General features: G+C 51.7%; 42 protein-coding genes. 20 read left to right on the forward strand and 22 right to left on the reverse strand.

Annotation, left to right across the window (positions count from 1 at the left end; translation table 11 throughout):
• Positions 1-95 precede the first annotated feature (95 nt).
• Positions 96-1907, forward strand: coding sequence for a tetratricopeptide repeat protein (locus tag ACP5D4_RS07110; protein ID WP_428010932.1), 1812 nt, complete (start codon positions 96-98; stop codon positions 1905-1907).
• A 6-nt stretch (positions 1908-1913) separates the two neighbouring features.
• Here the strand turns inward: ACP5D4_RS07110 and ACP5D4_RS07115 are convergent, their stop codons facing one another.
• Complete coding sequence (locus ACP5D4_RS07115; protein ID WP_428010933.1) at positions 1914-3131, reverse strand: 2,3-bisphosphoglycerate-independent phosphoglycerate mutase; 1218 nt, start codon at positions 3129-3131, stop codon at positions 1914-1916.
• Between the two features lie 389 nt (positions 3132-3520).
• On the opposite strand from ACP5D4_RS07115, the gene ACP5D4_RS07120 reads away from it, so the two are divergent.
• Positions 3521-3694 carry a hypothetical protein gene (locus tag ACP5D4_RS07120; protein WP_428010934.1) on the forward strand — a complete coding sequence of 58 codons (174 nt, stop codon included), beginning with the start codon at positions 3521-3523 and terminating at the stop codon, positions 3692-3694.
• Positions 3695-3890: 196 nt separating this feature from the next.
• Here the strand turns inward: ACP5D4_RS07120 and ACP5D4_RS07125 are convergent, their stop codons facing one another.
• The 5 genes from ACP5D4_RS07125 to ACP5D4_RS07145 all read right to left on the reverse strand — a co-directional run bounded on the left by ACP5D4_RS07125 (position 3891) and on the right by ACP5D4_RS07145 (position 9896).
• Entirely contained in the window at positions 3891-5249 is a 1359-nt protein-coding gene (locus ACP5D4_RS07125) for a DNA cytosine methyltransferase (protein WP_428010935.1), read from the reverse strand.
• A 122-nt stretch (positions 5250-5371) separates the two neighbouring features.
• Complete coding sequence (locus ACP5D4_RS07130; protein ID WP_428010936.1) at positions 5372-7432, reverse strand: AAA family ATPase; 2061 nt, start codon at positions 7430-7432, stop codon at positions 5372-5374.
• Positions 7429-7677, reverse strand: a complete 249-nt coding sequence (locus ACP5D4_RS07135) for a hypothetical protein (RefSeq protein WP_428010937.1) — start codon at positions 7675-7677, stop codon at positions 7429-7431. The genes ACP5D4_RS07130 and ACP5D4_RS07135 overlap by 4 nt, the downstream gene beginning before the upstream one ends.
• Positions 7678-7825: 148 nt before the next feature.
• Positions 7826-9082, reverse strand: coding sequence for a DNA (cytosine-5-)-methyltransferase (dcm, locus tag ACP5D4_RS07140; RefSeq protein ID WP_428010938.1), 1257 nt, complete (start codon positions 9080-9082; stop codon positions 7826-7828).
• A gap of 46 nt (positions 9083-9128) precedes the next feature.
• The gene (locus ACP5D4_RS07145) at positions 9129-9896 is read right to left on the reverse strand and encodes a hypothetical protein (protein WP_428010939.1); all 768 of its coding nucleotides are present in this window, start codon (positions 9894-9896) and stop codon (positions 9129-9131) included.
• Positions 9897-10049: 153 nt separating this feature from the next.
• Between ACP5D4_RS07145 and alaS the strand changes: the two genes are divergently transcribed.
• On the forward strand, positions 10050-12680 hold the full coding sequence (alaS, locus tag ACP5D4_RS07150) for an alanine--tRNA ligase (protein WP_428010940.1): 2631 nt from the start codon (positions 10050-10052) through the stop codon (positions 12678-12680).
• 127 nt (positions 12681-12807) lie between these two features.
• Positions 12808-13269 carry a DUF29 domain-containing protein gene (locus ACP5D4_RS07155; protein WP_428010941.1) on the forward strand — a complete coding sequence of 154 codons (462 nt, stop codon included), beginning with the start codon at positions 12808-12810 and terminating at the stop codon, positions 13267-13269.
• A gap of 120 nt (positions 13270-13389) precedes the next feature.
• Here the strand turns inward: ACP5D4_RS07155 and ACP5D4_RS07160 are convergent, their stop codons facing one another.
• From ACP5D4_RS07160 to ACP5D4_RS07170, 3 genes are all read right to left on the reverse strand, one after another.
• Complete coding sequence (locus ACP5D4_RS07160; RefSeq protein ID WP_428010942.1) at positions 13390-13737, reverse strand: hypothetical protein; 348 nt, start codon at positions 13735-13737, stop codon at positions 13390-13392.
• Positions 13738-13893: 156 nt separating this feature from the next.
• On the reverse strand, positions 13894-14205 hold the full coding sequence (locus ACP5D4_RS07165; protein ID WP_428010943.1) for a DUF6679 family protein: 312 nt from the start codon (positions 14203-14205) through the stop codon (positions 13894-13896).
• Positions 14206-14305: 100 nt separating this feature from the next.
• Positions 14306-14428, reverse strand: coding sequence for a hypothetical protein (locus ACP5D4_RS07170; RefSeq protein ID WP_428010944.1), 123 nt, complete (start codon positions 14426-14428; stop codon positions 14306-14308).
• Positions 14429-14597: 169 nt separating this feature from the next.
• Here ACP5D4_RS07170 and ACP5D4_RS07175 point away from each other — a divergent pair, with 169 nt between their 5' ends.
• Together ACP5D4_RS07175 and ACP5D4_RS07180 are read left to right on the forward strand one after the other, a co-directional pair.
• The gene (locus ACP5D4_RS07175) at positions 14598-16211 is read left to right on the forward strand and encodes a B12-binding domain-containing radical SAM protein (protein ID WP_428010945.1); all 1614 of its coding nucleotides are present in this window, start codon (positions 14598-14600) and stop codon (positions 16209-16211) included.
• Between the two features lie 190 nt (positions 16212-16401).
• Complete coding sequence (locus tag ACP5D4_RS07180; protein ID WP_428010946.1) at positions 16402-17247, forward strand: DUF3747 domain-containing protein; 846 nt, start codon at positions 16402-16404, stop codon at positions 17245-17247.
• On the opposite strand, the gene ACP5D4_RS07185 is transcribed toward ACP5D4_RS07180, so the two are convergent.
• The 3 genes from ACP5D4_RS07185 to ACP5D4_RS07195 form a co-directional block, all read right to left on the reverse strand.
• Complete coding sequence (locus ACP5D4_RS07185; RefSeq protein ID WP_428010947.1) at positions 17244-17879, reverse strand: DnaJ domain-containing protein; 636 nt, start codon at positions 17877-17879, stop codon at positions 17244-17246. The two genes, ACP5D4_RS07180 and ACP5D4_RS07185, sit on opposite strands and share 4 nt — an antisense overlap.
• A 205-nt stretch (positions 17880-18084) precedes the next feature.
• Positions 18085-18681: an ATP-dependent Clp protease proteolytic subunit gene (locus ACP5D4_RS07190; protein ID WP_428010948.1), complete on the reverse strand. Its 597-nt coding sequence runs from the start codon at positions 18679-18681 to the stop codon at positions 18085-18087.
• A gap of 76 nt (positions 18682-18757) precedes the next feature.
• Entirely contained in the window at positions 18758-19420 is a 663-nt protein-coding gene (locus tag ACP5D4_RS07195) for an ATP-dependent Clp protease proteolytic subunit (protein WP_428010949.1), read from the reverse strand.
• A 251-nt stretch (positions 19421-19671) separates the two neighbouring features.
• Between ACP5D4_RS07195 and ACP5D4_RS07200 the strand changes: the two genes are divergently transcribed.
• Positions 19672-20424: a cytochrome c biogenesis protein CcdA gene (locus tag ACP5D4_RS07200; RefSeq protein ID WP_428010950.1), complete on the forward strand. Its 753-nt coding sequence runs from the start codon at positions 19672-19674 to the stop codon at positions 20422-20424.
• A gap of 112 nt (positions 20425-20536) precedes the next feature.
• Entirely contained in the window at positions 20537-21901 is a 1365-nt protein-coding gene (locus ACP5D4_RS07205; protein ID WP_428010951.1) for a cytochrome c biogenesis protein, read from the forward strand.
• Between the two features lie 284 nt (positions 21902-22185).
• On the opposite strand, the gene ACP5D4_RS07210 is transcribed toward ACP5D4_RS07205, so the two are convergent.
• Positions 22186-22680 carry a GAF domain-containing protein gene (locus ACP5D4_RS07210; RefSeq protein WP_428010952.1) on the reverse strand — a complete coding sequence of 165 codons (495 nt, stop codon included), beginning with the start codon at positions 22678-22680 and terminating at the stop codon, positions 22186-22188.
• Positions 22681-23091: 411 nt separating this feature from the next.
• Between ACP5D4_RS07210 and ACP5D4_RS07215 the strand changes: the two genes are divergently transcribed.
• Both ACP5D4_RS07215 and ACP5D4_RS07220 read left to right on the forward strand, forming a co-directional pair.
• Positions 23092-23682 (forward strand): TRAP transporter small permease subunit, encoded by a 591-nt coding sequence (locus ACP5D4_RS07215; RefSeq protein WP_428010953.1) that lies wholly within the window; start codon positions 23092-23094, stop codon positions 23680-23682.
• Positions 23675-25006, forward strand: coding sequence for a TRAP transporter large permease (locus ACP5D4_RS07220; protein ID WP_428010954.1), 1332 nt, complete (start codon positions 23675-23677; stop codon positions 25004-25006). The genes ACP5D4_RS07215 and ACP5D4_RS07220 overlap by 8 nt, the downstream gene beginning before the upstream one ends.
• Before the next feature lie 314 nt (positions 25007-25320).
• Here the strand turns inward: ACP5D4_RS07220 and galT are convergent, their stop codons facing one another.
• Positions 25321-26334, reverse strand: a complete 1014-nt coding sequence (galT, locus tag ACP5D4_RS07225) for a galactose-1-phosphate uridylyltransferase (RefSeq protein WP_428010955.1) — start codon at positions 26332-26334, stop codon at positions 25321-25323.
• A 329-nt stretch (positions 26335-26663) separates the two neighbouring features.
• On the opposite strand from galT, the gene ACP5D4_RS07230 reads away from it, so the two are divergent.
• The 6 genes from ACP5D4_RS07230 (at position 26664) to ACP5D4_RS07255 (ending at position 32685) form a co-directional block, all read left to right on the forward strand.
• Positions 26664-27965 (forward strand): ABC transporter substrate-binding protein, encoded by a 1302-nt coding sequence (locus ACP5D4_RS07230; RefSeq protein WP_428010956.1) that lies wholly within the window; start codon positions 26664-26666, stop codon positions 27963-27965.
• 55 nt (positions 27966-28020) lie between these two features.
• Positions 28021-28929, forward strand: coding sequence for a carbohydrate ABC transporter permease (locus tag ACP5D4_RS07235; protein ID WP_428010957.1), 909 nt, complete (start codon positions 28021-28023; stop codon positions 28927-28929).
• 55 nt (positions 28930-28984) lie between these two features.
• On the forward strand, positions 28985-29854 hold the full coding sequence (locus ACP5D4_RS07240; protein WP_428010958.1) for a carbohydrate ABC transporter permease: 870 nt from the start codon (positions 28985-28987) through the stop codon (positions 29852-29854).
• Between the two features lie 23 nt (positions 29855-29877).
• Positions 29878-30357 carry a 2-amino-4-hydroxy-6-hydroxymethyldihydropteridine diphosphokinase gene (folK, locus tag ACP5D4_RS07245; protein ID WP_428010959.1) on the forward strand — a complete coding sequence of 160 codons (480 nt, stop codon included), beginning with the start codon at positions 29878-29880 and terminating at the stop codon, positions 30355-30357.
• Between the two features lie 32 nt (positions 30358-30389).
• On the forward strand, positions 30390-30953 hold the full coding sequence (locus tag ACP5D4_RS07250) for an NUDIX hydrolase (protein ID WP_428010960.1): 564 nt from the start codon (positions 30390-30392) through the stop codon (positions 30951-30953).
• A gap of 286 nt (positions 30954-31239) precedes the next feature.
• Entirely contained in the window at positions 31240-32685 is a 1446-nt protein-coding gene (locus ACP5D4_RS07255; protein WP_428010961.1) for an FAD-binding domain-containing protein, read from the forward strand.
• Between the two features lie 46 nt (positions 32686-32731).
• Here the strand turns inward: ACP5D4_RS07255 and ACP5D4_RS07260 are convergent, their stop codons facing one another.
• Positions 32732-34528 carry a putative bifunctional diguanylate cyclase/phosphodiesterase gene (locus tag ACP5D4_RS07260; RefSeq protein ID WP_428010972.1) on the reverse strand — a complete coding sequence of 599 codons (1797 nt, stop codon included), beginning with the start codon at positions 34526-34528 and terminating at the stop codon, positions 32732-32734.
• Positions 34529-34901: 373 nt separating this feature from the next.
• Between ACP5D4_RS07260 and hrcA the strand changes: the two genes are divergently transcribed.
• Complete coding sequence (gene hrcA, locus ACP5D4_RS07265) at positions 34902-35984, forward strand: heat-inducible transcriptional repressor HrcA (protein WP_428010962.1); 1083 nt, start codon at positions 34902-34904, stop codon at positions 35982-35984.
• 122 nt (positions 35985-36106) lie between these two features.
• Here hrcA and ACP5D4_RS07270 read toward each other — a convergent pair whose 3' ends face one another.
• The 6 genes from ACP5D4_RS07270 to ACP5D4_RS07295 all read right to left on the reverse strand — a co-directional run bounded on the left by ACP5D4_RS07270 (position 36107) and on the right by ACP5D4_RS07295 (position 42433).
• Positions 36107-37828: an ABC-ATPase domain-containing protein gene (locus ACP5D4_RS07270; protein WP_428010963.1), complete on the reverse strand. Its 1722-nt coding sequence runs from the start codon at positions 37826-37828 to the stop codon at positions 36107-36109.
• 88 nt (positions 37829-37916) lie between these two features.
• Positions 37917-38486, reverse strand: coding sequence for a GNAT family N-acetyltransferase (locus tag ACP5D4_RS07275; protein ID WP_428010964.1), 570 nt, complete (start codon positions 38484-38486; stop codon positions 37917-37919).
• A 222-nt stretch (positions 38487-38708) separates the two neighbouring features.
• The gene (locus tag ACP5D4_RS07280; RefSeq protein WP_428010965.1) at positions 38709-39899 is read right to left on the reverse strand and encodes a peptidoglycan-binding protein; all 1191 of its coding nucleotides are present in this window, start codon (positions 39897-39899) and stop codon (positions 38709-38711) included.
• A 104-nt stretch (positions 39900-40003) separates the two neighbouring features.
• Positions 40004-41008: a Gfo/Idh/MocA family oxidoreductase gene (locus ACP5D4_RS07285; RefSeq protein ID WP_428010973.1), complete on the reverse strand. Its 1005-nt coding sequence runs from the start codon at positions 41006-41008 to the stop codon at positions 40004-40006.
• 455 nt (positions 41009-41463) lie between these two features.
• The gene (locus ACP5D4_RS07290) at positions 41464-41817 is read right to left on the reverse strand and encodes a phenylpyruvate tautomerase MIF-related protein (protein WP_428010966.1); all 354 of its coding nucleotides are present in this window, start codon (positions 41815-41817) and stop codon (positions 41464-41466) included.
• Between the two features lie 124 nt (positions 41818-41941).
• On the reverse strand, positions 41942-42433 hold the full coding sequence (locus tag ACP5D4_RS07295) for a flavin reductase family protein (protein ID WP_428010967.1): 492 nt from the start codon (positions 42431-42433) through the stop codon (positions 41942-41944).
• A gap of 262 nt (positions 42434-42695) precedes the next feature.
• On the opposite strand from ACP5D4_RS07295, the gene petM reads away from it, so the two are divergent.
• Entirely contained in the window at positions 42696-42806 is a 111-nt protein-coding gene (gene petM / locus ACP5D4_RS07300; protein ID WP_017660103.1) for a cytochrome b6-f complex subunit PetM, read from the forward strand.
• A 78-nt stretch (positions 42807-42884) separates the two neighbouring features.
• On the opposite strand, the gene ACP5D4_RS07305 is transcribed toward petM, so the two are convergent.
• The gene (locus tag ACP5D4_RS07305; RefSeq protein ID WP_428010968.1) at positions 42885-43304 is read right to left on the reverse strand and encodes an ArsR/SmtB family transcription factor; all 420 of its coding nucleotides are present in this window, start codon (positions 43302-43304) and stop codon (positions 42885-42887) included.
• A 347-nt stretch (positions 43305-43651) separates the two neighbouring features.
• On the opposite strand from ACP5D4_RS07305, the gene ACP5D4_RS07310 reads away from it, so the two are divergent.
• Positions 43652-44638: an SDR family oxidoreductase gene (locus tag ACP5D4_RS07310; protein ID WP_428010969.1), complete on the forward strand. Its 987-nt coding sequence runs from the start codon at positions 43652-43654 to the stop codon at positions 44636-44638.
• A gap of 74 nt (positions 44639-44712) precedes the next feature.
• A complete protein-coding gene (locus ACP5D4_RS07315; protein ID WP_428010970.1) occupies positions 44713-45630 on the forward strand; it encodes an NAD(+) kinase in 918 nt (305 codons plus the stop codon).
• Positions 45631-45715: the final 85 nt, after the last annotated feature.

The raw sequence follows: 45715 nt of genomic DNA on the forward strand, positions 1-45715 counted from the left end.
AAGCCTCAAGTTTCAAGCCTCAAGTTTCAAGCCTCAAGTTTCAAGCCTCAAGTTTCAAGCCTCAAGTTTAACCCCTCACTTAACACAGTTGTTCCATGTCCGATCGAGATCGCTATTTGGCTGTAATCGATAAAATAGTCGAAACCACCCTCGCCGGGAAAATTCGCTCCCAAGAGCAGATTTACCAACGACTGCTGCGAGACATCCGCCCAGGAACGGGGGAAATTTTCGAGCGATGTCTCGCCGAACGCATGGAGGAAACCGAGGCGTCGGTGGGAACGACGACGAAAGCCAGTCGGATACTGCGGGCGTTGCAAACGATTGAAAAGCAGTGGCAACGCTGGCAGAAAGAAAATCAGGAAACTGCTGCGATTACCTCAGCGGTGCGATCGATCCTCGCCTCGGAACCCGAAGATCGCTTAGAAGCCTTGTTGGGGGCGATCGATCCCAACCAAGATACCCCTTGGACGGGGGAACAGTTACGCCAACTCGCCAAATCCCTCCACGGGGAAGCCGAAGACGACTCGCCACTTCGCCAGTTGGCGGCGGGACTTACGGAAGGATTGACCACCTTCGCCCGCTTGGAAGGGGATCTCGTCAGTTGGATGTACGAAACTCGCCGCAACATCGGCTTTGGCGGAACGGAAGAACGCCCGGGTCCGTGGAGTCTCTGGGCGCGAAATACGGAAGCCTATTTTCCGGGCGAAGTGTTCCAAACCCTCGCCCGAGGGGAATCTCTCGGAGAACTGGCGGCGCGACATTCGGATTTAAGCGGACAGCAGTTTGTGGAACTGGCGATCGTGTTACAGGGGTTGCAGCGGGGGTTAGTCACCTGGTTCGATCGCCAGCCTTACGATGTCAAAATGGGCAAACAGCTCTCGGTGAGTACCTTTTTGGTCTTTTCCTCTGTTTGGTGTCAGCTGTCGGAGGGCTTTTCCACTCGCCCGGTTTTGGCGGACGCTTGTTTTCAGATGGCGTTGCAAATTCTGCGAACCTTCGCCCAGCGAGAGACGTTCCCCCTCTACGGCGGCGTGTTCGCTTCTTTCTCTGGGGAATATCTCGAACATACGTTAGAGTACCTGGAACTGCCGTTGAAACGCATTGAGGGAACTCAGGAAAAAGCGCGAATTCTGACGCTGTTGGGCTATTCGGAACGGGCCTTAGGACAACTCGATCGCGCCCGAGAATTCCACGAGGAAGCTTTGGAAATTGCCGGAGATGCCGGAGATATCGCCTGTGAAATCGCCAGTTACAACCATCTCAGTCGTTTGGATGCAGCGGCGAAAGACTACGGAACGGCGGTCGATCGCGCTCAACGGGCGTTAATTGTGGCACGACAAGCGGGCGACCGCCGGGGAGAAGCCAACGCCCTCGCCAACTGGGGTTACAGTCGCGTTTTGCAAGCCCAGCAATTGGAACGGTTGGACGAAGCGACTTCGGAACAAGCGATCGCTTATTTGCAGCAAGGGTTGACTCTTTCGGAACAATTGGGCGATCGTCAGAGTTTAGCCCTGTGCGCCTACAGTTTGGGCTTGGCTTACGTTTTGTTAGAACAGCCCTCGAGTGCTGTGGGCTATTTGCAAACCGCCTTAGAAGCCGCCCAAGCCTCGGGAGATTTGTATTTACAGGGGTTGAATTTCGCCACCCTCGCCGAAGCCTATTACAACTTGCAGGATGCGGGACGGGCGATCGTGACCGCCTCCGTCGCCGCGTTTTTACTCGATCGCATCCAAGCCAGCGAATGGCGACAGGCGGCGGGATTGCTGGCGATTATTCAAGGACAGTTGGGGGACGAAGCCTTTCAAAGCCAACTGGAACGGAATCGATCGCAAATCCTCCCTTTTATCGGCGTCGATGGGTACGACGAACTCTCGAATCTCATCGACAGACATCGCAACGACGCCTAAGACACCTCAAGCCCCGAATTTCTGAAGGCGTCCCGCGTGGGCCAGAACTAACCCCATCAAGTGCAAACCGGGGCGCGTTCCTAAGATTCCCTGGGCGCAGGCGTATTCGTCGAACCGAGACACGCCATCAACTCGCGCCGATTTCGCCTGAATCGCCAGGGGAACGGGGTGCCAACTGTGACCGCCGAGAACAGCGGGGGTGGAGTGGTCGGCGGTAATGGCGACGGTATCGGCACCGAGGTCGGTAAGGTGGGGTAACAGGCCATCGACCGCTTCGATAACCTTCACTTTACCGTCGAAGTTTTCGTCTTCGCCGCGACTGTCGGAATGTTTGACGTGGAGGAAGTAAAAATCGTAATCGTCGCCGTAGTTCGATCGCAACGCCTCAAAACGTTCTTTCATTCCCCCCGGTCGAGGGACTACATCCATTCCTAACAGGCGACTGACGCCGCGATACATGGGATAGTCCGCCACGCACAACCCCCGCAACCCGAATCGATCGCGCAAGGAGGGTAGGGGGTCGTACCGTTGGAAACCCCGTAGTAAGACGGCGTTGGCTGGATGTTCCTCGGCGAGAACTTCCCCGACTTTTTCTAGAAACCACTGGACGACTTTCGCGGTTTTACGAGAGGCTTCGTTTCTCGGTTGTGGCGGGTTCGGCGGGGTTCCCGTGGTTTGGGGGTCGGTGTCTGTAAGTTCGCCGTCGAGACCCTGACCCCGTAAGACGAAGACGGCGCGATGTTCGCTGACGGTTTGGAAGAAAAATGTTCCGTCGAACTCTTCGAGTTGGACGCGATCGCGAATCTTTTTGCAGAGGCGTCGGTTGGTGTCTGTATCGATGCGTCCAGCCCGACGATCGACCACCCGGCCCTCCTCGTCTACTGTCGCGAAGTTAACCCGCGTTGCAATGTCGTTGGGTTGCAAGTCGAAATCGCTGCCTAACGCCGAGAGGACGCCTCGTCCGATGTCCTGTTGTAGGGGGTCGTATCCGAACAAGGCCAGGTGTCCCGGTCCGCTACCGGGGGTAATGCCGGGGCCGACGATTTCGAGTTGTCCGCAACTGGCATTTTCCGCGAATCGATCGAGGTTGGGAGTTTCGGCCACTTGCAGTTCCGTGGCGCCGCGATCGGGGTCGGGAAGTCCCCCTACGCCGTCGAGAACTAGGTCAATTATTTTTCCGCCTCGGTTCCAAACGAGTTTTTCCCAAACGGTGCTGATATCCATGCGATCGCGCCTCCTGCGGGTCTCTCCGGCTTTCACTTTAAGGGTTGCGACGGGTTTCGGACATCTGAAGCTGGATAGAACTTGTCTGAGGGGGCGATCGAACGTTGGGAATTTATAACTTTTGAAATAGGTTGAGAGAGGGAGGAAGCGTCAAAGTATTTTCGAGGAATCGTCGGGAAAATATAGAGCGAAAATTCAAGTTTTCTTCAGGTAAAAGCGGAGTTTACCGGCCCTAATCGATAAACCCCGCCCACACGCTCTCCCAAGAGAGAGGAGAACCTTGTCTGTTTAGAGGAGAACACTGAAACTTAGTATAGAATTGTTGCAAATCTATGTCAACACTATTGAAAAGATTTCTCAAGAATTGAACAGGAAATTCGCTATAACCATTGCGACGCAATAGTTTACCGCGTTTTCGCGATGGGGCGATCGGACTGAAATGGCGGCGATCGACCTTCACCATCTCTGAGAATCTATCTCAAAAAGCGGATATGACGAGTCGAGTTCCGAGACTGACACCACCAGACCAACTCGCCACCCTTAGTAGTGCCGAAAAGTCCTGAAACCCTTGTTAGAAAAGATATTGCCGTATTAAAGGGTTAGACCGAAAATCTCAAATCGGTAAATGGCTGCCGGAGATGCCGGGGATCTGTCCCAAGATTAAACACATATTATATGTATTTTGTCAATCCCCGATCTCGAAAAGTTTTCTGTACCAGTGAGACTCGCCACCTCGCCGTCTGCTTAATTTCACTATTTCTACCAGACCCGGCGTATTACGTCTTTCGCTACGTGGAAGACCATAGGAACGGGAACTGCATTTCCGAACTGTTTCCCAGCTTTTTTCGAGTCCGGGTGAAATACAAAATCATCGGGAAATCCCTGCAATCGACAAAAATGCTTCGCCGTAAAAGATTTATATCGACCTTTTTTATACACCAAATTTAAAAATTTGGCTTTGTACTTCTCGGGATTGTCAGCTTGGATAAAACGAGTTGCGTAAAAGTTTTTAGTTCCCGTCGCCGTTAAGGTTGGCGCGACATCAGAATTCGGCATCACAATGCGATAGACGCCATCGATTCCCGACATATTTTTAGAGTTAACAAACTCGTATTTATGATTTTCGGTTTGACGGAAAATCTTTTTCTGAACTAAGGTATCTAATTCTTCTCTCTCTAAATCGGGAATTAATTCTTTTAAGTTCTCAAAAGACAACGGATTTCCGTCTTTGTGTCCGTATTTTTTCTTCCGTCGGTTGCGAAGCAGCGTCAAGCAAATTAATTTCTCTTTTTCCGTGGTGTCGATAATATCCCAAGAGTGAATGGTGGTGTGACCGTTTCGTAAATCGGAAAAAATGAAAAAGTCGTTTAACTCGTCGTCTTTTTGAAAGCGCGTTCGGGAAGCTGGAATGCGATCGCTCTGAAATAGAATTTCAGGATCGAGTTTGGCTTTCTCGGGAATCTCGCTGTTTTTAAATTCGTCGAGAATGTCTAACAGTTTCGGCTGGAGGCCAAGAGGCTTTGGAAATTTGTATTCTTGATGGTGTTCGATGTCGTTACGAATTCCGACAATAAATACGCGTTCGCGATTTTGAGGCAAACCAAAATCATAAGCATTTAGGATTTTCCATTTCACAGAATAGCCGATTTTTTCAAATTTTCTCAACAGAAATTCAAAGCTATTCTGGTTTTTGGGACTGGCTAAGCCTCGGACGTTTTCAAAAATAAAGGATTTCGGTTGACTGTTTTGAGTCAGTCGTAAAACATCAAACCACAATTTGCCGCGAGGATCGTCAAATCCTTTTAATTTTCCCGCCACCGACCACGGTTGACAGGGGACGCCTCCCACGAGAACGTCGAGATTTCGAGGTAATTCTGTAATTTTAACGATGTCCCCTAAGTTGGGTTCGTCGCGATTGAAATAGTTGATAAAGTTGGTTTGGTATATTTTTACAGCGTCTCGATCGATCTCTGAATATCCCAAGCATTGACCGCCGAGGCGTTCTAAGGCGATGCGAAACCCTCCAATTCCGGCAAATAAATCCACAAAGGAAAACTTACTTTTTGCCGAAACCAGATGAATGGGAAGTTCGAGTTGCAGGGGGTCGAGGGTATTCATCAATTACGTGAGAGAGCCGATCTGACGAAAACCTATTTGAGTGGAAGGTCGATCGCTAACGTGAATTTATTTTTTATATTATTGTACTATAAATATTTGAAATGGAAAACGACTGTAAAAAACTACTTTTTCACCGGAATCACTTCCGTATACTCGAAGTCGTTGGGACTGCGGCGGACGAGGGGATATCGCGTTCCGTGAAGTTCGATCGCGTCCTCCTCACAATCGGGTTTCGGAGAGTTGTACAGTAAAACGTACTCGCAACCGATGCGATCGCGCATTTCCTCCGCCACCTCACCGCGCCATTGCGTCTTCGTCACCAACACCACCAACTGATTCGCCAAGCGAGGAATCGACTTTGCTACCTGACGCCGATAGATTTCGTCGAGGCTCCCAAACGGCGAATCCATGACGATGGGGTAGGTGCTGCTGTCGGGGCCCATCAACGTATTGCGCTGACTCCACTCTCGAACCCCGTCGATAATTCCGCCGATAAACGACAAACTGAGTATCTGATTTTCTCCCGTGGACGCCGCCACCAATTGCTCGCATCCCGAAGTTTCTTCGACTAACATTAACTCGTAGTTGTCGTTCAACTTGGGACGGTACGGCGTAAACGAAATCTCACGGAACAACGCCTGAACCCGCTCTTCTAACGACAGTCGAAACTTATCCTCAAACCGTTCTTTAACGGCGATCGTCCGTTCGATCGCCTCCTCCGTCGCTGCAATCCGCCGCTGAGCCAGCAGTTGGCGGCGTTCGTTCATCTGCTGCTGGTCCACCTGTTTCCCCAGCTTCGTAATCTCGCGTTTTAAGGTGGTACGTTGCTGTTGGTTCGCACCGATTTCCCGGTTTAACTCCTGCGATCGAGTCTCCACGGTATCGAGGCGTTGCTGTAACTGCTGAATATCCTCATCGGGAAAGTCCCGCAACTGGGTTTTCGTCTCCTCCAACTGTGCTTTCACCTGTTCGAGTTCCTCGTACCCGTCGCGCAACACTTCCTGTAATCGATCGAGCCGTTCCCACACCGAATCCGCTTGTTTGTCGATTTCCTCAATTTGCGAACTGGTGCGAATCGCCGCCTCCTCCACATCGGCGCTTCCCGCTTTCTGCGTCCACCCCCGCACCCGTTCAAATAACGACGAACCCGGTTTGAGATCGCTTCCGCAAATACAGCGTTGGCGTTCCAATAAATCCTCGACGAATTCCCGTTGAATTCCTCGGGGAAACTCTCCCCGTTCCCGCAACTGGCGCACCCACTGGCGGAATTTCTCCGTCGCGTCGGACAAAAACACTGTATAACCTTTGGTTGAAACTACCTGCGCGATATCTCCTCGCGCCGTGGCGATGCGATCGACCAATTCTCGGCGTCGCGCCTCCAAAGTGTTTCGCGTCTTTTGCAACTGTTCCGCGCCGTTCAACTCCAGCAAGTGTCCGTTGAGGGTATGTTTCAACTCCTCCTGTCGCGCCAGTTCTTCTTGAATTTCCTCAGCGCGGCGTTCTAAGTGTTCTAATTCTTGTTCTTTTCGCTGCTTTTCCCGCAAAAACTTTTTGGTTTCTGGGTTTCCAATTCCCTTGAGGTTATTTTCTAAGGATTTTCGCGCTTCTTTGAGATGTCGAATTCCCAAATCGATCGCATTAATTCCCAGCAGGGTTTTCGTGGCTTGAGCGATTTCCGAACGTTTGTCGTTTCGCATCAGTTGTTCGATGCGTTCTCCGTCGAAGAAAAAGTAGCGATGCAGACTTTCGGGGAGAATTCGCGCCACCACGTCTTCCGGGTGTTCTTGGGGAAACATCCAACGTCCGTCTTCCCGCGCGAACTGCAAACTAAACTGACTGTCGCCGTATTCAACGCCAGTTTTCGTGTTGTAGGCGCGACACCAGCGTTTTGCTAAATAGCGGACGCGATCGTGTTCGAAGCAGACTTCCACCTGACATTCGACGGGTTCTTTCAGTTCGGCTTCGGCTAAAGCGCGTTTGTTAACGAGTTGGTTTTCTGAAGCGAAAGCGGCGCTAAAACGGTTGTAGAGAACCCAGGTGAAGCCATTGGTTAAGGCGGTTTTTCCCGAACCGTTGTTTCCGTGGAAAACTGTCGTGTTGAGTTGACCTCCCGCGATGGCAATTTCGGGAGTTTCGCCATAAAACTGACGAAAGTTTTTCAACTTGATGGAAATCAGCTTCATTCGGGAATGACGTTGTAGATGACTTGTAAAACGTCGTGGGTGACGCCGTAATTTTTTTGGGTGTAGAGGCGACGTCGTTCGATTTTTAAAACGTCTTCAATAATTTTTTTGACTTCTGGGCTGGCGGTTTCGACGGGTTCCCATACGTCTTCTAGGCTTTTTTTCGCGCCGTACTTCGATCGATTTTCTGACAAGATAGCCGAGCCGATTTTGTCTGTTTCTGGAATCGAATATTGAAAGGTCATCGCAGGCGAGATTTGCGAATGGCTAAGGTTATTATAGCCTATTACACTCCAAGAAAAAAGGGAGATTCGACCATATTTAAAAAAGATTCACAAAACTCTGACGCCATCGCCGCGCGATCGCCTGAGTCACGATGGGTGACTGGATTGGTTAAACTTCCAGCCCAGGAATACTCAACTGACGTTCTTGAGGTTCTGGGATTTGCAGGGGTTTTGGGGTTTCCCGGCGCAAGGTCGCCACGACACTCTGTCCGATATGATAGGCCAAATTGACGGGGATGGCATTGCCGATTTGTTTGTATTGCGCCGATAGGTTTCCGGCGAATTTCCAGCCATCGGGAAAGGTTTGAATTCGGGCGTATTCGCGAACCGTTAAGGGGCGAGTTTCTTCTGGGTGACAGCGTTCGGTTTGGGTTTGGGCGGGGCTACAAGTTAAGGTTAAAGCGGGTTCGTCCCAAGCTAAGCGTTTGGCGAATCCCGTGCGTCCGCCTCCTCGGTAATAGCTGTTTTTCATGTAGTCTTTTTGTACCTCGACGGGTAAATCTCGCCAATTTCCGCCGGGGGGAACGAGTTCCATCACTTGACGCTTGCGATCGTTGTATTGAATTCCGGGGGACGTGGGACAGTTTTCTAAGGCTTCTCGTAGGGAAATCGAGTAGCTTTTTTCGACTGGGAAGATCGGCTGTAGGTTTAAATCTTTGCGCGTGGCGATAATAAAGAGTCGTTCGCGTTTTTGGGGAACGTCTAAAAATTGGGCGCGAACGACGCGATACTCGGCTTGATAGCCGAGATTGGCTAAAATCTCGAGCATGATTTGCAGAGTTTCGCCTTTTTGATGGGTGAGTAAGCCTTTGACGTTTTCGGCGATCGCAATTTTAGGTTGTACTTGAGAGACGCAACGAGCAAACTCGAAAAATAGGGTACCTCGGGCATCTTCTAAGCCGCGACGAAATCCGGCGTGACTGAAGGCTTGACAGGGAAATCCACCGGAGACGATATCGACGCGATCGCGGACTTCTAAAAAGTCGATTTTGGCGACGTCATCGCCGATAACTTGCCAATTGGGGCGGTTATTGTTAAGGGTTTCGACGCAAGTGCGATCGCACTCCACCAAGAGTTTATGCTGAATTCCGGCGTTTTCAAAGCCTAACGCCAGTCCCCCCGCCCCGGCAAAGAGTTCGATCGCGGTAAAATTCGTCTGATTTTCTGCTTGCAAAATTCGATAACGATTTTCGGTGCGATCGCCCCGCCGCATTCGATCGAATTCCTCGAGTTCCTCAAGGTTAAAAATGCGATTTTGATTTCGATCGATATAACTTTTAATGAGTTGCTTTTTCTCCCAGGTAAAAACATCCTGGGGGGTGACACCTAAAATTCTAGCAGCTTCTGGCAAACTGACAGATTTCATCCTGAAATATTATTGTACGAATTTTGCTTCTTTTAGCTTAGCATATTTATTTCAAATAAAGCCGCTCCTCAATATATTTTAAAGAACTCGAAAATTCATTGAGAACCTCCGAGTAGCAAATACCAATTTCCGACCAAAACTCTTCTCCAATTAGAACTTTGATTCCATTTTTATCCGCTTTTTTACGACTCAGGCTTAAGCTAGATCCCATATCCAAAGCAGCAACAAACATCGAGTATGGATGGATTTTTAATTCATTAATGCTTCGAGATACTTGACTGCCAGTCAAGGTATCTTTCTTGGTTTTAATTTGGGTATAGTATAACTGACCCTCCCCAAAAATAATACAGTCAATTCCTTTTAAAGTAATCCCAAGGCGAGATTCTGGAATAAAGACGTAAGGACTCAATGCTGCAATATCCTCAATCTTATGTCCTAAATTCTCAGAAATAAACCGAGTGTAATTATTGGATAAATAAAGATTTTCAAGTCCCGCAAATTCAAAAATATTCTTGAATTTACTTTGAGTAAGTTTTAAGTTTTGTCTGAACTCAGCCTTTTCTTGTTGGAGTCCTTGCAAAACTTCTGATTCAAAGCTATCGCAGATGTCTCGGATACCCCGTTGGATTTGACGAGAATCGATCGACAAATCGACCTGCTGAAAATATCGAACCAAATCCTCATCAAGCGCACGAGCCAAACAATAGGTTTCTCTTAAATCATCATCTTCGGGGAAACCTGCCGGAAGCTCGATCGAGGTCTTCCGTTGGCGAATTCGCTCCCGCCACTGCGACGCTTCAAAAAAATCAGTCATTGAGAAAAAATGCCGTTCTGTTAGCTCGTCTTGACAGAGCAGGGATCTCGAGAAGCATTTCTGTCTCGCCCCTTTCTCGTCTGTAACCCTACAATATATCAATAGAACGGGGTAAAATGCCCTTCACCGCAGTCCACCGAAGTCAAACCCACGATGTCTTTCCAACCCCAGTACATGAGCGGTCGCGAAATCCGCGAACAATTCCTACAATTCTTTGAAAAACGCGGACACCAACGGCTTCCGAGTGCCTCCCTCGTTCCCGAAGATCCGACGGTATTACTCACCATCGCCGGAATGTTGCCCTTCAAACCCATCTTCCTGGGACAGAAGGAACGCGACTATCCTCGCGCCACCACCTCGCAAAAGTGTATCCGTACCAACGACATCGAAAACGTCGGACGCACCGCGAGACACCATACCTTCTTCGAGATGCTGGGGAACTTCAGCTTCGGCGACTACTTTAAAAAAGAAGCTATCGCCTGGGGTTGGGAACTGGTGACGCAAGTGTACGGCTTACCCCCCGAACGCCTCATTGTCAGCGTTTACGAAGACGACGACGAAGCCTTCGAGATTTGGCATCAAGACATCGGCATCGCCAAACACCGCATTCAACGGATGGGAGAAGACGATAACTTCTGGAAATCCGGCCCCACCGGCCCCTGCGGCCCCTGTTCGGAAATTTACTACGATTTCCACCCGGAAAAAGGCGATACTGATATCGATCTCGAGGACGACAGCCGCTTCATCGAGCTGTTCAACCTTGTCTTCATGCAGTACAACCGCGACAGCGACGGCAATCTTACCCCCCTGCAAAACAAAAATATCGACACGGGGATGGGATTGGAACGGATGGCGCAGGTGTTGCAAAGCGTCCCCAATAACTACGAAACGGATCTGATTTTTCCGATTATTAAAACGGCGGCGGAAATTTCCGGAATTGACTACAGCCAATCCGACGATAAAACCAAAGTGTCGTTGAAAGTCATCGGCGACCACGTTCGCGCGGTGGTTCACCTCATCGCCGACGGGGTTTCTGCCTCTAATATCGGACGGGGATACGTGGTGCGTCGCCTAATTCGTCGGGTGGTGCGTCATGGTCGTTTGGTGGGAATCGACGGCGCGTTTATCAACCAAGTTGCAGAAACGGCGATGCAGCTTTCTGAAGCGGTGTATCCCAACGTTCGCGATCGCGACAGTTTTATTAAAGCGGAATTGGAACGGGAAGAAACGCAGTTTCTCAAAACCTTGGAACGGGGAGAGAAACTGTTGGCAGAAATCCTCGAAGCCAAGCCGAAACAGATTTCTGGGGAAGATGCCTTTACGCTGTACGATACTTACGGTTTCCCCTTAGAACTGACACAGGAAATCGCCGAGGAAAACGGCATCGGCGTGGATGTGGCGGCGTTTGAGGCGGAAATGGAGAAACAGCGAGAACGCGCTCGCGCTGCGCACGAAACCATCGATTTGACGGTTCAGGGAAGTTTGGACAAACTGGCCGAACATATTCATGCTACGGCGTTTTTGGGATATACCGACGCGCAGTCTACGGCGAAAATTGAAGCCTTGTTAGTGGATGGAAAAATTGTCGAGTCGGCTGAGGCGGGAAGTGAGGTGCAAGTAGTTCTCGATCGAACCCCGTTCTATGCGGAATCCGGCGGACAAATCGGCGATCGCGGCTATCTTTCTGGGGATAACGTGGTGGTTCGCATCGACGACGTGAAGAAGGAAAACGACATTTTCGTTCACTTCGGTCGCGTGGAACGAGGAACCCTCAATACTGGAGAAGCGATCGCCGCTAAAATCGATCGATCCTGTCGCCGCCGCGCACAAGCCAACCACAGCGCCACTCACTTGTTGCAAGCGGCGTTGAAGCAAATTGTCGATGACGGCGTATCGCAAGCGGGGTCTTTGGTGGCGTTCGATCGCCTGCGCTTCGACTTCAACTGTCCCCGCGCCTTGACGCCGGACGAGGTGCAACAAGTGGAAGACTTGGTGAATACCTGGATTGCAGAAGCGCACTCGGCGCAAGTGGCGGAAATGCCACTCGAAGAGGCCAAAGCCAAAGGTGCCGTGGCCATGTTTGGGGAAAAATATGCCGATGTCGTCCGGGTTATCGATTTTCCGGGGGTGTCGATGGAGTTGTGCGGCGGAACCCACGTCAACAACACGGCGGAAATCGGCGCGTTCAAAATTATCTCGGAATCGGGGATTTCCTCGGGAGTGCGCCGCATCGAGGCGGTATCGGGTCCAGCGGTGTTGGACTATTTGAACCTGCGCGATCGAGTCGTCAAAGACTTGTGCGATCGCTTTAAAGTCAAACCGGAAGAAGTCAGCGATCGCATCACCAGTTTGCAAGAGGAACTCAAAGCCACCCAAAAACAACTCGACGCTACCAAAGCCGAACTCGCAGTGGCCAAATCCGACAGTTTGGTATCGGAAGCGGAGTCGGTGGGTGAGTTTAAAGTGTTGGTGGCGAATTTGGGAACCGCCGACGCGAAATCCTTGCAAACCGCCGCCGAACGCTTGCAACAGAAACTCGGCGAAGCGGCGGTAGTGTTGGCTGCCATTCCCAGTGAAGGGAAAGTGAGTCTGGTGGCGGCCTTTAGTAAAGGCGTCAATCAGAAGGGATTGCAAGCCGGAAAATTCATCGGTGGCATTGCCAAACTCTGCGGCGGTGGCGGTGGCGGTCGTCCCAATTTGGCGCAAGCTGGGGGACGAGATGCCAGCAAGTTACCGGAAGCGTTAGAGGCGGCGAAACAGCAGTTAGCCGACGGGTTGAAGTAGTCTTTCGCGAACTTTTAAAATAGCCCTCGTAGAGTCCTTGCAGGCAAGGATTCTACGGGGTTTCCGGCACAATACCAAAACAAGGATCGGTCGATATCATTGCAAATTTTGTAGAGAAAAATCAAGGATGACCTCTAACCTTCCTCTCTCGAAACAGGCGTTAGTTTCGCTTTACGATCGCGATTACTATCGCTGGTTAAAAGAAACTGTGAGTTTGCTTAAAACTGGAGACCTACACGAACTCGACCTCGACAATTTAATTGAAGAAATCGCAGAGATGGGAAGACGCGAAAAACGTGCGGTTTATAGTAATTTAAAAATAGTACTCTCCCATCTTCTCAAATATCGTTACCAACCCGAACGGACCTCGAACAGTTGGCGTTCTACCCTCGTCGAACATCGGCAACGCTTGCATCGTCTGTTTCGGGAAAGTCCGAGTTTGAAGCGTTACACTGAAGAAATCTTTGAGGAATCCTATCGAGATGCGATCGCTTTAGCGGCCGCTGAAACGGGGTTATCAAAAGCTATATTTCCCGAAAACTCGCCGTTTTCTATGCAGGAAACCTTGGATTTGGAATATCTGCCGTAAACGGAAGTTTTTCACCAGTTATTCACCCCAGAGACACAGAGAACACAGAGGATTGGGAATTCAAGCTGGGGGTGACAGCTATATCCCCGGCATCTCTAAGATACCGGGGTTCTGTTATCGTCAACCCGCGACAGTTTCGAGGAGTTGCCACTGTTCGCTATCGACGACGGAAGCTTTCACCAACTCGAACATTTCCTGACAGTGGTTGTTGACCTGAAGCGGGAGTTCTTCGTTCTTGACCACGAAATTCAGGCGAACCTCGCGATCGTTGTCGATGGGAACGTCGATTAAAACTTCAACAGTTACCAACTTGGCATAGGAGACTCGTCCGGGGGTCTCGCGACCCATGACGTAATCTTCCGTTTGGTAAATCGGCTCGAAGTGGCACGACTTCAGCAAGTCGGGAAGGGCTTGCCGAACGTGCTGCACGGGAGCAGCTACAACAAAGAGAGCAGTGTAGCGAGCCATAGGTAACTAGGAGGGGCGACATTGAACTCACCTTATCATATCAGAACTGATTCTGCTGACCCGTTCTGCGAGGGATAAAGTTGAAAATAGCGAAAACCCGACGCCGTGGGGACGTCGGGTTGAGAGTCGAGGACGATCGAACGCCTTTCGAGGGGGTTAGTCGCGATCGGAGTCCGGATGAATTTTCCGAATTTTTTCCTCTTCCGGACAATCCTCGCAGACGAGGGGTTCGACGTTACCTTTCGGGATGCTGGCTAACTTTTGGCTCACCGCCCCGATGCTTTCGAGGCGAACCATTTCCTCCCAAGCACAGATTTCGTCTTCTTCGTCAGATTCGTAACGCAGGGTGACTAAATCGCCTTCGATGTCTAGAATCTGAGCGCGATCGATCCAACGTTGCTGGTCTCTTAAAAAGATGCAAACTTCCCGACCGTCACAGCAGAGTTGATACAACTTTCGGTGCAGCATATTTCGTTTCTCCTACAGCATTTGACCCAATTTGGTGTTTTTCTGGACAAACGAACGCAGCTTGAAGGGGCAGTTTCGTTTATCTCTCGGTGCGAGGGGTTTAGCGATCGCCCGCGCGATCGAGATAGGTTGTTTCAACCGAGGTCATAACGCTGGAAAACGTATAGAGGGAGGGTAAACAACGAACGTTGATGTCGAACATCAAACCAGGAAAGAATTTCATTCAAGTTCAAAAGAGACTGGCCTATAGCTCACCGTTATTTTAGCGTGTTGCCGAAGCTTCGTCGATGTCAGGAGCCGACGAATTTTCAACCGGCCGTCAAGGGTTGGGGATATATCGTTAAGATAGATACGCCGTTGTTTTGAACCGGGTCTGTCCTTCGATCGCCATCGTGACTCCTTTTTCCGCCGAACGTCTCCTCTTCGATCCCGCCACTCCCGAATCCGACGCGATTCCGGTCGTTTTCGCCTTTCCCAACACCTACAGCGTCGGCATCACTAGCCTCGGCTACCAACTGGTTTGGGCTACCTTAGCGATGCGTTCCGATATCGCCGTGCGCCGTCTGTTTACAGATTTGAGCGAATCCCTTCCCAGCGATACGGAGATTTTGGGATTTTCCCTGTCTTGGGAGTTGGATTACGCCAACATTTTGAGCCTCCTCGAATCCCTCGATATTCCGGTTCGATCGCACCAACGCCGGGACAGCGACCCGTTAATTTTCGGTGGCGGCCCCGTCCTCACGGCCAATCCCGAACCCTTCGCCGATTTCTTCGATATCGTCCTTCTCGGAGACGGAGAAGACCTGATTCCCGCGTTTTTCGACGCTTATCAAGAAGTACGCCACGCCTCACGAGAGGAACAATTGCGACGACTGGCGCAGGTTCCGGGGGTGTACGTTCCCAGTCTCTACGAAGTGCGTTACACTGCCCCCGACGGTGCGATCGCCGAAATCGTCCCCGTCGAGGCCCAGGTTCCCCCCTACGTCAGCAAACAAACCTATCGCGGAAATACCCTCTCAGCCTCTCCCGTCGTCACCGAACTGGCCGCCTGGCCGAACATCTATATGGTGGAAGTGGTGCGAAGCTGTCCGGAAATGTGTCGTTTTTGTCTGGCCAGTTACCTGACGTTGCCGTTCCGAACCGCCAGTCTCGAGGGGTCTTTAATTCCAGCCATCGATCGTGGCTTGCAAGTGAGCGATCGATTGGGACTCTTAGGAGCCTCCATTACCCAACATCCCGAATTTGAAGCGTTACTCGATCGACTCGACAGCGACGAATACGATAACGTCCGCCTCAGCATCGCCTCAGTGCGGACGAACACAGTCACCCCCAAACTGGCGCAAATCCTCAGCAAACGGGACACCAAATCCATCACCATCGCCGTAGAAAGCGGGTCAGAACGCCTTCGTAAAATTATCAATAAAAAACTGGAAAACGACGAAATCGTGCAAGCGGCCGTCAACGCCAAAGCCGGAGGACTCAAAGCCCTCAAACTTTACGGAATGGTGGGACTTCCCGGCGAAACCGAGGAAGACCTCGCCCAAACCGTCGAGATGATGTTACAAGTCAAAAAAGCCGCGCCGGGACTGCGGTTGACCCTTGGGTGCAGTACCTTCGTCCCCAAAGCGCACACGCCGTTTCAAGGGTTTGGCGTCCGTCCCGAGGCCAAAAAACGCCTAAAAACCTTACAAAAAGAACTGCGATCACGGGGCATCGATTTCCGTCCCGAAAGTTATAACTGGTCGACGATTCAAGCCTTGATTTCTCGAGGAGACCGACGCATTTCGCAGGTTTTAGAACTCGTTCGAGGTTACGGCGATTCCATTGGCAGCTACAAACGGGCGTTCAAACAATTACGCGGAAAAATCCCGAATTTAGACTATTACGTTCGCGAAAATTACGAGAGCGATCGAATTTTACCCTGGCATCATTTGCACGGACCGCTCCCCCCGGAAACCCTGCGGAAACACCTCGAAGACGCCCGCCAATCGATGGTAACCGTTTAACCGAAAAAACGCGGTTTTCGATCGACAAATAACGATGTATGGTTAACAAAGACTCGTTGAGTGTAACGAGTTAACTTTAACTAGACGTCGAACCGGGTGACAAGGTTCCACAACGTCTCAAATTTTTAAAACCTGAAACCGCTTACAAGCCATTCAAACCGTCCATTCAAGCGAAAGCTGGGGGAAATCCATGAAATTGGCCCGACAACTGACCGCATTGGCGGCGATCGTCTTTTCCACCGTCGGAACCACAGGTTCCGCACTGGCGACCGGCTTCGAGTCTACCGAAGTCGATAACTCGGATTTTATCGCCATTGCCGCGCCGATCGGTCAAACCAACGGCTACCAACTACTTCTCGTCGAGCAAATCTCCGATACGCGAGCCTGTTGGACCGAACGGGGTATCAATCCCACCACCGTCGAACCGTTACTGCTGGACTTCGACTTTTCGGGAATTTGCGGACGTGCCACCGACAGTAACGGCTACTCCATTCGCATGGGCGATCGCGATTTGGGAATGCAGTACAGCTTGCGGGTAATCCAACGGGGTAGCGAACTCGTGTTAGTGGGAATACCCTTCGGACTCAATCGCAACTTACCGCAAATCGAAATCGGTCGCACTCGCGGCTTAACCGCAGGTTTCACTCGGATTTACCTCGATCCCGGTTGGCGGTTGACGCGGCGCACCTATGAAGGTCGAGCCTTGGGTCATATTTACCTGACTCACGACCTAACCTTAGCGGAGTTAACCCAACTCGAAACCCCCTCTCAACCAGCTACGGCAACGACGGTTCCCGAGGAACCCGTCGAACCGACGCTGACCCTCGACGAACCCGAAGACCCCGATATTACCGTCGAATTCGGCGAACAACCGAGCGAAACCGAAGCCCTGCGCCAACCCGAGAACTCTGAAGGCGTCGTATCTGAGGAGGAGGAACCTGAAGAAACCTCAACGGAAGTGCCGCCGATGCTACCCCGAGAAGCCTTTCGGGACAATCCCTCGCCGCTTCCGGAACTGATAGAATCCGATCGCTAACGCGGTCTCACGCGATCGCCCATCATCGTTTCTAAGCGGCGGAAATCCCGTTCCACCTCCAGCCACAAGGCGCGGTTGTGGGGGTCGGTTCGCAAAGATTTTTTTAAATAAATGCGGGCTTTTTGGAATTCCCGCCGCGCGATGCAATAGCGGCCGAACTTCTGATACGTGACCGCTTGCCACTGACGAACTTCGAGATCGGAAGCTAGGCGTTGCGCCAATCCTTCCACCAGGGCGATGGCGTGGGGAAACTTGCGCTGGCGGAACAGTTCTTGTAAGCGGTAGTAGGAGTTCGTTTTAAGCTGCCGTTCTAACTCCGAGAGATGGGGGTTATGGCGGAACGGCGATCGTGGCGGTGGCGATGGCGGCGGTTGCGATCGAGCTGTCTGGGGTGAGGAAGAAGGTTGCGATCGCGGTGGAGTTGGCGAGGCCACCCTCGCCTGACGGTGCGATCGAACCGTCTCTAACAGCCGTTGATAGGCGGCGTGCAGTTCGAGAAACTTCTCGGGAGACAGTCCTGGGTTGAGGTCGGGGTGATAACGGCGAGCCAAACGCCGATAAGAGGCTTTCACATCCTCTAACGTGGCGTTGGCGGTCAATCCTAAAACGCGATAGTCGTCGATCGGCTCCATTTCTCCGAGAGAAAGACAAAAGAATAGGTGCATCTCACGGCTGTCAAATGCCCGAAAATGCTAAAACGCAGAGAGCTACCAAACACCGGACATCCGAAACTCACCGTTTCTAAGATACCCGGTCGATCGAATCTGTCCGCAACACACGAGATGCACCCGAAAAAGATTCCCCCAGTTGCCACCGAGGGAACCTCAAAATCGGGATCTAAACCGGGTTGCCTTCAAGGACGCGATCGATCAATCCGTACTCTTTAGACTCTGCGGCCGACATAAAGAAGTCGCGATCCATATCCTTTTCGATCTTCTCGATGGGCTGTCCGGTATTCGTCGCGTAAATTTCGTTTAACTGCTGGCGAATCCGTAAAATTTCCTTCGCTTCAATTTGAATGTCGCTGGCTTGACCCCGCGTTCCCCCAGAAGGTTGGTGAATCATAATCCGCGAGTGGGGCAGTGCCAGACGTTTACCCGGCGTTCCCGCCGCCAAGAGAAACGACCCCATCGAAGCCGCCAAGCCGACGCAGATGGTGACCACATCAGATTTAATGTGCTGCATGGTGTCGTAAATGGCCATACCCGCACTCACCAACCCACCGGGAGAGTTGATGTAAAGCATGATGTCTTTATCGGGATCTTCCGAAGCCAGATACAGCATCACGGCGATGACCTGGTTGGCCAGTTCGTCATCGATATCGCGACCGATGAAAATAATGCGTTCCCGATACAGACGGTTGTAAATGTCGATCCACTGGGTATAGGTATCCCCAGGCATCTGATACGGAACTTTGGGTACGCCGATCGGCATAGCTGTGAGTACTCCCTTACAACGAGTGCAGTTTCAACGAATGTTTGACAAATAACGGACGGCAACAAGCGATCGCCTAATTGACGCCTGCCAGTGTCTTCGAGTGTTTGTCGCCTTTTTCGCTGGCGAGGATTTTATCGATAATGCCGTATTCCTGAGCCGATTCCGGCGTCATGTAGAGCATCCGATCCATATCTTTAGCAATTTTCTCTTTCGATTGCCCCGTGTTGTTCGACAAAATCTCCAACATCGTATCTTTGTTGGCAATCACTTCTTTGGCTCGGATTTGAATGTCGGTGGCCTGACCTCGCGCGAAGCTTTTCGGCTGATGAAGGACGATCGAGGCGTGGGGCAAACTGGCCCGACAGCCTTTCGTACCGGCCGAGAGCAACATCGCCGCCATTCCCATCGCCGTCCCCAAACAAATGGTATGAACGGGAGGTTTAATGTAGCGGATGGTGTCGCAAATCGCAAACGCTTCGGTTTCAAAGCCGATCGGCTCTCCACCGTAGTTCGAGGTTCCCGTGGAATTGATGTAGATCTTGATGGGTTTATCGGGATCGTCGTATTGCAAATACAACAATTGCGCGATAATCAATTCCGTCACGGCGGGAACCAGAGGCATCCCTAAATACACGATCCGCTCTTTTAACAGCAGAGAGGGTAAATCGGGGGGCGGGGTACGGTTGGGGGGCGAGCCGTAATAGGGAGATTGAACGGCTTGAATCGGTAGGTTCATTGGCGCTTCCCTTGCTCGATGTACGTGCTGCGGTTGTCCGAACCGCACTGTCTTTAATACATCTTAACTTGTTGAGGGATTGGAGACAGGGATGATGAGGTGATGGGATGATGAGGTGATGGGACGATCGGGGAAGATGGCTGATAATTGCTCCCCCTCTCCCCGGCTCCCCCTCTCCCCATCTCCCTCGAGTCAGTGCAGTTAACACCGTTACAATTGTCAAAGCCGCACTTGATTGTTAAGCATCGTTCATGGACGCCACTGGCTCGATCGAATTCCTACAAACAACGCTCTACCACCTGCAACAGTTCGCCGATAGCTGGGTCAGCGACCAACTCGCACATCTAACCTGGGTTAGCGTGTTGGCGATTTTCGCCGCCGGACTCGTCACCAGTCTCACCCCTTGTATGCTGTCGATGCTTCCCATCACCCTGGGATACATTGGCGGCTACGAATCTCAGAATCAAGGTCGCGCCGCGTTACAGTCGGTGTGGTTTTCCCTAGGACTGGCGACCACCCTCGCCGCTTTGGGTTTGGTTGCGGCGTCCTTCGGTCGCGTGTACGGTCAAGTCGGAACGGGACTTCCCGTCGTCGTGGCCGTTATTGCTATTCTTATGGGGTTGAACCTTCTCGAAGCCTTACCCCTCCAACTTCCCTCCTTCGACGGGATGGGTTGGATTTCTGACGACCTTCCTCGAGGGGTGCGATCGTATCTGTTGGGACTCACCTTTGGTTTAGTGGCTTCTCCCTGTAGTACCCCCGTCCTCGCCACGTTGTTAGCCTGGGTCTCCACTACGGGGAACCCGCTTCTCGGAAGCGTTTTACTGCTATCGTATACCTCCGGCTACGTCGCCCCCCTCATCCTCGCGGGAACGTTCGCTGCGACTGTCGAAAAACTCCTGTATGTCCGCCGTTGGTCGGGTTGGATTACCCCCACCAGCGGCGCGTTACTCGTCGGCTTCGGCGTCTTTACGTTGCTATTTCGCTTCTTTCCCACGGTTTAGCCTCGGGGGGTGACGATCGCTCGGTCTTCTGACAATTTCAAGCTCGTTTTACCCGTCACGCCCTCTAGGATTTTGGTCTCAATTCTCAATTTTCAATTATCAATTGTTAAAAATGTCCGATTCTGCTCGAACGTCTGAATTTTCCTTAACCGCGTGGTTTCGTCGGGAACTGTTGCCGCTTTTAGCGGATTTGCGATTGGCGATCGTGTTGCTTCTCGTCATTGCGATCGCCAGCACCATCGGAACAGTTATCGAACAGGGTGAAACCCTCGATTTTTACCGCGCGAACTATCCCGAAGACCCGGCCTTGTTCGGGTTCCTCAGTTGGAAAGTGTTACTGGGGTTGGGACTCGATCGCGTCTATAAAACCTGGTGGTTTCTCGCCCTGTTAATTCTGTTTGGCAGCAGCTTGACAGCTTGTACCTTTACCCGCCAACTTCCCGCGTTGAAAGCAGCACGACAGTGGAAGTTTTACAAGAAACCCCGTCAGTTCCAAAAATTAGCCTTGAGTACGGAACTCGAAAGCGGAGAGATTTCGCAGTTAGAAAGTCTACTTCAAAAACAAAACTATAAAGTTTTTAAAGAGGGCGATTCTCTGTACGCTCGCAAAGGGATTATCGGCCGTATCGGACCCATTGTCGTTCACGCCAGTATGTTGTTAATTCTCGGCGGTGCGATTTGGGGAACCATGACCGGAGTCATGGCACAAGAAATGATTCCCAGCGGGACGACAACGCCGGTCAAAAACTTTATTGATTTTGGCGGTTGGGCGTCGCTCGATCGCTTTCGCGGTTGGGAATTGCAAGTGAATCGCTTTTGGATCGACTATACTCCAGACGGTACGATCAATCAGTTTTATTCGGATTTATCCGTTGTCGATGAAAACGGAGAGGAGATCGATCGCAAAACCATTTTCGTCAACGAACCCCTTCGCTATAACGGTGTCGTCTTCTACCAAACAGATTGGAGTATCTCCAACGTCAAAATTCGCCTCAACAACAGCCCGATTTTCCAACTTCCGATGGCGAAGTTAGACACCGGTGGAAACGGGCGAATTTGGGGGACTTGGATTCCCACGAAACCGGATTTAAGCGAAGGGGTTTCGCTATTGGCGCGGGATTTACAGGGAACGGCGTTAGTGTACGATACGGAGGGACAGCTAGTGTCTTCGGTGCGTGTCGGCGGCGAAACGGAAGTGAACGGCGTCACCTTGAAACTCATCGATATTGTGGGTGCGACGGGATTACAAATTAAATCCGATCCGGGCATTCCGTTAGTCTATTTAGGCTTTGGCTTGTTGATGGTAAGTGCCTTGATGAGTTACGCTTCTCACTCGCAAGTTTGGGCGTTACAACAAGACGGGAAGCTCTATGTCGGCGGACGCACGAATCGCGCTCAAGTGGTATTTGAACGGGAATTATTGGAAGCTATCGAAAAGCTAGAACCGGACACGAAAGAAGAAGTTACAGTGTCTTAGATTGGCGTTTCTATAGCAAGGCTCGATTCGGGGTGGTAAATAACTTTTTGAAAGTGGGTTCCGTTGGTCAGACGATCTCTCAAGATTCCCGGCATCTTATTGCCGGGAATTTCATACAGCAATTCACAGAAATAGGAGATTTCCACGAATTATTTAATATTGCTAAATCGGGACTATCTTGCGTCTTTGATTCCTTGATTGTGGTGGAACTTGGCGAAATTGAAGCCGACTTTTTGATGTTTAAATTTTGTGCGATCGCCGTATAAACGGTGAAGCCAAAAAACTCAAACGTTGCGAATTACGGCGACCGTTTCTAACTCAGCAGCCACCGCTTTCATCTCAGCTTTATCTTCGTCCGACCAAGTTCGCGGAGACTGGCAATGATGAGCGATTAACAAGCCCCATAACTCGCTATTTTTGAGGATTGGCGCGACGAGACTGGCTTTAACCCCCAGGCTTTCTAGAAATTCGCGATGACAGGGGTGAATTTCGGCGCGTTCGATGTCGTCGATCGCCTTCAACCGACCTTCTAGGTATAGCTCTGCGTATTCGTTGTTGAAACATTCGTCAGCGCCCGTCGAACCTAAAATCGAAAACTCGGGAGAAGATAAAGATTCAAACGTCACTTGTCCTTCCCATTTCCGATAAAAATAATACAAAACGATGCGATCGACGTTCAGGCGATCGCGCAATTGCTTAGTTTTGCTTTGAATTAACGCATCTCCCGCCAGAGATCTCGACAGGCGATTGGTGAGAATTCGTAATTGACGGTCTAACATAAACTCAGATCCTCAACCCCCATTCGATTGACAAACTTCAATTTATATGATATACAAAAAACTCCCAAAGTTTGAGATCAAAAAAATTAACAAAAATCAATATAAAATCTCCGATTGAACCTGAAGCGATCGCACCTCTTTCCGCTTTCCACCTTTCCGTCAACGCCGCCAGCTTCCTCCTGCGTGCAATTTGACCCTTACAGATATTCCTTCTCGGGTTTCGTCGTGCCTCGAGCCGAGCCAAGAGACGACCCTTCTCTCATCTCTACAGACTCAAAAAATAAACAGCGAGATTTCCCGTAACGTCCCGTCAAGCCTAAATCGCAATTCTCAAACGGTCAATTCTTTCCCCATCGACGGTAAAATACAAAATCGCTTTGTAGACCCTATCGATCGCCAGGAGAGAAACCGTTGCAAACCCTGTTACGTCTGTCGCGGCTCGTCGATCGCGCCAACGAATCGATCGGTCGTCTAACAGGCTGGCTCGTCCTTTTAATGGTCGCAGTCGGCACTTGGAACGTCATCGGACGGTATGCGGGCCAAGCCATCGGCATCAAACTCAGCTCCAACGCCTTTATCGAAACTCAATGGTATCTCTTCAGTTTAGTGTTCCTATTAGGGGCAGCCTACACTCTCAAGCATAACGAACACGTGCGAATGGACGTGCTGTATAGCAACTGGTCGCCCCGCCGTAAAGCGTTAGCTGACTTCATCGGGACTCTATTGTTTCTCGTTCCCTTCTGTGCGATCGCCCTCTGGTTCGTGCGATCGCCGATCCTCAGTTCCTGGCAAATTCAAGAAACCTCTCCCGATCCCGGCGGTCTTCCCCGCTATCCCATCAAAACCTTTGTTTTCGTCAGTTTCGTTCTTCTCATTCTACAAGGCATTTCCGAAGCCATCAAAAAATGGGCGGTCTGGATGGGCGTAAGGGGCGAAGACACCAGTTCCAACGAGGAAAATGCTGAAAGCGTAAATTCTCAAGGGGACGGGCGCAATGGCTGAATGGTTGGGAATTTCCATGTTTTTCGGGGCCTTAGCCCTCTTGCTGCTAGGGTATCCCGTCGCCTTCACCCTCGGCGGCGTCGCCATCCTCTTTAGTCTCATCGGCGTCGCCACCGGAACCTTCAGCTTCGGACTGTGGGGCAGTTTTCCGCTACAGGTGTTCAACACCATGTCCAACTACACCCTGTTGGCGATTCCCTACTTTATTTTCATGGGGGCGATGCTGGAGAAATCGGGGATCGCCGAACGTCTCCTCGAAACTATCGGGATTCTCTTCGGACGCATTCGCGGCGGGTTAGCCTTGGCGGTGGTTCTCGTGGGGGCTTTGTTGGCAGCCACCACTGGCGTCGTGGCGGCAACGGTGGTTGCAATGGGATTGATTTCCCTGCCGATTATGTTGCGTTACGGCTACAACAAAGAACTGGCGACGGGAGTTATCGCCGCTTCGGGAACTCTCGGACAGATTATTCCCCCCAGCGTGGTGTTAGTCGTCCTCGGCGACCAATTGGGCATTTCCGTCGGTGATTTGTTCGTGGGGTCGATGTTACCGGGATTGTTGATGACTGGGGTGTTTGCCGTTCACGTTCTGGCGATCGCAACCCTTCGACCGGACGCAGCCCCCGCTTTACCGCCAGAAGTCCGGAACATGGGCGGTCGCGATTTGGGACTGCGGGTGTTGAACGCCATGATTCCGCCGCTGTTGCTGATTGTCTTAGTTCTCGGCAGCATCTTTTTCGGCTTCGCCACGCCGACGGAAGCCGGGGCGGTGGGCAGCGTCGGGGCGATCGCACTGGCGGCAGCCAACCACCAGTTAAGCTGGGATTCCTTGCAACGAGTCAGCGATGCCACCTTGCGAATTACCAGCATGGTGGTGTTTATTTTGCTGGGTTCGACGGCGTTTAGTTTGGTCTTTCGCGGACTCCGGGGAGAACAGGTGATTCTCAACGCTTTAACCAACCTTCCCGGCGCAGAGGTGGGATTTTTAGCGGCCAGTATGGCGATCGTGTTTTTCCTGGGCTTTTTTATCGACTTTTTTCAAATTGCCTTTATCATTGTGCCGCTGTTTGCCCCGGTCGCCCAGCAGTTTGGTATGGATATGGTGTGGTACGGCGTGATTTTGGGGGCGAACTTACAAACCTCGTTTTTGACGCCACCGTTTGGATTTGCCTTGTTTTATTTACGGGGTATCGCCCCGCCAGAGGTGACAACGCAGGACATTTATCGCGGGGCGGTTCCCTTCGTGTTGTTGCAGATTCTGGTGTTAATTGCCATTGTCCGTTTTCCGGCGATCGTCAGTTGGCTGCCCTCGTTGAGTCAGAGTTGAGGTGATGGGATGATGGTGCGATCGAGGTGATGGTGCGATCGAGATGATGGTGCGATCGAGATGATGGTGCGATCGAGATGATGGTGCGATCGGGGTGATGGTGCGATCGGGGTGATGGGATGATGGGGCTTAGTGGTGCAGAAAAGTCCTGAAACCCTTGTTAGAAAAGATATTGCCGTATTAAAGGGTTAGCCCGAAAATCTCAAATCGGTAAATGGCTGCCGGAGATCCCCGGCATCTCCAAGATGCCGGGGATCTTATAGGGAGATCTTATAGGGAGTCGGGTAGTTCACTATTCCTTCCGATATCAATTCTCAATTCTCAATTTTTGTCGTTTCGATCGATCGCAAAAATTCAGCACTTTCTTCCGGTAAGGCAGTATTGATAAACATCCCACTTCCCATTTCAAATCCGGCGGTGAGGGAGACGCGGGGAACGATCGCCAGATACCAGTGAAAATATCCCGTCTTGTATTCGTCAGTGGGAATCGATCGAATCGTATAGTTGTAATCAGGATCGTTTAAACCAACATAGAGTTTAGACAACACGGTTTTGAGATTTCCGGCGAGATCGACGATTTCCTCCTCCGTAACGTTTTCAAAAGAAGAAACATGACGCCGGGGAAAAATCCACAGGTGAAACGGCGAAAGCGCCGCATAGGGGACGAACGCCACGAAATGCTGGCTTTCCCAAACAATCCGTTCCTGGCTTTCGAGTTCTTCGTAAAGAGTCCGACAAAACAAACATTCGCCGTGGTCGTCGAAATGACGGATGGCTTCCCGGGTTCGCAACCGCAGTTGATAGGGAACGATGGGTGTGGCGGCGATTTGAGAATGGGGATGTTCGAGGGAGGTTCCGGCGGTTTTTCCGTGGTTTTTAAAGATAATGATGGCAGAGATGCGGGGATCTCGTCTCATGTCCGCGTATCGCTGGCGGTACATCCGTAAAACGTTAGCCACGTCGTTGATGGGAAGTTTGGCGAGAGTAACGTTGTGGCGGGGATGTTCGATGACGACTTCGTGAAAGCCGACGCCGGACATCGAGCGAAACATACTGTGTTCTCGACGTTCGGGAAGTTCGCCTTCCGGGGAAAAGGCCGGATATTTGTTGAGGACCGATCGCACTCGCCAACCGCGCTCGTCGCAGAGTCTGGCACGTTCGATTCCCGTTAGATGTTCGTTCCCTTGGCAAAACGGACAGTCGGCTCGGTAAGCTGGAAGAGGAACGGTGTCGGTACGGTCTTTACTGAATTGGTTCGGTCGTTTCGATCGCTCGGTGGCGATGACCACCCAATTGCGGGTAATAAGATTCTGTCGCAACTCCGTCATAAACCCTTTTTGACTATCTGTGACTCTCTGTGGGAAAACAAACTGTGCCAGAAGATACCGTCGCGTATTTTTATTGTGGCATCTAGTTTGAGAGACGTCCTCAAAGGTCTGTCGGAGACATCGACTGACGATGGCCCTCTCGTGCAGTCCCTTCACAGCCCCTGAAAACCCCGGTCTTCCCCCCTCGCCTGTCCGCCTCAAGCGGATCTGACATGACGATCGCAAAAGATGATGAGACACTAGAGGGCAAGCAAGCACAAGGCATTGCTGAGAAGACGGCTAGGAAAACCGCATGAGATTAGTAATGTCGTTCGCGAAAAACGATATCCATGACTGTTCGATCGCTATCTCGATTTTGGAACTTTTTGCAAAGCAACGGCGGCTTTTATATCGCTGTGGCGTCGATCGCCCTGGTTCTCGTTCTGGGAATTCACAATCTCGCCTTCAGCCAACAACCCGTTAGAATCAGCGTGTTAATGCAGGCGTTGGAAGCCGCCCAGTGGCAACCGCTGGTTGAAGAGTTCGAGAAGCAAAACCCCGATATCGACCTACATATCGTCGAAGGCCCCAACGCCACGAACCTCGTCGAAGACCTCTATACCTCTTCCTTCTTGCTGGGGGATTCGCCCTACGACCTAGTGTATATGGATATCGTCTGGACGCCGAAGTTCGCCGCCGCTGGTTGGTTGACGGACTTGAGCGATCGCATCTCAGACGAAGAACTTTCAAAATTTCTCGAAGGAGACGTCAACGGCGGACGCTACAACGACGGCCTCTATCGCATTCCCTTTCGCTCCGACGCCGGAATGCTGTACTATCGCAGCGACCTCCTCGAAGCGGCGGGATTCGAGCCGCCAGAAACCGTTGAGGATCTCACCCGCATTTCCCAAGCCTTGATGGAAAACGGCGATGTGGAATGGGGCTACGTTTGGCAAGGGAAGCAATACGAAGGTTTAGCGGCTATGTTCGTCGAACTCCTTGAAGGCTTCGGCGGATTTTGGATCGATCCGGAAACGCAAGCAGTTGGACTCGATTCCCCCGAAACCATCGCGGCGGTGGAATTTCTCAAAAATACCCTCGAAAACGGCATTTCTCCCCCCGGCGTCACCACTTATCAGGAAGAGGAAGCCCGACGCTTTTTCCAAAATGGGAAAGCGGCTTTTATGCGAAACTGGCCTTACGTTTGGACGCTGGCGAACGCGGAAGATTCCCCAGTGGCGGGCAAAATTGCCATTAAGCCGATGGTTCACCAACCCGAATACGACAGCGGTGCCTGTCAAGGGGGTTGGGGTTTGGGAATGGTGAACACGACCAAACACCCGGAAGAGGCTTGGCGGGTTATCGAGTTTATTACCAGCAAAGCCGCTCAAAAACAGTTCGTGTTGGAAACGGGATACGTTCCGAGTCGGCGATCGCTCTTTACCGATCCCGATATTGTCGCCAAATACAGCCACTATCCCCAACTGTTGGAAGTGCAGGAAAATTCGGTGTTGCGCCCGCCCATCGCCCAGTACGCACAAGCTTCGGACATTCTGCAACGATACCTCAGTGCGGCACTGACCGATCGCCTCAGTCCCGAACGGGCGATGCAAAGAGCTGCTGAAGAAACGCGACGGTTGTTAGGCCGTTAATGGGTTCGACATCCCTAACGCAACGACGCGCCAGAGATTTTAAGAGGAAAAGTTTATGACTCGAAGCAAAATCCGAGACAGACAACGCTTGACGGGATGGGTTCTCGTCACCCCCGCCCTGTTAATTCTCCTCCTCGTCTACGCCTATCCCATCGGACGGGCGTTTTGGCTGAGTTTGTTTACGCAAAACTTGGGAACGGAACTCGAAGCTGTCTTTAGCGGCTTGAGTAATTACGGCCGGATTTGGGGAGACGGAGCGTTTTGGAACAGTATCCTCAATACCACCATTTTTACGGTGGTGGCCTTGGTGTTGGAGTTGGTCTTGGGAATGGCGATCGCTCTGGTTCTCGATCGATCCTTTCGCGGTCGCGGTACGGTTCGCACCATTGCCATTATCCCTTGGGCCCTCCCCACTGCCATCATGGCCTTGGCCTGGACGTGGATTTTTAACGACCAATACGGCGTTCTCAACGATATTTTGATGCGCTTGGGACTCATCGACAGGGGAATTAACTGGCTGGGAAATCCCACCCTGGCCATGGTGTCGGTGATTACGGCGGACGTTTGGAAAACCACCTCGTTTGTCAGTATCTTGTTGCTGGCGGGGTTGCAGTCGATTCCCCAAGACCTCTACGAAGCCCACGCCATTGAAGGGGCGACCCCTTGGCAGAGTTTTCGCCAAATTACGCTCCCGCTGTTAATGCCCCAAATCCTCATTGCATCGCTGTTTCGCTTCGCCCAGTCCTTCGGCGTGTTCGATTTGATTCAGGTGATGACGGGGGGCGGTCCGGCGGGGGCGACGGAAATGGTCTCGCTTTATATTTACGCTACGGTACGCCGCTATCTCGATTTCGGCTATGGGGCGGCGTTGGTGGTGGTGACGTTTTTGATTTTGATCGCGGTGGTGGCGTTGGCATTTTATTTGTTGGAGAAGGTTCGTAAGTCCGCCGGGGTCGATATTTAATTTTTTACCACAGAGATTTAGAGATTCAGAGATTTAGAGATTTAGAGGATTTGAGATGACTTTAACGCAATCGTCTAAAAAAACTAGCGGCTTTTCTGGGAAAGCTCTGATTTTACCGATTTCGGTTTTCCTGGTGGTCGCGTTTAGTTTGGGTCCGATTATTTGGCAGTTTTTGACGTCGATTAAAACCAACGATGCCATCGTTGCTATTCCCAATGTTTATTTTCCCTCTTTCGACCAATTGACGATTAGTCACTATACGGAACTGTTCGCGAGACGGCCGTTTTTGCGGTACATTTTTAATAGTGCGTTTGTGGCGTTTACTTCCACGTTGCTTTGTTTGGGATTTGGCGCTCCAGCGGCCTATGCACTGGCTAGATTGAGGATTCCAGGTCAGCAATTGATTTTAACGGGGGTTTTAATTATTACTTTATTCCCCTATATTTTGCTGTTTTTAGGATTACTAGAAATCGTAAAAGCTTTGGGTTTAGGTAATAATTATTTGGCGTTAATCGTGCCGTATACGGCGATTAATTTACCCCTAACAATTCTCGTGATGCGGAGCTTCTTTCAACAACTCCCGAAAGATTTGGAAGATTCGGCGAAAATCGACGGGTACGGAACGGTAGGAATGTTGTGGAAAATCGTTTTACCGATGACGCTTCCGGCGTTGGTGACAACGGGGATTTTGACGTTTATTTTTTCGTGGAACGAGTTCATTTTTGCGTTGACGTTTATTACGGTCGAAGAGATGAAAACCCTTCCGGTGGCGGCGGCGCAATTGGGGGGATCGTCGATTTTCGAGATTCCTTACGGGACGATCGCGGCGGCGACGGTGTTGGGAACGGCGCCGCTGGTGGTGTTGGTATTGTTCTTCCAGCGTAAAATCGTGCAAGGCTTGACGGCGGGTGCAGTTAAAGGGTAAGTCGAAATTAGGTCATAATATTAATGAGAGAACGGGCGGCGATCGCACTAGGGAGTAATTTAGGGGATTCGTTGGCGATTTTGATGGGGTCGATCGATACTTTGTTTCGACATCCCCAGATTGCGGAAGTGGCGCGATCGCCCTGGTATCGCACCCAACCCGTCGGACCGCCGCAACCGGAGTATATTAACGGTTGCGTTGTGGTGGAGGTCACGCTGTCGCCGGACGCATTGCTGAAGGTATTGTTAGATATCGAATCTCGGTTCGATCGCGTCCGTCGGGAACGCTGGGGACCGCGCACCTTAGATTTAGACGTGATTTTGTACGGCGATCGAATCCTAGATACCCCCGATTTACAAATTCCCCATCCCCGGTTCCGCGATCGCGCCTTTGTCTTGGTTCCTCTGGCCGATGTCGCCCCCCATTGGATCGACCCGGTATCGGGTCAGTCTGTTACAGATTTGCTGAAAGCGGTAGACTGTTCCGACGTGCGCCTTTTGTAGGCCGCGATTCCTACAATGAAAATGGATTTTTCATGTCTATCGGTAAAGAACTTCCGCAAATTCTCCAACAACGCCTCTTTTTCTCGGGACGTAAATTTAATTTCGAGGTCAATCGCCTGCGCCTTCCCAACGGGGCGGAAGGGGATTGGGAATGCGTGCGCCATCCGGGTGGCGCTTTGGCGGTTCCCGTCACCACAGATGGAAAGTTGGTGTTAGTCCGTCAGTATCGTTTTGCGGTTTGTCGTCGGATTTGGGAGTTTCCCGCCGGAACGGTAGAACCGAACGAAGATCCCAAACAAACGATTCAACGGGAAATTGAAGAAGAAACGGGATATCGCGCCACGTCTTGGCAAAAATTGGGTCAATTTATCCTCGCGCCGGGATATTCGGACGAGATTATTTATGCTTTTTTGGCGTTGGGCTTGGAAAAATTAGAGGTTCCCCCTCGTCAAGACGAAGACGAGGATATCGAGGTGGTTTTGATGACACCGGAAGAACTCGAAAAAGCTATTTTGGAAGGAGAGCCAGTCGATGCCAAATCGATTTCCAGCTTTTTCCTGGCCAAACCCTTCTTAACTCGAACTGTGGGATCGTAACGGTTCGGACAAACCGATTTTATCGACTTTTTGAGTCAAATTCTCGATGCCTCAGATTTTCCTGGGGCGTTGTTTGTGGGTATAAATACGATTTTTTTAGAGAACGAACGGTCGTTAAAACCGCATCCTTCACTAGAAATTCCGTAGATACCTCGAAAAAAGTATCGGCGTATATACGGATAATCCGAAAAAATATAAATGGTACAATAAATAGTTAAGCGGTCGTGCGACGTCGATTGGTTCGGGGAAAGCTGTCTACTTTTTCAACATATTCACTTCACTCAATATGAGCGATTCGATTTTATTTTGGCATCGTCGAGACCTGCGAATCTCGGATAATATTGGTTTAGCTCAGGCGTTCGATCGCAGCGCCAAGGTTACGGGTGTCTTTTGCCTCGATCCGGGCATTTTAGAGCGAGACGATATCGCTCCGGCTCGTGTAAAGTATTTAATTGGCTGTCTGAAAGAGCTACAAGACTCCTATAAACTGGCGGGGGGCGAATTACTCATCTTTCGCGGCAACCCTGTCAAAATCATACCGGAACTAGCTGAACGGCTCCACGCGACGGCGGTCTATTGGAACCGAGACGTAGAACCTTACGCCAAGGAACGCGATCGCACCGTCAGCGACGCCCTGAAAAATACGGGAGTCGAAATCGTCACCTGTTGGGACCAACTACTCCATCCGCCAGGGGAGGTGTTAACGGGATCGTCCGGCGTCGTCAAACCCTATACGGTGTATACTCCTTATTGGAAAAACTGGAGTCGCCAACCGAAACCCGAACCCGTGCCGACGCCTCGAGAGTTGCAAGGGTTGACGGACGAAGAACGAACTATCGCCGAGAAAGTCGGGGCGATCGCCCTCCCAACCGCAGAAGAACTCGGCTTTACCTGGGAAAATCCCTTAATCTTGGCACCCGGGGAAGACGCCGCCCTTGAACAGTTAGAGTTTTTTGTCGATCGCGCCCTCCTCGACTATCAAGAACAGCGGAATTTTCCCTTTTCCGACGGAACCTCCCGCCTCAGTCCCGCCCTGAAATTCGGTACCATCGGCATTCGCCGAGTTTGGGCTGCCACCGCCGCCGCCTGGGAGGAAACCCGCAGCGACGAAGCCCGCGATAACATCGAAACCTGGCAACAGGAGTTAGCGTGGCGGGAGTTCTATCAAACCGTCATGTACTTTTTCCCCGAACTGGCAGAGGGTCCCTACCGCAAGCCTTGGGTCGATTTTCCCTGGGATAACGACGAAGAACGCTTTCAAGCTTGGTGCGAGGGACGCACGGGATATCCCATCGTCGATGCAGCCATGCGCCAACTCAACGAAACCGGATGGATGCACAATCGCTGTCGCATGATTGTCGCCAGTTTTCTGACGAAGGATTTGATTATCGATTGGCGCTGGGGCGAGAAATACTTTATGCAACACCTGGTTGACGGGGATTTATCCTCGAATAACGGCGGGTGGCAGTGGAGTGCCTCCAGTGGCATGGACCCGAAACCGATGCGGGTGTTCAACCCCTACACGCAGGCTAAGAAATACGATCCCGAGGCGGAATACATTCGTCAGTGGTTGCCGGAGTTGTCGTCGTTAGACACGGCGGATTTGGTGACGGGAAATATTTCTCCGCTCGATCGCGAAGCCTGCGGCTATCCTGCCCCCATCGTAGACCACAGCGTTCAGCAGCGTAAGTTCAAGCAGCTTTACAAGGAACAGAAGGAGATGATGAGATGATGGGATGAGGAGATGATGGGATGAGGAAAAATTGTCAATTGTCTCCTCAAGGCAACATTGGGGAAATGGAACAGGAGGGAAACGATCGATCCTCGAGGGGGTCTAACGCCCTGGGAACGATGGCGGGAGTGGCTAAGAAGACTCCAGTCATTTCGGCGGTGAGGGGAGGGGAAAATAAATAGCCCTGACCGAGTTCGCATTTCCAGGCTTGGAGGATGCGATGCTGGCGATCGACTTCGATGCCTTCGGCGGTGACCGTCATGCGGAGGTTGTGGGCCAGGTTGACGATGGTACTGACGATTTCGCCGTTTTCTTCGGGGGTGGCTAAGTCGTTGATGAAGGAACGATCGATCTTGATGTTGTCGATGGGAAGATGGCGCAAGCGGCTGAGGGAGGAATAACCCGTGCCGAAATCGTCGATGCTGAGTTTGACGCCGAGTTCTTTGAGTTGCCTCAGTTGCGTACTGATTCGATCGCATTCGATGAGGGCGCTTTCGGTAATTTCGAGGTTGAGGGCAGTTCCCGAAAGTCCCGTCTCTTCAAGAATCGCGGCGACGGTGGCGACGAAATCGCCTTGGCCGATTTGTTCGCTGGCGACGTTGACGTTGACGAACAAGTCCGATCGATCGAATCGAGTCTGCCACTGTTTGAGCTGTCTGCAAGCTTCCCGTAACACCCACTTCCCTAACGGAACGATCGCCCCGGTTTCTTCGGCGACCGGAATAAATTCACCGGGAGAGACTAAACCCCGTTGGGGGTGTTGCCAGCGGACTAAGGCTTCAAATCCCCGAACGAACTGGGTTTGAAGGGGTGGACTCGAGCCATTCTCCCGGCCAGACTGGCTGTTTTGAAGATCGACGATCGGTTGGTAGTGCAGTTTCAATTCCTGGTTGACGAGAGCTAAACGCAAATCGTTTTCGAGGTTCAGCCGTTTTAGGGCTTGTTCGTGTAAGGCGGGGGTAAACTCAGCCAAGTTGGATTTTCCCTGGGCTTTGGCGCGATACATGGCTAAATCGGCATCTCGGAGGATGTCTTCTCCCCGTTCGTAGGTGGGGCAACTGTAGGCGATACCGATGCTGACGGTGGGAACCAGTTCGCGATCGCCGAGATATATCGGTTGGGAAACGCTGCTGTGAATGGCGTTGACGAGGGGTTCGACGTCGGACAGTTCGGCAGCATCGAACAACAACACGGAAAATTCGTCACCGCCGAGTCGCGCTACGATGTGGGGGGATTTGACGCATTCGGCCAGACGTGCGGCGACGATTTTCAACATCTCGTCTCCGGCTTGGTGTCCGAGGCTGTCGTTGACGAGTTTGAAGCGATCGAGGTCGAAGAACAAGACGGCGAACTGGCTGTTGGCGTCGAGGTGCTGGCGATCGATGGCCGCTTGCAGTTGCAGTTGGAAAAACCCGCGATTGGGAAGTTTGGTGAGAGCGTCGTGATAGGCGGCGTAGCGCAGTTGGTTTTCGGCGTGGCGACGGGCAGTTACGTCCCGCTGAATCGCCAAATAATGGGTAATGCGACCGGTTTGGTCGAGAATTGGCTCGATATGCCACTCGTTATAAAATTCAGTCCCGTCTTTACGGTAGTTGACCGCTTCTCCGTAGAAAATATCGCCCCGTTCTAGGGTCTTTCGCAGCCGTTTCAACACTGCTCGATCGGTTTTGGGACCTTGCAACATCCGGGGGGTTCGTCCGATGGCTTCTTCGGCGGTATAGCCCGTTAGTTTGGTAAAGGCAGGATTAACGAAGACAATTCGCGGCCCGGGGCGATCGAGAGTCGGTGTTGTAATGAGGATCGATTCTTCGGCGTGATGGACAGCAGCGGCTAAGAGTCGCAGTTATTCGTCTGTGTGCCTCCAGCGATCGCTCTCTCGATCGCTCTCAGACAATATATAGGGATAAGAATTGCTCTGGGAGCTAACCATACAGTTTCCTCGCACATCCGGCGATCGCTTCGACGTAGCCTTTACGTCTCGTTACCGAAATTATAAAAATTTCCTTAAGCTTTTTCCAACATAACCCAAAAGGGTGTATAGAATGCGGTCGTTGTGAATCGTTCGCCTTGAACTGCCATCGCTGAATTTCTCGGTTTATCATGTTCAAGTAAGAGCCGCATACAATATCGAATATATCGAACCTTTCTATTTACGATCGCAGGTTTCGATCGCACCCTTATAACAAACCGTTTTGAGACACGACGATTTGACCTCGATGTTTGGGCCAGTGGAGTTAACCGCACGACAACAACATATTTTGTGGGCAACCGTCCGCCACTACGTCGCCACGGCCGAACCCGTCGGCTCGAAAGCCTTAGTGGAGGAATACAACCTCAGCGTCAGTTCGGCGACGATTCGCTCGGGGATGGGATGGCTCGAAAAAGCCGGATTGCTGTATCAGCCGCACACCTCAGCCGGACGAGTTCCCTCGGATTCGGGATATCGCGTCTACGTCGATCGCCTGATGCAGCTTTCGGAAACCCGAGCCGAACGAACCGAAAAACTGCTCGAAAAACGTTTAAACGTCGAGAATTGGAGTCTCGAGGCGATGCTGCGAGGCGCCGCTCAAATTCTCTCGAAATTGAGCGGTTACATTGCCTTGATTACCCTTCCACAATCTCAAGTGGCGCAACTGCGACACCTGCAACTAATTCAAGTCGATCCGGGTCAGATCATGCTGATCGTGGTGACGGACGTTTACGAAACCCAGTCGACGCTGGTGACGTTACCCGAGGAGGAAAACGAAAGTTCCCTGGAACCGGAACTGCTCGATCGCGAACTGCAAATTCTCTCGAACTTCCTCAACGCACAGTTACGGGGACGACCGATTTCAGACTTACTCGATCTCGACTGGGGAGAACTCGATCGCGAATTCCAACGCTACGCCGACAGTCTAAAAACCCTCTTTTCCGACTTAGCCAAACGCTTACAAACCCCCACCGTCGTCCCCATCGCCATCAGCGGTATCGCCGACGTGCTACGATTGCCAGAATTCGCCGAACTGCAACAGGTTCAGCCGTTGATGCACCTCCTCGAAGACGAACCGGAACAGTTATTTCCGCTAGTGTTCGAACCCGCCGACTCCACAAGGAAAGGAAAACGAGTCAACGTCCGCATCGGTTCGGAAAATCCCCTCGAACCCATTCAGACCTGTACCCTCGTCTCGGCGACGTATCGTCGCGGTTCCCATCCCGTCGGAAGCGTCAGCCTCCTCGGTCCCACGCGCATGATGTACGAAGACTCGATTTCCATCGCCGAAGCCGCCGCCAACTATCTCTCGGAACGACTCGGGAGTTGAGGGGGTGAGGGGGTGAGGGGATGAGGGGATGATGGGGTGAGGGGATGAGGGGATGATGGGATGTCGGTGCGTGACCATTTCTCGGTTTCAGGTTCGACACCCGATTTTTCAAGTCACGCACCCTACGAAAACTGTCCCCTGTTCGCTGTCTGAAGGGTTCTCAAGCGATTCAACGCAGCAGCTAACTCGAAGCGGCGAAACTCAGCGAGATCCCCTTGAGGAAACGGTGACAATACCTCTAATCCTCGGGTTTCGATGTCGGAGAAGATTAAATCGAGGAGTTCGGTGAGGGTTCGGCGTCCGTCGGCGTATTCCTGTTTGAGATATACCATCGCTTCGGCGATCGCTCTCAACTGTCCCGCATCCACTACTTGCTGAACCGCTGACAGGTCGATATCTTGAGTTCCAAAGACGATTTCGTCGATTCCGCGAACTTGCCATTTTATCGATCTCTTTCCGCGACTGGGATCGATGCTGTCGGGTTCGATCGATCGCGATCGCACCTCTCCAAACGCCTCGCCGCCTTCCGGTTGGCGTCCGGTGGCGAAGTCCGACGCAATTTGACGCACTTCGTCGGTGACGTCGCTGGGACGAAATTCCGTCATCGCAATAGCGGTATCGGCGACATCGAAGTAATCGCCGCTTCCTCCCATCACCAAAATCGTCGAAACCACCTGTTCTTCGAGAAGTTGACGGACACGATCGATAAACGGCGTAATCGGTTCTTTTTCTTTGGCGATTAACTGCTGCATTCGGCGATCGCGAATCGTGAAGTTCGTCGCCGAGGTATCTTCATCAATCAGCAACAGCTTAGCACCGACTTCCAAAGCTTCGACGATATTCGCCGCCTGAGAAGTGCTTCCGCTGGCGTTTTCCGTTGAAAAGGAAGTGGTCGGTTGACCTTGAGGGAGATTGTTAATAAACGGCGAAATGTCCACTCCCGCCACATAACGACCGTCTTCGGCGCGAATTTTAACCGCTGTGGGGTCGGTGACGACGAATTCTCGTCCGTCGTCGGGGATGTGGTCGTACACCCCCAGTTCGATCGCTCTCAGTAAGGTAGATTTTCCGTGATAGCCGCCGCCGACAATCAGCGTCACGCCTTTGGGAATCCCCATTCCGGAGATTTCGCCGCCATTGGGTCGAGAGAACCTCACCCGTAAAGACTCTGGAGACTCGAAGGGAACGGCGTTATTTGGCAAGGGTCGATCGTCGACGCCGCTGCGACGGGGTAAAATCGCACCGTCAGCGACAAAAGCCACTAAATCCTTTGGCGACAGTTGCGATCGCAGCCAATCCGCATCTTCAACGGTTTCCACGTGACGGCGAATTTCCGCCGCGTTGAGATTAGCGTAAACCAAAGCGCGATCGACCAATTCCGGAACGTCTTCGCACAGCATATAAGCCGCCTGTCGTCCCAGGATACGCCGTCCCCGGGCCGGAAGTCCCACCACAAACCGCAATTCGAGCCAGTCGTCGTTAATATAAGCAGAGGTTCGATCGAGAACCTCCTGTCCCATGCAACATACAGCGATCGTGCCGCTTTTCCCAGTTCCCCGATGTTGGCTGACGCCATGACAAGCCGCGTCGAACTGTCGCGTCAGATAGTCCCGCAACGCCACATTTCGCGACGGCGTGGTGTAGAGTTCGGCGGGAAATTGCGCCACGGACTGGGGAACCCGCACCCGGAGTTTGCTCGGCGAGGCGAAGGGATCGCCCTGCACGTAGTCGATAATCAGGGTAAAGTTGGGAAACTTGTATTGTCCTTGAATGTCTTTGTACGCCTTATAGCCTCGGTTGTCGAGGTCGAGGAGGAGGTCGTACAGGGTATCTGAATCAGTCATAGTCCTGTGTGGGTCGCAGTGGCATTCTTCAGACAAACTCTGTTAACTTACCATATTTGAGAAAGTTCCTGAATGCGAGGCAACCCTTTTACTGACGATAGCGGCGCAACATTCCCACAATTCGCTCCGCGCGATCGCGCTCGTAATCGAGCAACTTTCCATAATACTCGTGTTCGCTCAAATTCAACGATAAATAAACGTGCTGTCGGGGATTTTTAAACCCTTTATTGGTAAAAAAATTAATCGCCGCTTCGTTAGAGGGATCGGTATCCATCAAAACGCTTTCCGCACCTTGTCCGATGGTTCGTTCGATAAATCGATCGACCAACTTTCCCGCGATACCCATTCGGTGAAACTCGGGACTCACCCCCAACCAACGAATGTAACTGTAAACGTTGGATTTACGATCGCTTCGTTTCTCCACGATCGTTCCCAAAATAAATCCCGCAAATCGCCCCTCGACTTCAGACACCAAACACAAATCGGAATCCGTATTATAGGCTCCCGTCACTTCCCATTCGTCCCAAGTTCGATATAACGTCGGATAGAGTTCGCTGGAAAAAAGCTCCTCTCCCAAATGAAAAATGGGCGCGATATCGTCAATTATCATTTCGCGAATTGAAATTTGAGGATGGGAAACTGTTGGTCGATCGGACATATTAAAAAAACAAAAAATGCCTAGACATACAATCCAATATATGATATATTAAAGTGATATCTAAAAATCCTATTCAAAATCCATCGAATCTTCGAGCGGAAAAGTTGAGGGTTGAGGGCGAGATCCCCGGCATCTTAGAGATGCCGGGGATCTGATAAATTCGATGGATTTCAGGCAAAAGCGATCGCCCGTTTCAACAACGCCAAAATCACTTTTCCAAAATCACTCCAAAGCTCGTAAATATTCCCTTGCGATTCCCGCAATATGAGCAGCGCGATCGAGCCAATTGACAATTTTACGAGCGTTATAAAAATCTCGCACCGACCCAGCAATAAAATCGCTCAAACTGTAACCCGTATAAGAGCCATCTCGCATTCCCAAAACCAGAATTTTCGCCGCAATATCTTTCTGAGCCGCCAAATCGGGATTCGCAATCAAATCGATACCCAAACGCGCCGACCAATGGCGATAGTTCGCACGTCCCGTAATCTGAACGAACCCCCGTCCCTTATAAAGCGGTCCGTCTCCCGCGTAGATATTTCCCAAATCCGATCGCCATTCATAATCCCAACCGCTGGCTAACTCTCGCATCCATTTTCCCATATGGGATTCATGTTCGGCGGTGGCCAAAACATAGGCGATTTGTCCCAAATCCGTCACACCATTATCGAGACAGGATTGTAAAATCAACGGTAGCGACTCGCGAGCGTACACCCGAATGTCAGGATAGGGAATCGAAGCGATAATACGAGGAATATCGAAATTGCCAACCCCTTCTTTCGGGCGATCGGGCTGGTACACTCGAACCGGGCCGTTGACTAACACCGACCAGGTTTCGCGACCCACCCAACCATCCACCAGCAGACCGTTCGCCGCCTGAAACCGCTTGACAGCGGCTTCCGTGTTCGACCCAAACTTCCCATCGAGAATTTCGTCCGGAGGAAAAATCCCCGCATCTTTGAGATATTGTTGCAGAACGAGAACGAATTCCCTCAGTTCCGGATAGTCCAAACCGTCCCCCCGTTTCAACACCGGAAATCGCAGAATCTCCAGGGGTTTATCGTCCGGTTCTTCTTTCGGTGGGTCTACCGGGTCTGCTACCGGGTCTTCTTCCGGTTGGTCTACCGGGTCTTCAGAAGTCGGTTTCTCGTCCCTTTGTCTGGAAATTCCCAGAACACGATCGATCTCAGCCCAGGTACTCAGTCCGACGATACCATTGACTTCAAGATCGTGGCGCATCTGGAAAACGCACACAGCTTTTTCCACCTTAGAGTCGAATTCCCCGTCTACCGGTTCGCTCTCGGGAAGTAGCTTGAGTTTAATCAAGAGTTGTTGTAACTCTTTGACGGGTTCGACGAACGCCTTGGATTTAATACCGTCACCGGGTCGTAGAAAGATGCGTTTGACGGTCATAGCTGCAAAAAAAATAGCGGTGACTCTATTGTAGACAGCCTTTTCCGATTCTATCGGCTCTGCCCTCAAAGTCACCGCTTCTTCTCGATTTCGGCAATTTTCCCCTAACTGCGAACCGCCACTTCCGGACACCATTCAGCATCTCGAGACTGCCACACTTTCCCGTCCATGGCCATCTGTTCGATGGAACTAGCCAAGCGCAACGCGCGTAACGCCTGTTCTCCACCGACCGAGGGTTGGTTTCCGCCGCGAACGCAGTTGACGAAATGTTCTAACTCGGCGTGCAGGGGTTCGATGTTGCTGGTGCGAACTTTCTCGATGAGTCCGTCTTGACGGTACAATACCTGACCGTAATCCGTGGAGTAATTGGCGGTGGTTTGACGGTGAATGAGGATTTCGTTGTTGAGGAAATCCGCTTCCGTGAGAGAGTTTTTGCAATGTGCGGCGATCGATCGCCGTTTGCGGTGCGTCACCTTACTCGAGGTTAACGTGGCGATCGCCCCGTTAGCGAATCCCAGCGTTGCCGTCACGTAATCCAAATGAGGCGAACCCGAGATGCTGCTACCGCTGGCGGAGACTTTCACCACGCGATCTCCGATGAGTTCCAACATCAAATCGATGTCGTGAATCATCAAATCTAACACCACCGACACATCATTAGCGCGATCGGAATAGGGACTGAGGCGATGCGCCTCCAACGCCAAAACATTTTCCGTTTTTAAAACCTTACTAAGTTCCTGAAACGCGGGATTGAAGCGTTCGATATGTCCCACTTGCAGGATACATCCCGATTCCGCCGCACCGTTGACGAGGTCTTCCGCTTCCGCCAAACTGGCCGCGATGGGTTTCTCAATCATCACGTGAATTCCGGCGTTCAGACAGGCCATTCCCACCGAATAATGTAACCGCGTCGGGACGGCGATGCAAACCGCTTGCACGTGGGGCAGCAAATCGCGGTAATCCTCGTAAAACTTAACCCGATACTTGCTGGCCGTATCCAGTCCGCGATCGACGTTAATATCGGCCACTCCCACGAGTTCCACATCTTTAAGTAGACTTAAGACCCGCGTATGATGTTGGCCCATATTGCCAACCCCAATGACACCCATGCGAAGCGGCTCGGGTTGGCTCGTCCCCGCAGTGTTATTTGGATGATTCACGGATAGACTCTCTTACACACTTGGAATGGAGACCTCCCCCAGCACCGGAAGAGTCGCTTTCGGCAGCCTGACACTGCCCAAAACTACCCAGATACTATCACAGCGTCTCGAATTGTAAAGATTTTGCAAATACAGTTTCTATACTGTCCGCCAACCCCGACGTGACCGAGAATTTTCGGCATATGTTGCCTCGCGAACTCGAGAGAGTTGGGAGAAAATACTGAGGAAACCCCCGATTGTGGCGTTGGGAAACAGAGGTTTCCTCCCTCATAGAATTTCTAAGGCGTTACGCACTTGTCGGCCAAAAAACCCGGTTTTTCGTTCCACTCTTAGCATTTTTGTAGGAGCATTGCAGACAACGCCCCTACATCGGGTCGAATTCGAGAGAGCGGTCGATCGCGCCCTCAAGCAAAAGTGGAACCGTTCCACCCCCACATCGCCCGTTCCGCGTCCGCAAATTCAATATAGGTGCGGTTAGCTGGAACCCCGAGGGCTTGTTCGATCTCTTGACAAAAATCCTCGCTCATGGCCTGAGTTTGAGCGGGCTTCATATTGCCAATACTTTTAATTTCGACATAACAAACCGGGTCGGTCGTCCCGCCGAACGTCATGGGAACGTCCGCCTCAAAAGCGGTCATCACATAGGATTCCGGTTTTCCCAAATGTCCCGCCAGCTTAGCAGACAGTTGTTTGAGCATTCCTTCAACAGCGGCTTTATCCGGTGCCGCAGCAGAGGTTTTCACTTGCATTAAAGGCATAGGTCGTTTTTCCGATCGCTTCAATTTGCAAAAAAGCTTTGTCGATGAAGTTTCGATGATGGGATGACGGTACGAGGGGGAAATTCTCTCCTCATCTCATCACCTCATCATCACCTCACCTCCCTTAACCGCCGTAACTCCATCCAGTGCTAGAAAGTTCCAGAATATCGCCATCGCGGTGCAAGCCAGCGGAAATCACTTCGCCGACGAAAACCGTATGGTCGCCGTGTTCGACGCTGCCGACTACGTTACATTCGATATACCCCAGAGCGTCTTTAATAATGGGGCATCCCGTTTCGCCGAGGACGAACTCCACATCTTCAAACTTGTTTCCGACGCGGCGTTGGGGTTTGAAAAACTGCTGCGCCATCTCTTTTTGTCCCGCTTCGAGGAAGCTGAGGGCAAACACGCCGCTGGCTTTAATCATGGCGTGGGAGCCGCTGTCGTTTTTGACACAGTTGACGATTAAGGGCGGCTCGAAAGAGGCTTGCGTCACCCAACTGGCGGTGAAACCGTTGACGTTCTCGCCGTCTTTGACCCCACAAATGTAGAGGGCGTGGGGGATTTTGCGTAACAGTGTCTTCTTCGCGGCTTTTTTGTCGTCCGTGTCTAACATTGTGGTGTTTTTCCCTTGTTTGCTGTAAGTTGCTCAAACTGGCAGGGCGTCGCGATGAAAATATAGGAAAAGCGATCGCGCTGCTACGGTAATTCTAAACAGTTGCTTGTTCCCCGTCATCTGTCGAGGGGTCAGAACCCAATTCGCGGGAGGGGGTTGCGGCTGTCTCTGGCGGTCCGGGAATGGGGAAGAGTGGCTGTAACATTGCACCTTGCCGCTCTATACTGAAAGACGAGATTTGTTACATCGAGTTAAAAAAAAGATGAGCGGAGAGATTTTCAACGCAGCGATTTTGTCCTCGACCCTGATTCTGCTGGGGTTAGCCCTGGGCTTCTTGCTCCTTAAAATTGAAGGTGGCGAAGAAGAAGCCTAATTGGAAGCCGAATCGATCGGTTGAGGGAAGTCTCGACAGAGCTATTTTCCCTCAACCGAGGTCGATCTCGCATCGAGCTTAAGAATCTTCCGGTTCGTCGAGATGTTCGGCCACGTCGCGATAGAGATTGAGAACGTGGTGGTCTTTGAGATAATAAAAGACGTTGCGTCCCTGCCTGCGATAGCCGACGATACGATGCGATCGCAAGGTGCGTAACTGGTGCGACACTGCCGACTCGCTCATATTCACCACAGCCGCGAGGTCACAGACGCATTGCTCTCCCAACGCCAACGCCGACAGAATGCGGAGACGGTTGGGATCTCCCAAGCAACTGAAGAATTCTGCCATAGACTGCGCTTTTTCAACGTCGATCGCCAAAGATTTCCGCGTTTGCACGTCCGCGAGATTGACGGGATGTCGGACGCTACAGTTCGGCATTTCCGACGCCTCTGATGGCTGAGACGGAGGCTGAGGCTGAGATGAGTGGAGATGAGTCATGATGTCAAAGACGAGAATGTACGTTTCGAGTGAGTGGAGAGCCGTCGAGCCTTGGTACGTCGTGGGTTGAGATCGATCGCGCGGGGAAACCCTTCAGATAAAAATGAGAATTCCACAGAAACCCCGTTAATATATGTTAACATTTGAGCCAAGTTACAGATTTTGCCATCGCCGTCAGTCACGAGTTCCGTCGCCTTATTTCAAGAGGCCGCCTCCTGTCTGCGACAAAGCTCGTCCGTCGAACCGGGCCAGCCGGGGCTAAACCGTTCCATTTCTTAATTATTCCATTTTTCCAGATTCCCTTTCTCAAGATACTGAGAGGATCGACCGTCGTTATCGAGAACTCCATGAGCTTATTAATCGTCGGTGCAACAGGCACGCTAGGAAGACAAATCGCCCGCCAAGCGCTAGATGAAGGCTATCAAGTGCGATGCTTGGTCAGAGGGTTCAACCGGGCTTCGTTTCTCAGGAAATGGGGCGCCGAATTAGTTCGAGGCGATCTGTGCGATCCGGCGACCCTTCCCCCTGCCTTAGAAGGGGTCACTCACGTTATCGACGCCGCCACCGCTCGTGTCACCGATTCTCTCGGCGTGCGACAAGTGGATTGGGAAGGGAAAGTCGCCCTCATCCAAGCGGCCAAAGAAGCGGGAGTGGAACGGTTCGTGTTCTGCTCGATTATCAACAACCGCGACTATCCACAAGTCCCCTTGATGGAAATCAAACGCTGTACGGAAGAGTTCTTAGCCGAATCGGGACTCAACTACACCGTTTTGCAACTGTGCGGCTTCATGCAGGGGTTGATCGGTCAGTACGCCATCCCCATTTTAGATAACCAAACGGTTTGGATTACGGGCAACACTGCCCCAGTCGCCTACGCCAACAGCCAAGACGTGGCGAAATTTGCCGTCCGCGCCTTGTCGGTTCCCGAAACGGAAAACCAAACCTTCCCCGTGGTGGGAACTCGCGCCTGGAGTGCGGAAGAAATCGTGGCACTGTGCGAGCGGTTGTCGGGACGCACGGCGAAAATTACGCGCACGCCGCTGGGGTTGTTGCGGGTGGTTCGCAAAGCGGCTCGCTTTTTCCAGTGGGGTTGGAACGTGGCCGATCGCTTAGCTTTTGCGGAAGTGTTAGCTTCGGGAACCTCTCTGACGGCGGACATGACTCCGGTATATCCCGTGTTCGGCATCGATCCGAAGGAGATGACGACCCTCGAGGAGTATATGCAGGAGTATCACAGCCGCATTCTCAAAAAGCTCAAGGAGATCGAATACGAGCAGGAGCAACAAAAAGCTCGCAAGAAACGGCAGCGATCGCCCTTTAAGTCCTCCAAATAGGTCTCGAAGTCGATCTCGAAAAATGAGACACTACAGTTAAAGTGGAGTGTAAAACATCTAGGTGGACTGGGAGCGTGCCGAAAGTTGGCATTATCTATAACGATTGCAAACCCGCTGCTTGTCGAATTTCGATCGAACTGAAAGAGCAACTCGAAAACCAGGGATCGGAAGTAAGAACGGCCACGGGAATGGGCGGGATTTTGGGGCATTCTAAACCTGAAAGCCCCGTTTGTCATACGCCCGTTGACGGCTTAGTGCCGCCGGGGTTTGATAGTGATTTGGATTTTGGCGTTGTCCTCGGCGGTGACGGAACGGTTCTCTCGGCGTTCCGTCAAGTGGCGCCTATTGGCTTGCCGTTACTGACGGTCAACACCGGCCACATGGGCTTTCTCACGGAAACCTATATTAGCCAACTCTATCCAGCGGTGGAGATGGCGATCGAGGGAAAGTGTCAAATCGAGGAACGCACTACGATCGTGGTGCGGGTGGTTCGCGACGAGACGGTGATTTGGGAAGCGCTCTGTCTCAACGAAATGGTGCTGCATCGGGAACCGCTGACCAGTATGTGTCATTTTGAGGTGGCGGTGGGGCGACATGCTCCCGTGGATATCGCCGCCGACGGCATTATTATTTCCACGCCCACGGGTTCGACGGCTTACGCCCTGTCGGCGGGCGGCCCGGTGATTACGCCGGACGTGCAGGTGATGCAACTGGTGCCGATTTGTCCCCATTCTCTGGCGTCGCGGGCGTTGGTTTTCTCGGATACGGAGACGGTGCGGGTGTTTCCCGCCACCCGCGAACGCATGATGATGGTGGTAGACGGAAACGCTGGGTGTTACGTCCTCCCCGACGATCGCGTGGTGTTACAAAAGTCCCCTTACAACGCCCGGTTTATGCGCTTGCGAGCTCCGGAATTCTTCCGCGTCCTCCGAGAAAAGCTCGGTTGGGGCTTGCCTCATATCGCCAAACCGACTTCGGTGGAGTTGCCTTAGTGGGGAGATGAGGGGATGAGGAGATGAGGGGATGAGGAGATGAGGAGATGAGGAGATGAGGAGATGAGGAGATAACGATATTAAA

The organism is Baaleninema sp., from assembly GCF_049974805.1.
Taxonomy (GTDB): domain Bacteria; phylum Cyanobacteriota; class Cyanobacteriia; order Cyanobacteriales; family Geitlerinemataceae; genus Baaleninema.

Excerpts from the sequence above, each read along its gene's own strand:
- ACP5D4_RS07110 (WP_428010932.1), top strand. The coding sequence starts at position 96 with ATGTCCGATCGAGATCGCTATTTGGCTGTAATCGATAAAATAGTCGAA.
- ACP5D4_RS07115 (WP_428010933.1), bottom strand. The coding sequence starts at position 3,131 with ATGGATATCAGCACCGTTTGGGAAAAACTCGTTTGGAACCGAGGCGGA.
- ACP5D4_RS07125 (WP_428010935.1), bottom strand. The coding sequence starts at position 5,249 with ATGAATACCCTCGACCCCCTGCAACTCGAACTTCCCATTCATCTGGTT.
- ACP5D4_RS07130 (WP_428010936.1), bottom strand. The coding sequence starts at position 7,432 with ATGAAGCTGATTTCCATCAAGTTGAAAAACTTTCGTCAGTTTTATGGC.
- ACP5D4_RS07135 (WP_428010937.1), bottom strand. The coding sequence starts at position 7,677 with ATGACCTTTCAATATTCGATTCCAGAAACAGACAAAATCGGCTCGGCT.
- dcm (WP_428010938.1), bottom strand. The coding sequence starts at position 9,082 with ATGAAATCTGTCAGTTTGCCAGAAGCTGCTAGAATTTTAGGTGTCACC.
- ACP5D4_RS07145 (WP_428010939.1), bottom strand. The coding sequence starts at position 9,896 with ATGACTGATTTTTTTGAAGCGTCGCAGTGGCGGGAGCGAATTCGCCAA.
- alaS (WP_428010940.1), top strand. The coding sequence starts at position 10,050 with ATGTCTTTCCAACCCCAGTACATGAGCGGTCGCGAAATCCGCGAACAA.
- ACP5D4_RS07155 (WP_428010941.1), top strand. The coding sequence starts at position 12,808 with ATGACCTCTAACCTTCCTCTCTCGAAACAGGCGTTAGTTTCGCTTTAC.
- ACP5D4_RS07160 (WP_428010942.1), bottom strand. The coding sequence starts at position 13,737 with ATGGCTCGCTACACTGCTCTCTTTGTTGTAGCTGCTCCCGTGCAGCAC.
- ACP5D4_RS07165 (WP_428010943.1), bottom strand. The coding sequence starts at position 14,205 with ATGCTGCACCGAAAGTTGTATCAACTCTGCTGTGACGGTCGGGAAGTT.
- ACP5D4_RS07170 (WP_428010944.1), bottom strand. The coding sequence starts at position 14,428 with ATGAAATTCTTTCCTGGTTTGATGTTCGACATCAACGTTCGTTGTTTA.
- ACP5D4_RS07180 (WP_428010946.1), top strand. The coding sequence starts at position 16,402 with ATGAAATTGGCCCGACAACTGACCGCATTGGCGGCGATCGTCTTTTCC.
- ACP5D4_RS07185 (WP_428010947.1), bottom strand. The coding sequence starts at position 17,879 with ATGGAGCCGATCGACGACTATCGCGTTTTAGGATTGACCGCCAACGCC.
- ACP5D4_RS07190 (WP_428010948.1), bottom strand. The coding sequence starts at position 18,681 with ATGCCGATCGGCGTACCCAAAGTTCCGTATCAGATGCCTGGGGATACC.
- ACP5D4_RS07195 (WP_428010949.1), bottom strand. The coding sequence starts at position 19,420 with ATGAACCTACCGATTCAAGCCGTTCAATCTCCCTATTACGGCTCGCCC.
- ACP5D4_RS07200 (WP_428010950.1), top strand. The coding sequence starts at position 19,672 with ATGGACGCCACTGGCTCGATCGAATTCCTACAAACAACGCTCTACCAC.
- ACP5D4_RS07205 (WP_428010951.1), top strand. The coding sequence starts at position 20,537 with ATGTCCGATTCTGCTCGAACGTCTGAATTTTCCTTAACCGCGTGGTTT.
- ACP5D4_RS07210 (WP_428010952.1), bottom strand. The coding sequence starts at position 22,680 with ATGTTAGACCGTCAATTACGAATTCTCACCAATCGCCTGTCGAGATCT.
- ACP5D4_RS07220 (WP_428010954.1), top strand. The coding sequence starts at position 23,675 with ATGGCTGAATGGTTGGGAATTTCCATGTTTTTCGGGGCCTTAGCCCTC.
- galT (WP_428010955.1), bottom strand. The coding sequence starts at position 26,334 with ATGACGGAGTTGCGACAGAATCTTATTACCCGCAATTGGGTGGTCATC.
- ACP5D4_RS07230 (WP_428010956.1), top strand. The coding sequence starts at position 26,664 with ATGACTGTTCGATCGCTATCTCGATTTTGGAACTTTTTGCAAAGCAAC.
- ACP5D4_RS07235 (WP_428010957.1), top strand. The coding sequence starts at position 28,021 with ATGACTCGAAGCAAAATCCGAGACAGACAACGCTTGACGGGATGGGTT.
- ACP5D4_RS07240 (WP_428010958.1), top strand. The coding sequence starts at position 28,985 with ATGACTTTAACGCAATCGTCTAAAAAAACTAGCGGCTTTTCTGGGAAA.
- folK (WP_428010959.1), top strand. The coding sequence starts at position 29,878 with ATGAGAGAACGGGCGGCGATCGCACTAGGGAGTAATTTAGGGGATTCG.
- ACP5D4_RS07250 (WP_428010960.1), top strand. The coding sequence starts at position 30,390 with ATGTCTATCGGTAAAGAACTTCCGCAAATTCTCCAACAACGCCTCTTT.
- ACP5D4_RS07255 (WP_428010961.1), top strand. The coding sequence starts at position 31,240 with ATGAGCGATTCGATTTTATTTTGGCATCGTCGAGACCTGCGAATCTCG.
- hrcA (WP_428010962.1), top strand. The coding sequence starts at position 34,902 with ATGTTTGGGCCAGTGGAGTTAACCGCACGACAACAACATATTTTGTGG.
- ACP5D4_RS07270 (WP_428010963.1), bottom strand. The coding sequence starts at position 37,828 with ATGACTGATTCAGATACCCTGTACGACCTCCTCCTCGACCTCGACAAC.
- ACP5D4_RS07275 (WP_428010964.1), bottom strand. The coding sequence starts at position 38,486 with ATGTCCGATCGACCAACAGTTTCCCATCCTCAAATTTCAATTCGCGAA.
- ACP5D4_RS07280 (WP_428010965.1), bottom strand. The coding sequence starts at position 39,899 with ATGACCGTCAAACGCATCTTTCTACGACCCGGTGACGGTATTAAATCC.
- ACP5D4_RS07285 (WP_428010973.1), bottom strand. The coding sequence starts at position 41,008 with ATGGGTGTCATTGGGGTTGGCAATATGGGCCAACATCATACGCGGGTC.
- ACP5D4_RS07290 (WP_428010966.1), bottom strand. The coding sequence starts at position 41,817 with ATGCCTTTAATGCAAGTGAAAACCTCTGCTGCGGCACCGGATAAAGCC.
- ACP5D4_RS07295 (WP_428010967.1), bottom strand. The coding sequence starts at position 42,433 with ATGTTAGACACGGACGACAAAAAAGCCGCGAAGAAGACACTGTTACGC.
- petM (WP_017660103.1), top strand. The coding sequence starts at position 42,696 with ATGAGCGGAGAGATTTTCAACGCAGCGATTTTGTCCTCGACCCTGATT.
- ACP5D4_RS07305 (WP_428010968.1), bottom strand. The coding sequence starts at position 43,304 with ATGACTCATCTCCACTCATCTCAGCCTCAGCCTCCGTCTCAGCCATCA.
- ACP5D4_RS07310 (WP_428010969.1), top strand. The coding sequence starts at position 43,652 with ATGAGCTTATTAATCGTCGGTGCAACAGGCACGCTAGGAAGACAAATC.